This is a genomic window from Nocardiopsis eucommiae (assembly GCF_965344335.1).
Taxonomy (GTDB): domain Bacteria; phylum Actinomycetota; class Actinomycetes; order Streptosporangiales; family Streptosporangiaceae; genus Nocardiopsis; species Nocardiopsis eucommiae.
Window position 1 is genome coordinate 1 of the sequence record NZ_CBDRIY010000028.1, and the last position, 57,671, is coordinate 57,671.

At 72.0% G+C, this 57,671-nt stretch carries 45 protein-coding genes and 1 pseudogene; 22 read left to right on the top strand and 24 right to left on the bottom strand.

All coding sequences use genetic code 11. The annotated features are described in order from the left end of the window. Together ACRWK8_RS18045 and menB are read right to left on the bottom strand one after the other, a co-directional pair. Positions 1 to 182: pseudogene (locus ACRWK8_RS18045) on the bottom strand (o-succinylbenzoate synthase); the annotation flags it as partial. Continuing rightward, the gene (menB, locus tag ACRWK8_RS18050; RefSeq protein WP_378736803.1) at positions 179 to 1,018 is read right to left on the bottom strand and encodes a 1,4-dihydroxy-2-naphthoyl-CoA synthase; all 840 of its coding nucleotides are present in this window, start codon (positions 1,016 to 1,018) and stop codon (positions 179 to 181) included. The gene menB and the pseudogene ACRWK8_RS18045, both read right to left, overlap by 4 nt. 174 nt (positions 1,019 to 1,192) lie before the next feature. Here menB and ACRWK8_RS18055 point away from each other — a divergent pair, with 174 nt between their 5' ends. From ACRWK8_RS18055 to ACRWK8_RS18065, 3 genes are all read left to right on the top strand, one after another. After that, on the top strand, positions 1,193 to 2,464 hold the full coding sequence (locus ACRWK8_RS18055; protein ID WP_431871696.1) for an AMP-binding protein: 1,272 nt from the start codon (positions 1,193 to 1,195) through the stop codon (positions 2,462 to 2,464). Positions 2,465 to 2,994: 530 nt separating this feature from the next. Further along, positions 2,995 to 4,404: an RNA polymerase sigma factor gene (locus ACRWK8_RS18060; protein ID WP_378736810.1), complete on the top strand. Its 1,410-nt coding sequence runs from the start codon at positions 2,995 to 2,997 to the stop codon at positions 4,402 to 4,404. Between the two features lie 146 nt (positions 4,405 to 4,550). Then, positions 4,551 to 4,904 (top strand): hypothetical protein, encoded by a 354-nt coding sequence (locus ACRWK8_RS18065; protein ID WP_378736812.1) that lies wholly within the window; start codon positions 4,551 to 4,553, stop codon positions 4,902 to 4,904. A gap of 120 nt (positions 4,905 to 5,024) precedes the next feature. Here ACRWK8_RS18065 and ACRWK8_RS18070 read toward each other — a convergent pair whose 3' ends face one another. The 4 genes from ACRWK8_RS18070 to ACRWK8_RS18085 all read right to left on the bottom strand — a co-directional run bounded on the left by ACRWK8_RS18070 (position 5,025) and on the right by ACRWK8_RS18085 (position 7,143). Next, positions 5,025 to 5,438: a hypothetical protein gene (locus ACRWK8_RS18070; protein ID WP_378736814.1), complete on the bottom strand. Its 414-nt coding sequence runs from the start codon at positions 5,436 to 5,438 to the stop codon at positions 5,025 to 5,027. 56 nt (positions 5,439 to 5,494) lie between these two features. Then, positions 5,495 to 5,983: a hypothetical protein gene (locus ACRWK8_RS18075; protein ID WP_378736816.1), complete on the bottom strand. Its 489-nt coding sequence runs from the start codon at positions 5,981 to 5,983 to the stop codon at positions 5,495 to 5,497. Positions 5,984 to 6,143: 160 nt separating this feature from the next. Continuing rightward, complete coding sequence (locus tag ACRWK8_RS18080) at positions 6,144 to 6,524, bottom strand: GntR family transcriptional regulator (protein WP_378736817.1); 381 nt, start codon at positions 6,522 to 6,524, stop codon at positions 6,144 to 6,146. A 232-nt stretch (positions 6,525 to 6,756) separates the two neighbouring features. Then, positions 6,757 to 7,143, bottom strand: a complete 387-nt coding sequence (locus tag ACRWK8_RS18085; RefSeq protein WP_431871700.1) for a hypothetical protein — start codon at positions 7,141 to 7,143, stop codon at positions 6,757 to 6,759. Between the two features lie 158 nt (positions 7,144 to 7,301). Here ACRWK8_RS18085 and ACRWK8_RS18090 point away from each other — a divergent pair, with 158 nt between their 5' ends. After that, positions 7,302 to 7,934, top strand: coding sequence for a TetR/AcrR family transcriptional regulator (locus ACRWK8_RS18090; protein ID WP_431871702.1), 633 nt, complete (start codon positions 7,302 to 7,304; stop codon positions 7,932 to 7,934). Between the two features lie 4 nt (positions 7,935 to 7,938). Here the strand turns inward: ACRWK8_RS18090 and ACRWK8_RS18095 are convergent, their stop codons facing one another. The 6 genes from ACRWK8_RS18095 to ACRWK8_RS18120 form a co-directional block, all read right to left on the bottom strand. Beyond that, on the bottom strand, positions 7,939 to 9,750 hold the full coding sequence (locus ACRWK8_RS18095) for an ABC transporter ATP-binding protein (protein WP_431871704.1): 1,812 nt from the start codon (positions 9,748 to 9,750) through the stop codon (positions 7,939 to 7,941). A 13-nt stretch (positions 9,751 to 9,763) separates the two neighbouring features. Further along, the gene (locus tag ACRWK8_RS18100) at positions 9,764 to 10,777 is read right to left on the bottom strand and encodes an ABC transporter permease (RefSeq protein WP_378736825.1); all 1,014 of its coding nucleotides are present in this window, start codon (positions 10,775 to 10,777) and stop codon (positions 9,764 to 9,766) included. Positions 10,778 to 10,999: 222 nt separating this feature from the next. Then, positions 11,000 to 12,808, bottom strand: a complete 1,809-nt coding sequence (locus ACRWK8_RS18105; RefSeq protein ID WP_378736827.1) for an ABC transporter substrate-binding protein — start codon at positions 12,806 to 12,808, stop codon at positions 11,000 to 11,002. A gap of 96 nt (positions 12,809 to 12,904) precedes the next feature. Further along, complete coding sequence (locus ACRWK8_RS18110) at positions 12,905 to 13,930, bottom strand: ABC transporter permease (protein ID WP_431871707.1); 1,026 nt, start codon at positions 13,928 to 13,930, stop codon at positions 12,905 to 12,907. An 80-nt stretch (positions 13,931 to 14,010) separates the two neighbouring features. Next, positions 14,011 to 15,216 (bottom strand): amidohydrolase, encoded by a 1,206-nt coding sequence (locus ACRWK8_RS18115; protein WP_431871709.1) that lies wholly within the window; start codon positions 15,214 to 15,216, stop codon positions 14,011 to 14,013. A 35-nt stretch (positions 15,217 to 15,251) separates the two neighbouring features. Then, the gene (locus ACRWK8_RS18120; protein ID WP_378736833.1) at positions 15,252 to 16,580 is read right to left on the bottom strand and encodes a DUF3100 domain-containing protein; all 1,329 of its coding nucleotides are present in this window, start codon (positions 16,578 to 16,580) and stop codon (positions 15,252 to 15,254) included. Between the two features lie 220 nt (positions 16,581 to 16,800). On the opposite strand from ACRWK8_RS18120, the gene ACRWK8_RS18125 reads away from it, so the two are divergent. Next, positions 16,801 to 18,291: a chlorohydrolase family protein gene (locus tag ACRWK8_RS18125; RefSeq protein WP_431871711.1), complete on the top strand. Its 1,491-nt coding sequence runs from the start codon at positions 16,801 to 16,803 to the stop codon at positions 18,289 to 18,291. A 29-nt stretch (positions 18,292 to 18,320) separates the two neighbouring features. Then, positions 18,321 to 18,989 carry a GntR family transcriptional regulator gene (locus tag ACRWK8_RS18130; protein WP_431871713.1) on the top strand — a complete coding sequence of 223 codons (669 nt, stop codon included), beginning with the start codon at positions 18,321 to 18,323 and terminating at the stop codon, positions 18,987 to 18,989. Positions 18,990 to 19,176: 187 nt separating this feature from the next. Here the strand turns inward: ACRWK8_RS18130 and pgi are convergent, their stop codons facing one another. Both pgi and ACRWK8_RS18140 read right to left on the bottom strand, forming a co-directional pair. Then, complete coding sequence (gene pgi, locus ACRWK8_RS18135) at positions 19,177 to 20,874, bottom strand: glucose-6-phosphate isomerase (RefSeq protein WP_431871715.1); 1,698 nt, start codon at positions 20,872 to 20,874, stop codon at positions 19,177 to 19,179. Between the two features lie 198 nt (positions 20,875 to 21,072). Then, positions 21,073 to 21,972, bottom strand: coding sequence for an ion transporter (locus tag ACRWK8_RS18140; RefSeq protein WP_431871717.1), 900 nt, complete (start codon positions 21,970 to 21,972; stop codon positions 21,073 to 21,075). A gap of 163 nt (positions 21,973 to 22,135) precedes the next feature. Here ACRWK8_RS18140 and ACRWK8_RS18145 point away from each other — a divergent pair, with 163 nt between their 5' ends. After that, a complete protein-coding gene (locus ACRWK8_RS18145) occupies positions 22,136 to 22,450 on the top strand; it encodes a hypothetical protein (protein WP_378736841.1) in 315 nt (104 codons plus the stop codon). Here ACRWK8_RS18145 and ACRWK8_RS18150 read toward each other — a convergent pair. Continuing rightward, positions 22,428 to 23,117 (bottom strand): FadR/GntR family transcriptional regulator, encoded by a 690-nt coding sequence (locus tag ACRWK8_RS18150; RefSeq protein ID WP_431871719.1) that lies wholly within the window; start codon positions 23,115 to 23,117, stop codon positions 22,428 to 22,430. The genes ACRWK8_RS18145 and ACRWK8_RS18150 overlap by 23 nt on opposite strands. Positions 23,118 to 23,377: 260 nt before the next feature. On the opposite strand from ACRWK8_RS18150, the gene ACRWK8_RS18155 reads away from it, so the two are divergent. The 4 genes from ACRWK8_RS18155 (at position 23,378) to ACRWK8_RS18170 (ending at position 27,592) form a co-directional block, all read left to right on the top strand. Further along, positions 23,378 to 24,118, top strand: a complete 741-nt coding sequence (locus ACRWK8_RS18155) for a (Fe-S)-binding protein (protein ID WP_378736845.1) — start codon at positions 23,378 to 23,380, stop codon at positions 24,116 to 24,118. Further along, a complete protein-coding gene (locus ACRWK8_RS18160; RefSeq protein WP_431871722.1) occupies positions 24,115 to 25,536 on the top strand; it encodes a lactate utilization protein B in 1,422 nt (473 codons plus the stop codon). Before ACRWK8_RS18155 ends, ACRWK8_RS18160 begins: the two co-directional genes overlap by 4 nt. Then, positions 25,533 to 26,216 carry a LutC/YkgG family protein gene (locus tag ACRWK8_RS18165; RefSeq protein WP_378736849.1) on the top strand — a complete coding sequence of 228 codons (684 nt, stop codon included), beginning with the start codon at positions 25,533 to 25,535 and terminating at the stop codon, positions 26,214 to 26,216. The genes ACRWK8_RS18160 and ACRWK8_RS18165 overlap by 4 nt, the downstream gene beginning before the upstream one ends. Positions 26,217 to 26,383: 167 nt before the next feature. Continuing rightward, on the top strand, positions 26,384 to 27,592 hold the full coding sequence (locus ACRWK8_RS18170; protein WP_431871725.1) for an alpha/beta hydrolase family protein: 1,209 nt from the start codon (positions 26,384 to 26,386) through the stop codon (positions 27,590 to 27,592). A gap of 27 nt (positions 27,593 to 27,619) precedes the next feature. On the opposite strand, the gene ACRWK8_RS18175 is transcribed toward ACRWK8_RS18170, so the two are convergent. Further along, complete coding sequence (locus ACRWK8_RS18175; protein WP_431871727.1) at positions 27,620 to 29,029, bottom strand: cytochrome P450 family protein; 1,410 nt, start codon at positions 29,027 to 29,029, stop codon at positions 27,620 to 27,622. Positions 29,030 to 29,434: 405 nt separating this feature from the next. Here ACRWK8_RS18175 and ACRWK8_RS18180 point away from each other — a divergent pair, with 405 nt between their 5' ends. The 4 genes from ACRWK8_RS18180 (at position 29,435) to ACRWK8_RS18195 (ending at position 34,436) form a co-directional block, all read left to right on the top strand. Continuing rightward, complete coding sequence (locus ACRWK8_RS18180; protein WP_431871729.1) at positions 29,435 to 30,712, top strand: DUF2786 domain-containing protein; 1,278 nt, start codon at positions 29,435 to 29,437, stop codon at positions 30,710 to 30,712. Positions 30,713 to 30,764: 52 nt separating this feature from the next. Then, positions 30,765 to 31,553 (top strand): RNA ligase family protein, encoded by a 789-nt coding sequence (locus tag ACRWK8_RS18185; RefSeq protein ID WP_431871731.1) that lies wholly within the window; start codon positions 30,765 to 30,767, stop codon positions 31,551 to 31,553. Then, positions 31,537 to 32,661, top strand: coding sequence for an AAA family ATPase (locus ACRWK8_RS18190; protein ID WP_378736859.1), 1,125 nt, complete (start codon positions 31,537 to 31,539; stop codon positions 32,659 to 32,661). Before ACRWK8_RS18185 ends, ACRWK8_RS18190 begins: the two co-directional genes overlap by 17 nt. 422 nt (positions 32,662 to 33,083) lie before the next feature. Continuing rightward, on the top strand, positions 33,084 to 34,436 hold the full coding sequence (locus tag ACRWK8_RS18195) for an MFS transporter (RefSeq protein WP_431871733.1): 1,353 nt from the start codon (positions 33,084 to 33,086) through the stop codon (positions 34,434 to 34,436). A gap of 429 nt (positions 34,437 to 34,865) precedes the next feature. Here ACRWK8_RS18195 and ACRWK8_RS18200 read toward each other — a convergent pair whose 3' ends face one another. Further along, positions 34,866 to 36,554, bottom strand: coding sequence for an nSTAND1 domain-containing NTPase (locus ACRWK8_RS18200; RefSeq protein ID WP_431871735.1), 1,689 nt, complete (start codon positions 36,552 to 36,554; stop codon positions 34,866 to 34,868). A gap of 145 nt (positions 36,555 to 36,699) precedes the next feature. After that, positions 36,700 to 36,873, bottom strand: a complete 174-nt coding sequence (gene fxsA / locus ACRWK8_RS18205; RefSeq protein ID WP_378736865.1) for an FxSxx-COOH cyclophane-containing RiPP peptide — start codon at positions 36,871 to 36,873, stop codon at positions 36,700 to 36,702. 346 nt (positions 36,874 to 37,219) lie between these two features. On the opposite strand from fxsA, the gene fxsT reads away from it, so the two are divergent. Together fxsT and ACRWK8_RS18215 are read left to right on the top strand one after the other, a co-directional pair. After that, the gene (fxsT, locus tag ACRWK8_RS18210) at positions 37,220 to 39,724 is read left to right on the top strand and encodes an FxSxx-COOH system tetratricopeptide repeat protein (protein WP_378736867.1); all 2,505 of its coding nucleotides are present in this window, start codon (positions 37,220 to 37,222) and stop codon (positions 39,722 to 39,724) included. A 42-nt stretch (positions 39,725 to 39,766) separates the two neighbouring features. Next, on the top strand, positions 39,767 to 42,466 hold the full coding sequence (locus tag ACRWK8_RS18215) for a tetratricopeptide repeat protein (RefSeq protein WP_431871737.1): 2,700 nt from the start codon (positions 39,767 to 39,769) through the stop codon (positions 42,464 to 42,466). 5 nt (positions 42,467 to 42,471) lie between these two features. Here the strand turns inward: ACRWK8_RS18215 and ACRWK8_RS18220 are convergent, their stop codons facing one another. After that, a complete protein-coding gene (locus ACRWK8_RS18220; RefSeq protein WP_431871739.1) occupies positions 42,472 to 43,779 on the bottom strand; it encodes an HEXXH motif domain-containing protein in 1,308 nt (435 codons plus the stop codon). After that, the gene (locus tag ACRWK8_RS18225) at positions 43,780 to 44,949 is read right to left on the bottom strand and encodes an FxsB family cyclophane-forming radical SAM/SPASM peptide maturase (protein WP_431871741.1); all 1,170 of its coding nucleotides are present in this window, start codon (positions 44,947 to 44,949) and stop codon (positions 43,780 to 43,782) included. 558 nt (positions 44,950 to 45,507) lie between these two features. Between ACRWK8_RS18225 and ACRWK8_RS18230 the strand changes: the two genes are divergently transcribed. Beyond that, the gene (locus ACRWK8_RS18230) at positions 45,508 to 46,830 is read left to right on the top strand and encodes a hypothetical protein (RefSeq protein WP_431871743.1); all 1,323 of its coding nucleotides are present in this window, start codon (positions 45,508 to 45,510) and stop codon (positions 46,828 to 46,830) included. 8 nt (positions 46,831 to 46,838) lie between these two features. Here ACRWK8_RS18230 and ACRWK8_RS18235 read toward each other — a convergent pair whose 3' ends face one another. Further along, a complete protein-coding gene (locus tag ACRWK8_RS18235; protein ID WP_431871745.1) occupies positions 46,839 to 47,324 on the bottom strand; it encodes a GNAT family N-acetyltransferase in 486 nt (161 codons plus the stop codon). Between the two features lie 180 nt (positions 47,325 to 47,504). Between ACRWK8_RS18235 and ACRWK8_RS18240 the strand changes: the two genes are divergently transcribed. From ACRWK8_RS18240 to ACRWK8_RS18250, 3 genes are all read left to right on the top strand, one after another. Then, complete coding sequence (locus tag ACRWK8_RS18240) at positions 47,505 to 49,082, top strand: hypothetical protein (protein ID WP_431871747.1); 1,578 nt, start codon at positions 47,505 to 47,507, stop codon at positions 49,080 to 49,082. Between the two features lie 199 nt (positions 49,083 to 49,281). Beyond that, a complete protein-coding gene (locus tag ACRWK8_RS18245; protein WP_431871749.1) occupies positions 49,282 to 50,019 on the top strand; it encodes an SDR family NAD(P)-dependent oxidoreductase in 738 nt (245 codons plus the stop codon). Positions 50,020 to 50,246: 227 nt separating this feature from the next. Next, a complete protein-coding gene (locus ACRWK8_RS18250) occupies positions 50,247 to 51,641 on the top strand; it encodes a hypothetical protein (protein ID WP_431871751.1) in 1,395 nt (464 codons plus the stop codon). A gap of 7 nt (positions 51,642 to 51,648) precedes the next feature. On the opposite strand, the gene ACRWK8_RS18255 is transcribed toward ACRWK8_RS18250, so the two are convergent. Next, a complete protein-coding gene (locus ACRWK8_RS18255; protein WP_378736883.1) occupies positions 51,649 to 53,136 on the bottom strand; it encodes a sodium/glutamate symporter in 1,488 nt (495 codons plus the stop codon). 400 nt (positions 53,137 to 53,536) lie between these two features. Then, positions 53,537 to 55,390, bottom strand: coding sequence for a hypothetical protein (locus ACRWK8_RS18260; protein WP_431871753.1), 1,854 nt, complete (start codon positions 55,388 to 55,390; stop codon positions 53,537 to 53,539). A gap of 206 nt (positions 55,391 to 55,596) precedes the next feature. On the opposite strand from ACRWK8_RS18260, the gene ACRWK8_RS18265 reads away from it, so the two are divergent. Then, positions 55,597 to 56,985 carry a hypothetical protein gene (locus ACRWK8_RS18265; protein ID WP_431871755.1) on the top strand — a complete coding sequence of 463 codons (1,389 nt, stop codon included), beginning with the start codon at positions 55,597 to 55,599 and terminating at the stop codon, positions 56,983 to 56,985. Between the two features lie 269 nt (positions 56,986 to 57,254). On the opposite strand, the gene ACRWK8_RS18270 is transcribed toward ACRWK8_RS18265, so the two are convergent. After that, entirely contained in the window at positions 57,255 to 57,668 is a 414-nt protein-coding gene (locus tag ACRWK8_RS18270; protein WP_378736889.1) for a YchJ family protein, read from the bottom strand. Between the last annotated feature and the right edge of the window lie 3 nt (positions 57,669 to 57,671).

The following is a 57,671-nucleotide window of genomic DNA, read 5'->3' on the forward strand; positions in this document are numbered from 1 at the left end:
CAGCGGGAGGACTCGCGCGGCCCGTACTCGGCGAAGGGCGAGAACTCGCCCCATCCGGCGGGGCCGCGCACCAGCATCCCCTCACGGACCGTGATGCCCCGGAATCGGTTGCGCAGGCCGATGGCGAAGGCCCGGCCCCCGGCGGCGGTCACCGCCGGGGCAGGCTCCGAGGCGCCGGTCACGGGCGGCGCGGGAACTTGTCGAACTCCGGACGACGCTTCTCCTTGAAGGCGTCCCGGCCCTCCTGGGCCTCCTCGCTCATGTAGTAGAGCATCGTGGCGTCACCGGCGAACTGCTGCATCCCGGCGGCGCCGTCGCTCACGGCGTTGATGGCGCCCTTGAGCATGCGCAGCGCGAGCGGGGACTTCTCCAGCATCTCGCGGGCCCAGGAGACGGTCTCCTTCTCCAGGTCCGCCAGCGGCACGACGGTGTTGACCATGCCCATGTCCAGCGCCTCCTGGGCGCTGTACTGGCGGCACAGGTACCAGATCTCGCGCGCCTTCTTCAGGCCCACGGTCTCCGCCAGCAGCCAGGCGCCGTAACCGCCGTCGAAGGAACCGACCTTGGGGCCGGTCTGGCCGAACTTGGCGTTGTCGGCGGCGATGGTGAGGTCGCAGCAGACCTGGAGGACGTTGCCGCCGCCGATGGACCACCCGGCGACCATGCAGATCACGGGCTTGGGCAGACGGCGGATCTGCACCTGGAGGTCGAGCACGTTGAGGCGGCCGATCCCCTGCTGGGCCACGGCGTCGTCACCGATGTAGCCGTCGTCGCCACGGATCTTCTGGTCTCCGCCGGAGCAGAACGCCTGGTCACCGGCGCCGGTGAAGATGATCACGCCGACGCTGGAGTCGTCCCGGGCGATGCTGAACGCCGTCTGGAGCTCGAAGAGCGTCTGGGGGCGGAACGCGTTGTGCCGCTCGGGGCGGTTGATCGTGATCTTGGCGATGCCCTCCGCGGTCTCGTAGATGATGTCGGAATACTCGCCCGACCGCTGCCAGTCGATCACGCTGCTCACGGCTTCTGCTTCTCCTCACGGGGATGGGGACGGTGTGGGCGCGGCCGGGGTGGCCGTCGCGCCCAGACGTCAACCCTACGCATTGTGCCAGGCGAGCCGGGACGGACGGGCACGCACCCGGCGCCCGGCCCCACGGGACGTCTCCTCCCCCGGTCGGGCGTACGCTGGGGCACCGTGGCACAAGCAAGCGAAGTCCGGTCCCAGGTCCCCGGCCGCGAGGGCGAACGCGCCCTCCAGGCGGTGCGCGGTCTGTCCCCCGCCCTCATGCACGAGCTGCTCGCCCACGCGTTGGACGGCACCGGACCCGCGCTGCTGCCCATCCCCGACGGCACCCCCGAGCCGCGCGCCGAGGCCCTGCTGGCCGCCATGCGGCCCTCGTCGCTGCGCACTCGCGACGGCGTGGCCGATCTGCCCGACGGTCTCCCCGTGGGCCCCGACGGGGCGCTGCTGGTGACCACCTCGGGTTCGACGGGTGAGCCCAAGGGCGTGGAGCTGTCCGCGTCCGCCCTGCGCGCCTCGGCGCGCGCCTCCGTGGCCCGGATCGGCGCGGTGCCGGGCGACCGCTGGCTGTGCGTGCTGCCCGCGGGACACATCTCCGGCATCCAGGTCATGATCCGCGCCCTGGTCACCGGGGGCGAGGTGGTGCACGCCCCGTTCGACACCGACACGGTGGCGGAGCTGGCGCGCACGTCGCGTCCGCACGTGTCGCTGGTCCCCACCCAGCTGCGTCGCCTGCTCGCGGCCGGGGCCGACCTGTCGGCGTTCGGCACGATCCTGCTCGGCGGCGCGGCGGCCGAGCCGTCCCTGCTGGACGCGGCCCGCGTGGCGGGCGGCCGGGTCGTGACCACCTACGGCATGAGCGAGACCTGCGGCGGATGCGTGTACGACGGTGTTCCGCTGGACGGGGTCGAGGTCGGGATCGTCGGCGCGGAGCCGGGCGAGCCCGGCCGGGTCGTGCTGGGCGGACCGACCCTGCTCACCGGGTACCGGATGCCCCCGGGGTCGGAACAGCGGGGGTGGGTCCGAGGAGAGGACGAGGCGGGGATGGTCCTCGACGACGCCGGGAAACCGTGGCTGCGCACCAACGACCTGGGACGTCTGGACTCCGAGGGACGCCTGCACGTGTTGGGCCGGATGGACGAGGTGGTCAACACCGGCGGTCACAAGGTGGTGCCCGGCCAGGTGAACGCCATCCTGGCCGCTCGCCCCGAGGTCGCGGAGTCGGTGGTCGTGGGCCGTCCCGACCCCGAGTGGGGCGAGCGGGTCAGCGCCGTCGTCGTGCCCGCCGATCCCAGCGACCCGCCCACGCTGGAGCAGCTGCGGGAGTGGGTCCGCGAACGGCTGCCCGCCTACGCCGCCCCCCGTGAACTGGACCTGCGGTCCGCCCTGCCGATGCTCGCCTCCGGCAAGCCCGACCTCGTCGCCCTGCGCCGCACCGCCCCCTGATCCGCCGGGCCGTCCCCGCCCACCCGAGCCGCCGTCCGGGGCCGCCCCGGCTCACGGATTCCTCCGGCTCCGCTGGTCGGAGCCGGAACGCGCTCCACCGGGGGTCGAGGACGCGTGTACCGGTGTGGTCCCCACACGTGGGACCCTGGCCCGGGAGACCTTGTCCGGTTGGCGGGGAACTTCCGAAAGCTCCCTGGCGTCTACCTGAGTATCCGGTCTCTTCGGCCCCTCTTCCAAGGAGGTCCGCGGTTGGCGGCAGCCATCGACCCCACCGTCCGCTCCCCTGCGCCCTCCCCCGCGCCCGGAACGCCTGTCGCGCGGCGGTTCTCGCACTCGGACCGAGCGGGCGCCATTACCCGCATGGGTCGGTACTCCGCCACTCATGGGACAGTGATCCATACCACCCTCTTCGATATCCAATCGAGACAGGGAACATTTGACTCGCCGACACGTTGGACATATTGGCGCGACCAGTCGGCGGGAACCCTCCGCCGCGTGCCACACGTCCTGGAAGGGAGGGAGGTGCCCACATGACGAGCACTGCCCTAGACGCTTCGGGCCCCGAGGCCGAAGTCCCCGACGGCAACGCTCCGACCGAGGGCCGTGCCGCCCACGAGGCTCTGACCGACCTGATCACCCAGGGGCGCGCCCAGGGACACCTGTCCCTCTCAGAACTACGTACCGCTTTCTCCGCGGCCGGAGTCACCTCCAGTGACGGCCGCTCCATCCTGCGTGAACTCACCGAGAACGGGGTCCGACTCGCCAACGGGGGCGACGACTCCGCGATGGTGGCCGACCCTGACGCCGAGGACGACGTGCTGGAAAACACTCTCATCGCGACGGTACCCGACACCGACGAGGCACCCAAGGCCGCGACCGGCAAGGCCGCCTCGCGCAAGGGCCCCTCCACCCGGAGGAAGGCCCGCACCACGCGGCGCGCCAAGAAGACCGAGACCAACCAGAACACCACCGACCCGGAGACCGGCGAGGCCGACCTCGACGACCAGTCACCCGCCATGGGCGACTCGGTCCACACCTACCTCAAGGCGATCGGGCGGCGTCAGCTGCTCACCGCCGAGCAGGAGGTGGACCTGGCCAAGCGCGTTGAGGCCGGACTCTACGCCGAGTACCGGCTCGGACTGCACGGCGAGGTCGACGGGGCGGTCCCCATGGCCGACGCCGAGCGCGACGAACTGGAGTGGGTGGCCGAGGACGGCCGCAAGGCCAAGTCCCACATGCTGGAGGCCAACCTCCGCCTGGTCGTCTCCGTGGCCAAGAAGTACAGCGACCGGGGCATGTCCCTGCTGGACGTGGTGCAGGAGGGCAACCTCGGCCTCATCCGCGCCGTGGAGAAGTTCGACTACACCAAGGGCTTCAAGTTCTCCACCTACGCCATGTGGTGGATCCGCCAGGCCATCCAGCGCGGGTTCGCGGACTCCGCGCGCACCATCCGCCTGCCCGTGCACGTCCTGGAGCTGCTCAGCAAGGTGAGCCGCCTGGAGCGCGACATGCACCAGGCGCTGGGCCGCGAGCCCACCCCCGAGGAGCTGGGCCTGGAGCTGGACAAGACCCCGGCCCAGATCGAGGAGCTGCTGCGCGTCACCCGCCAGCCGATCAGCCTCGACTCCACCATCGGTGAGGACGGCGAGACCCGCATCGGTGACCTGATCGAGGACGTGGACGCCTCGGAGGCCTCCGAGGTGGTCGACCGCCAGCTCATGGCCGACCAGCTGCGCAACGCCCTGTCGGACCTGGAGCCGCGCGAGGCGACCATCATGTCGCTGCGGTTCGGGCTGATGGACGGCCGACCGCGCACCCTCGACGAGATCGGCAAACACCTGGGGCTCACCCGGGAGCGCATCCGGCAGCTGGAGAAGCAGTCGCTGTCCAAGCTGCGCCACCCGAGCCGGGCCCAGCAGCTGCTGGACTTCGCCAGCTGAGCCTACCCCTCGTGTGACGTACGGGGCCGTTCCCCCCTCGGGAGAGCGGCCCCTTCGGCTGTCCGGGCTCAGGGACAACCCCGAACTTCCCCTGGTATCCGGAGACGGGAGCGCACGGCGCCGCGGCCCGGTGGGACGATGGGCGCATGACCGACAACCCTCAGCGGCACAAGGACGAGATCGCCGCCGCGCTGCGCGCCAGCCGTGAGCTGGGCCCCGAGTACGACGACGCGGTGGCCGCCTCCCTGGTCGAGCGGGTCGACGACACCATCGAGGAACGCGTCCGGCACCACGTGGCCCGCCAGGCCGGAAGGGACGAGGCTCGCGTCGGCGTGGCCTCCAACACCGTGCGCATGGTCCTGGCCCTGGTGTGCCTGGGCGTCAGCATCCCGGTGACGGGTATCGTCGCCGCCCTGGTCGGGAGCGCCATGTCCGTCTTCATGGTGTGGGCGGGTCTGATCGGCTTCTACCTGATCGCGGTCCTGGGCCTGCGTCGCTGAGCGCGCCGCCCAGCCGGGAGGGCTCACCCGCCCGGGCCGGGTCCTCCCGGCACAGGGACGGGGGCGGACCGCTCCGCCCGCCCCCGTCTCCCCGTTCTCGAGTCCCCGTGGCGCGGAGGCCTAGTAGCCGCAGGCCGCCAGGATCATGTCGTGCGTCTCGGCGGTCCAGTCGAGGGCGTCGGCCAGTCCGTTGGCGTCGCCGAAGTCCAGCTCCTCCAGGACCGCGTTGACGGCGTCGGCGCGCTCGGTGGCGTCCTCCCGGAGGCCTCCGCGCGCCGCGTTCTCCAGGCGTTCGACGTCCAGCACGTGGGCGTCCAGCACCGCGTAGTGGTCGTCCTGGAACGGGACTCCGTCGTCGAGGACGTCGGTCCCGATGCTCTCGGCCGCCAGGTCGACGGCGTTGATGTTGCTCTGGATGTCGGCACAGGCGGCGTCGATCTCCGCCTTGTTGCCCGAACAGGCGGTCAGCGCCAGGGGGACGGCCAGGGCGAGGGTCAGGGACAGGGCACGGGTGAGGATCGGGGGATGGGACACGGATACTGCTTCCTTCTCGGGTTCCTGCTGGGGGGACATGGTCGCGCGGGACGGGATCAGATCATCAGTGCGAAGACGACCACCAGGACGACCAGCAGGCCGACGACGGCCCCCAGGCATCCCAGCACCGCTCCCAGGCCGCCGCCGCGCGGGGCGAAGCCGGGGCCGTCGCTGTAGTAGTGGCGGTTGCGTCCGTAGTGCCAGCGGTTCCGGGGGCGGTCGCTGTGCGCGGAACCCACCACGTGGGTGTGCCGGCTCGGTCGCGAGGCACGTGACGACCTCCGGGAACGTGCGGCGCCCGAACGCGAGGCGAACCCGCCGCCGGGACGCGCGGCGCCACCGGAGCCGAAGCCGCCGGAGCGCCCGGCCCCGCCACCGCTGCCGCGCGAGTTGAAACCACCGCCACGGCGGGCGGCGCCGCCGCGGGAACTGCCGCCGCCGGAGCGGCCTCCTCCGGAACGTCCGCCGCCGGAGCGACCTCCTCCGGAGCGGCCTCCGCCCGAACGTCCGCCTGATGACCGTCCGCCGCCGGATCTCCTGCTCATCGGGCGCCTCCTTGGGGGTTGTCGTTCACCGCCACCGGGGGAGGGCGGCGCACCACGACAGTACCGCTGAACGCCCCAGTTCAGGGGGTTCGGGACGGGTTCGGTCCGATTGCGGTCACCACAGCGAACAGAGGGAACCCCACGGGTCCCGTGTGCGTCGTCAGTGGCTGACGCCCGGTGCCCCCTCCAGGGCGGCGCGCAGGATCTCGACGGCTTCCTCGCGCTCCAGGCCCACCCGGGTGATGACCTCGGCGTAGGCACGCGCCGCGGCCAGGGCCTCGGCTCGTTGGTCGTCCCCCGCGGCGGCGACGAAGGTCCCGGAGCGGCCCCGGGTCTCGACGACCCCGGCCTGTTCGAGTTCCCGGTAGGCGCGGGCGACGGTGTTCACCGCGACCGAGAGCTCTCCGGCCAGGGCGCGGACGGTGGGCAGCCGGTACCCGACCGGGAGTTCACCGTTGGCCGCGGCGATCGCGACGAGGGCTCTGATCTGTTCGTAGGGCGGAACCTTCGACGTTGGATCAATGCGGATGAAATCCGCCATGTCCTTCTGCGCTCCCCACGTGAATCGCCGACCACTCAACCGGCACGGACCGGGTGTTCGTCCAACCTATGCCCACTCGCGACCCTCCACCAACCTCGCTGGGGTCACGCTCCGCGCACAGTTCGTCCCACTGGTCACCCTGGGTCAGATCCTCCCCAGTCGTCGGAGGTCGGGGCACCGACGACGCGGCCCCACGGGGTGAGCCGTGAGGCCGCCGACGCCGGTTCCCGGGTCAGACGACCGACCGGGGGGCCTGCTGGATACCGTGCAGTCGGTGCGCCTCCCGGACGGTGAGCAGGTGCTCCGCGACCTGCGTGGCCTGCTTGATCTCGGGCCGGGCCAGACGCTTGCGACGCCTGATGCGGTCCGTGTAGCCGCCGACCCCGACCAGCACGCGCTCCCGCGCGTAGGCGGCGCGCATCGCCTCAGTGAGGGCGGTGTCGAGCCGCACGCCCTGCTCGTGGACCTCCTCGACCGGGGCGCCCCGCTCACGCGCCTCGTCCAGGGCCCGCTCCGCCTCGGCCACCGACCTCAGGAGCTCGGGGAGCCGCTCGGCCCGCTCCTGGTCGTGGGCGAGTTCCTCGCGCGCCTTCGTCCTGTCCTGCTTGCCAAGTCCCATGTCCGCTCTCCGTGGGGAGTACCGTCAGCCGTGTCGAGGCAACTCTATGGGTGACGAAGATCATCGGGCGAGCCGGACCGTGCGTCGGTGGTGGCGTCTCGGCGGCGGACCTGCCAGCTTGACTCCGTCGACCCCCACGTCCCCCGAAAGGCACCAGAGTGAGCAGGAACTACGCGGGTCTGAGCCGTGAGCGCATCATCGTCGAGGCGCTCCACATCATCGCCGGTCGGGGCCTGGGCGGGCTGTCCATGCGGCGGCTGGGCGACGCGCTGGACGTGGAGGCGATGGCGATCTACCACCACTTCCCCAAGGGCAAGGAGCAGCTGTTCAACGCGATCGCCGCGTACGTCACCACGGCGCGGGTGGTCAGCGGGCTGACGGAGGGCCAGGGCCCGCCCGGGGACGGCGACGGCGAGGAGGCGACCGGTGCCCACCCCGTGGCGGTGGCCGGGGCGGACGACCTCCCCTGGGACCGGCGCCTGACGCTCTGGGCCGAGGCCTACCGGGAGCGGTTGCTGGCCTACTCCGGTGCGCTGTCCCTGCTCATGCACCGCGCCCCGCACACCGTGGGCGAGGAGGACACGCGGGCGCTGCTCCACGCGGCCTTCACCGAGGCGGGCCTCTCCGAGGACGACGTGCCCCGGGCGTGCGACACGCTGAACGCCTACTGCCTGGGTTCGGTCGCCCACCAGGTCCGGCACGAGGGCCGTGAGGACGCGGTCGACGCGGCAGAAGCCCTGGCCGGGTTCCGGTTCGGGCTGCGGGCCCTGCTCACGGGCCTCTCGGGCTGAGCGGTCAGGCGCCCCGCAGCCGCACCCGTTCGCTGCGCAGTTCGCGGGCCTCGTCGGGGTCCAGGACCGGGGCGGCGGTGAGCAGCTGCCTCGTGTAGTCGCTCTGGGGGCTCTCGTAGATGGTGTCGCTGTCCCCCAGTTCCACGATCTCGCCCCTGCGCATGACCGCGACGCGGTCGCTGACCTGGCGTACCACCGCGAGGTCGTGCGCGACGAAGACGTACGTGAGCCCGAAGTCGTCCTGGAGCTCGGAGAGCAGGCGCAGCACCTGGTCCTGCGTGGACACGTCCAGCGCCGAGACGGGCTCGTCGCACACGATCAGCCTCGGTTTGAGGATCAGCGCGCGGGCGATGGCGATGCGCTGGCGCTGGCCGCCGGAGAACGCGTGCGGGAACCGGTTGTAGTGGTCGGGTTCGAGCCCGACCCGCTCCAGCAGTTCCTGGACCCGTGACCGGATCCTCCGACCGTCGTTCTCGCCCTGCACGCGGAGCGCGGTGCCGATGCTCTGTCCGATGGTCAGTCGCGGGTTCAACGAGGAGTAGGGGTTCTGGAACACCATCTGCACGTCGCGACGGAGCGGACGCAGTCGCCGCTCCGGCAGATGGGTGATGTCCTGGCCCTCGAACTCCACCGTGCCCTCGGTCGGCTCCAGCAGCCGCATGACCATCCTGGAGAGCGTGCTCTTGCCCGATCCGGACTCCCCCACGATGCCGAGCGTCTCGCCCTTGTACAGGTCGAAGCTGACACCCTTGACCGCCCAGAAGTCCGTGGAACGCCCCCACAGCCCACCGCGCACCCTGAAGCTCTGCGCGACGTCGCGGACGCGCAGCAGCGGCGCTCCCCGGTCCTCCGTGGCGGGGGGCCGGGAGGCGGAGGGGGGCGCGGACTCGGCCGCCTCGGTGTCGGAGCTCTCCGGGGCGCGACGCGGATCCCGTTCCGTCTCGGCGCGTTCGGCGCGGTCCCGCGCGCGCCGCTCGGCCCGGGAGACCTCCACGCGCGGCACCGCGGCCAGCAGCGCCTGCGTGTAGGGGTGCTCCGGCTCCGCGAGGACCGCGCGCACCGGGCCGCGTTCCACCGCTTCGCCCTTGCGCATGACCACGACCTCGTCCACCGAACCCGCCACCACGGCGAGGTCGTGGGAGACCAGGATCAGTGCCATGTCGAGTTCGCGGCGCAGCTCGTCCATCAGGTCGAGGATCTGGGCCTGCACGGTGACGTCCAGCGCGGTGGTCGGCTCGTCGGCGAGCAGCACCTTGGGGTCGCACATGAGTCCCATGGCGATCAGGACGCGCTGGCGCATGCCGCCGGAGAACTCGTGGGGATAGGAGTTGATCCGCTTGGCGGGTTCGGGGATACCGACCTTCTCCAGGGACTCGACCGCCCTGGAACGGGCCTGGGTCCGGGACACCTGCGGCCGGTGCACGCGCAACGCCTCGACGAGCTGGTTACCGATCGTGTACTGCGGGTGCAGCGACTGCATCGGGTCCTGGAAGACCATCGCGATGTCGTTGCCGCGCATCGAACGCAGCTTCCTGTCGCTCGCGGCGACCACGTCGGTGCCCACGACCTCGATCCCGCCGGTGATCCGGGCGCGACTGCCCCGGTGCAGGCCCATCAGCGCCAAGGAGGTCACGCTCTTGCCGGAACCCGACTCACCCACGATCCCGAGCGCGCCACCGGCGGGCACCTCGAAGGACAGGCCGTCCACCGCCCGGACGTCGCCGTCCAGGGTCGGGAAGGTGACGTGCAGGTCGTCCACGCGTACGACCGGGGCGGCGGAGGAACCGGCCGGGGACCCTGACGGGGTTGCGGTCATCGGAAGGCCTCTCTCAGTTGTGGATGCGCACGCGCGGGTCGATGAGCGGGTAGACCAGATCGACCAGCAGGTTGCAGATGACGATGAAGAAGGCCCCGAACAGCGTCACTCCGAGGATGACCGGCAGGTCGCTCTGGGTGATGGCCTGGACCGCGTACCGGCCGATCCCGTTGAGGGAGAAGACCTGCTCGGTGAGGACGGCGCCGCCCAGGACCAGCCCCAGGTCGAGGCCGAAGATGGTGACGATGGGGGTGAGGGTCGGCCGCAGCGCGTGCTTGAGCACGACCCTGCGCTCGCTCAGGCCCTTGGCCCGAGCGGTGCGGATGTAGTCCTCGTTGAGCGTCTCCAGCATGCCCGCGCGCGTCTGGCGGGCGTACATGGCCGCGTGCAGGAACGCCAGGGTCAGCCACGGCAGGAGCATGCCCTGGGCCCAGGCGAGGGGGTCCTCCGTGAGGGGGACGTAGCGCGGGGTGGCGAACAGGCCCCAGGAGTGGACCAGGAAGGCCAGGGCCAGCAGACCGGTGAAGAAGATCGGCAGGGAGACGCCGGCCAGCGCGACGCCCATGGCCAGGCGGTCGAAGAGGCTGCCCTTCCAGACGGCCGAGATCACGCCGACGGCGACGCCGCCCACCAACCAGATGACGCCCGCGCCGAGGGCCAGGGAGGCGGTCACCGGGAGGCGGGAGAGGATCTCGGGGAACACCTCCTGGTAGGTCTGGAACGAGTAGCCGAAGCAGGGGGCCGCGCACTCGATGGTGTCCCGGCCGAACTGGTACTGGGCGCCGAGGAAGATACCCCGGACGAACTCCCCGAACTGCACCACGATCGGCTTGTCGAGGCCCAGGCGTTCGATGGTGGCCTGGATCGCCTCGGGGGTGGGGGCCCGGCCGACGTACATCGTGGCCAGCTGCTCGGTGGTCCGTCCCGCCCATCGGGGCACCACGTAGAAGATGGCGAAGGTGACCATGGTGACCACGGCCAGGAGCAGCAGACCGGCGCCCAGACGGCGCAGGATGTAGGTCAGCAAGGCGCGTGCCTTCTCTCGTCAGGGGACAGGGCCGCGGGGCCCGTGTTCGGGGCGGAGACGATTCCACCCCGAAGCCAAACCGTAACCCATCGCAATCGGACGATCACGCGACGAAGTCGGCGTGTACAGGGCCATCCGCGCTCGGAGCACGCGGGTGTCCTGCGCACGGGGAGACGGCGGCCCCTCCCCCGGAGGAACCGCCGCCGTGCCGCCCCGGGTCCGCTAGTTGTTGCTGGTGCCCAGGGGCATGTAGTCGTACATCGAGTAACCCGCGTGGTAGTACACGTTGGTCAGGTTCGCGGGACGGTAGAGCACCGTCCGCTCGAACACGGCGGGCAGGATCGGGGCCTGCTCCATCGCCCGCTCGTCGATCCTCGTGTAGATCTCCGCGCGCTCGTCCGGGTCGGCGACCGCGACGACCTCGTCGAACCAGTCGTTGATCTGCGCGTCGTCGATCTCGGAGATGTTCGCGTTACCCGCCTGCTGGATGGCGTCCCCGTCCAGGATCTTGCTCATGAACCCGTAGCCGCTGGCCCAGTCCGGTGCCCAGCCGTACACGGTCAGTCCGAGGTCGTTGTCGGCCACGAAGGACGGCGAACCCGCCTGGGTGTTCGTGTAGGTGTCGGACGGGTACTGCTTGATCTCGGTGTCGATGCCCACCCGGGCCAGGGCCTGCTGGAGCGCCTCGGCGGTGCTGACGTCCGAGGGCCGGTCGGCGCGGGCGCCGATGGCCGTCGAGAAGCCGTCCGGCTGGCCGCACTCCTCCAGCTTCTGCCGGGCCTTGTCCAGGTCGCCCTTGTTCTCGTCGGACGGGTAGGGGTCGAAGCTCGGGTCGGACCCGGGCAGGGCACCGGGCATGATCTGCGTGGCGACGTCACCGCCGGTGTCGCCGCCCCAGGCGCGCTGGAGGGCGTCCCGGTCGGCCGCGTACATGATCGCCTGACGGCAGGCCAGGTTGTCCAGCGGTTCCATGACGGTGTTGATGTTGACGTAGCGCAGGGTGTTGGTCTGCGGGTTGTCGACGTTGTGGCGCTGGCCCTCGTCGGTGATGACGGTGCCCTTCATCGCCGGTCCGACGCCGGCCCCGGCGAGGTCGACGTCGAGTTCGCCGTTGACCAGCCGCTGGTCGATCTCGTTCTGGTCGACACCCAGTTCCACCTCGACGCGGTCGGGCAACGCCTTGCGGGTGGGGTCGGTGGAGGCGTCCCACTGGTCGTTGCGCTCCAGGTTCAGGGAGACGCCCGGCCGGTAGTCCCCGTCGAACTTGTAGGGCCCCGAGGACAGCACGTGGCTCTGGTACTGCTCGCCGCGGTCGGCGTCGGCGGGCACCGGCGCGGTCTGAGGCTGGAGGAGCAGGTAGGGGAACTCGGAGAAGCTCTCCTTGAGGCGGAAGACCAGGGTGTGCTCGTCCGGGGTCTCGATCCCGTCGAACCCGGCCAGCGGGTCGGCCTCGTCCGCGTAGGGGCCCTGGTAGTCGTCACTGTCGGCCAGCAGCCCCTGGAAGTACTTGGGGCCGTTGGGCAGCGCCTGGTCGCCGAAGTTGCTGCGCGCGACGGCGTACTTGACGTCCTCGGCGGTGATCTCCGAACCGTCCTCGTACTTCAGGCCCGGTTTGATGCGCACGGTCCACTCGGTGGAGTCCTCGTTGCCCTCGGGCATCGCCTCGGCCAGGTCGGGCTGGAGTTCGATGCCCTCCTCTCCGGGGGCCTCGGTGTAGGTGAGCAGGGTGCGCGCGTAGTAGCGGGAGAAGTTCCAGCTGAACGCGTAGTAGGTGTTGCCCGGGTCGGGTGAGTCGAAGTCGGAGGAGATGGCGTAGCGCAGGGTGCCGCCGGACTGGTCGGAGGGGTTGACGATGGTGGTCTCGCCCTCGTTGAACTCGGCGTCGGACTGACCGCCGCCCCCGCCCCCGCCGCCCCCGCAGGCGGCCAGGAGCACCGCCACGGCGGTCCCCATGGCCACGGGCGCGGCGGCTCGTCGGAACGCGCCGCGCCGCCGGGGCGGTACCTGGCGCGTGAAGTGATGGGTGGTCACCTGGGCCTCCTGGTCGGTTCGCTGGTGGGGCCGTGCGGCGCACGGCCCCGGCCGAGGGGTCTCGGCTGGACTGTGGGGCCGGGTGGCCCGTGGACGTCAGTCGGAGGAGCGCGGGTCGAAGGCGTCGCGCAGTCCGTCGCCGAAGAGGTTGAAGGCGAGGACGGTCACGAAGATGGCCAGACCCGGGATGATCACGAAGTGCGGCGAGGTGGTGTAGAAGCGCAGGGCGTTCTCCAACATGCCGCCCCAGGTGGCCATGGGCGGGTTGATGCCCACGCCCAGGAAGCTCAGGGCCGCCTCGAAGAGGATGTTCGTGGGGATGAGCAGGGTGGAGTAGACGAGGATCGGCGTGACCAGGTTGGGCAGGATCTCCCGGAAGACGATGTGCGTGCTGCCCGCTCCGAGGCTGCGCGCGGCCTCGACGAACTCGCGTTCCTTGAGGGTGAGGGTCTGTCCGCGCACGATGCGGCCGATGTAGGGCCAGTTGAAGAAGCCGATGATGAACACCAGGACGCCGATGCGCAGGTTGTTGCCGGACAGGCCGAAGGCTCCGTCGGGGATGACCCCGACCAGGGCGATGGCGAAGAGCAGCAGCGGGAAGGCGAGGAAGATGTCCATGGTGCGGCTGATGACCACGTCCACCCAGCCGCCGAAGTACCCGGCCAGGATGCCCAGGACGGTGCCGATGACCACGCACACCACGGTGGCGACGGTGGCGACCAGCAGGGAGGTGCGGGCCCCGTAGACGATACGGCTGAACAGGTCGCGGCCGTTGACCGGCTCCACGCCCAGGAGGTGCTGGGGACTGATCCCGCCCCAGGGGTCGAGGCCCTGGTCGGGGTCGTCCGGGTCGCGCAGGACCCCTCCGGTGAGCGGGTCGACCAGGCCCTGGTCGAACTGGTTGGGCGGCTGGCCGAACCAGGCGGTGAGCAGGGGCGCGAAGATCGCGACCAGGATGAGCAGGACGACCACGACCCCGCCGGTCATGCCGACTCGGTCCTTGCGAAAGCGCTGCCAGGCGATCTGGCGCAGAGAGCGGCTGGCGGTGTTCCTGGCCCCCGCGACGACCGCCTCTGGCTCGGCGTGCTGGGACGACTCGGGCACGTCCATCGGCGCGGTCATGTACCCCTGCCTCCCGCTGTCTCTGCGTGTGACCACACACCGGCGTCTGTGTGTGGCCACGTGACTACGCAGAGTTTGCCCTAGTGGAGTGGGGCGTTTCCACCCTCCGCGCCGACGAGGGCACCGTCACGGGCGACGACCCTCCCGGACCTGATCACGAGGTCCCTTCCCGGCACCCTGGCGACGGCCTCGGCCGCCGACCGGGCGTCGACGACCACGAGGTCGGCGGGACCGCCCGCCGTCAGACCGTGGTCCTCGATCCCGAGCACGCGGGCGGCGTTGGTCGTCACCGCGTCCAGCGCGAGCATCAGCTCGTCGTCGCTTCGGCTGGAGTTGCGGTAGGCGATGAGCATGGCCCGGCGCAGCATGTCGCCGTCGCCGAAGGGACCCCACAGGTCGTTGATGCCGTCCGTTCCGCCCGCCAGGAGCACGCCGTGCTCCGCGCAGGCCCGGAGCGGGGGCACCGGCGCGTCGTACACCGCCGCGCTCACCAGGGCCACGCCCGCCTCGGCGAACCGTTCGAGGAGGGCGGCCTGGGTCGGCGGGTGCGCGATCCCGAAGGCGTGGGAGACCGCCACGCGACCGCCCAGGTCGTACTCCCGGGTCATGCGGGCGATGAGGCCCATCTCCCAGGCCCCGAGCGACCCGCCGTCGTGCAGGTGGATGTCGATGCCGGTGCCCGTGGAGGCGGCGAGGTCGAAGACGGCCTCCAGATGGGCGTTGGGGGCGTCGTCGAACCCGGCGGGGTCGAGTCCGCCGATCACCGAGGCCCCGGCCTCCACGGCGTCGCGCAGGAGCGGCAGTGTGCCCGGGTTGGTGATGAGCCCGCCCTGGGGGAAGGCCACCTGCTGGATGTCGATCACGCCCTCGTAGCGGCGGGCGACCTCCGCGACGGCCGTGATCCCCCGGAGGCCGACTCCGGGGTCGACGTCCGTGTGCGTGCGCAGGTGCGTGGTGCCCGCCACGACCATCGCCTCCACCAGCGAGGCGACGTACTCCCGCGAGGGCAGGCCGTGGGTGTCCCGGTGGCGCCGCTCGTGCGCGACGCGTTCGGCCACGGTCTCCACCTGCGGGGCGGAGACCCACGGACCGCCGTGGAGGGTCTTGTCGATGTGGGCGTGCGCGTTGACCAGTCCGGGCAGGACGGTCCGGCCCGCCGCGTCGATGACCTCCTCGCCCGGGGCGCCGACGCCGGGTGACTCCTCGATCGCTGTGATCCGCCCGCCCTCGGTGACGATGGTGACCGGCTCGGACCGGCCGGGCAGGACGGCGTTGGTGACGCGCATGCGGGGTTCCCTTCGGTGTCCGCTCGGTTCGGGGATCAGAGGTGGATGAACAGCTCGGCCAGCGTGGCGGACGCGACGATGGTGGTCGTGAAGGTCAGCGCCGCGGCGACGACGATCTTCCAGCTCAGCTGGGAGAACGCCTCGCGGTCCCGGCCCATCGTCATACCGACCAGGGCCAGCTGCGGCAACCCGATCAGCAGCACGTTCAGGTTCTGCACGAGGTCCGCGATCACTCCGGCGACCGGGGAGATCGGCGTCGTCACGATCGTGGCGATCGCCAGCACCCAGACCGTGGCCGGGATGGCCCTCACCTTGCGGGACAGGAGGATGGCGACCCCCGTCATCGCCAGCAGCACCACGATGCCGGCGACGTCACGCGGGTGGAACGCTCCGGTGCCCAGCCAGTTGAGCAGCAGCCCCGCCACACCGGCGAAGACGTAGCCCGCGACGCCCGGTCGCCAGCCCCGGGGGATGTCCGGATCGCGCGGACGCTCGACCGGGGTCGGCCCGCCGTCCGGGGACTCCTTCGACCGCACGGAGGCGTCACCCTCGGGGATCCGCCCGCGAGCGACCAGCTTCGCCTCCTCGATCTCCGGGGCGGGGCGGCGGAAGACGCGGCACCAGAAACCGTAGAGGCGGCGGGCGGCGGGCAGACCGATGAACACACCCGCGTAGAAGCCGACGATGTTGGTGACCAGGTTGGACAGGGCCGCCAGGGCGGCGATCTCGGCGGCCTGGTCGGGGTAGAGCAGCGCCAGGGCGCCCACTCCGCCGAGCATCATCGACGTGGAGCCGACGCCGAGAGCCAGGGCCAGCGAGAGCGGGTTGTACAGGCCCGTCCCGCCCAGGAGCCCGGTGATCAGGGAGATGAAGACGGCGCCGAACATGGAACCGATGATCCAGACGCCGAACACGCCCCGGTACTCGGGCGAGGAGGTCCCGAACCGGTCGATGGCGTAGGCGAGGTAGGACTCCCGGTCGATCGCCCAGGTGGCGCCGATCGCCGCGCGTCCCATGCCGAGCAGGACCGCGATGGGCAGCGCGAGGATGATCGTCCCGAAGAGCTGGCCCACCTCCTGCATGAGCAGCGCCGGTCCGACCTGTTCGACCATGCCGATCGACGGGCCGATGCCGGTGCCGAGCAGCGCGAGGAAGAGGACCATGCCGACCGGGATCAGGGCCTCACCGGCGGACCGGGTGCCACCGCGCAGGGGCCACCATCGCTGGAGGCCGATGACCGCGCCCATCAGCACCACCCAGACCAGGGGGAACAGCACGATCGCGGCGGGCCCGACCCGGAACTTGTGCTCTCCGACCAGGACGGCCAGAACACTGATCAGCACGCTCACGCCAAGGGCGGTCACCCAGTCACCGCGACCGACCGAACCACGGTTCGCCACGTCCTCGCGCGACTCCGCTTGCTGCCTTCTTGCCCTCATCTGGGATACCAATCAGTGAGCCGCTGAATTTTCGAGGAGCTTATGGTTGGGGCAAAACCGCTGTCAAGAGCGGTATGGACCCAATTTCTGCACCCCCTACATCTACGCCGATCCAGTTCTCAAAAGTGCGTGGTATACAAGTTTCATGGATCAGGTAATCAGAGCACGGTACGTGCTGGCGCATTCCGAGGGCTCCCACGTCTGGCTGCGGGACGGCTACGTCGCCCATTCCGACGGCGTCGTCACCGAGGTGGGGACCGGCACTTCGGATTCCGCCGCTCCCGTCCTGGACCTGGGCGACACGATCCTCACTCCCGGGCTGATCGACCTGGACGCCCTGGTGGACATCGACCACCTCATCCTCGACGCGCACCACGACCCGGCCCACACCCGCTCCCTGGTCGGATCCGTCGAGCACTGGCGGGACCGTCCCCGCGACGTCCTGACCCCCGAGCAGCGCGACACCCTCCGCCGGTTCGGGCTCGCGCAGCTCGCGCTGCACGGCGTCACCACCTACATGCCGATCGCCTCCGAGATCCACCTGGAGTGGAACGAGTCCGCCGACGAACTGCGCCGCCTGGCGGACCTCACCCGCGCCTGGGGCCTGCGCGGCTACCTGGGCCCCTCGTACCGGTCCGCGGTGGGCGCCGTCGCCGACGGGGAGCGCACCTTCGTCGAGAACCCCGAACGCGGCGAGTCCGGCCTGGACGAGGCGCTGCGCTTCGCGGACGAGCTCACCGGGCGCGACGACGACCTGGTCCGACCGGTCCTCCTCCCCTGCCGCATCGAGACGCTCACCCCCGAACTGCTGGAGCGCACGGCGCGGGAGGCCACCGAACGCGGCCTGCTCGTACGCCTGCACTCCCTCCAACAACCGTGGGAGCGCGAGGTGATCATCGAGCGCCACGGTCTCACCCCGCTGGACCTCATCGAGCGCACCGGTCTCCTCAACGACCGACTGCTCATCCCCCACGCCCTGTGGACCGACCGGAACTCGGCGCTGACCGGCCCCAACGGCGTCGACCTCACCCGCCTGGCCAGCGCGGGCGTCAGCGTGATCCACTGCCCCCTGACCACCTTCCGGTACGGGGACATGCTGGAGACCTTCAACGACTTCGTGGACGCCGGAGTCACGATGGCGCTCGGCACCGACTCCTTCCCGCCCGACCTCGTGCGCGGCATGGACGTGGGCCTCCACGCCTCCCGCCTGCTGCACGGCCACGGCGCCGTCAGCCTGAGCGGATACATGGAGGCGGCGACCCTGGGCGGCGCGGCCGCGCTCAAGCGTCCCGACCTGGGGCGCCTGGAGGTCGGGGCGAGCGCCGACATGACCGCGTTCTCCCTGGACGACTTCCGCGACGGTGTCGTGGAGGACCCTCTGCGCACCCTCGTGCTCAACGGCACCGCCCGCAACGCCACCCACACCTTCGTGGCCGGTCGGCCCGTGGTGCGGGACGGACGCATCGCGGGGGTGGACCTGGACGAGCTCAGGAACCAGGCGCAGGAGGTGTTCGAGCGACTCCGGCGCGGCTACAGTGAGCGGGACGGCCTCCACCGCCCGGTCGAGGCCCTCTTCCCCCCGTCGTTCCCGGTTCGCGGGTCCGAGTCCCGGGACGCCGGTTCCGGCAGGGGGTGATCCAGGCGCACACGGCGGGAACGGGTCTCATGACACGGACATCAGGCGGGTCGGCCCCTCTGACCGAGGCGGCCGAGGTCGCCATCCGTGAGGGGATCATCTCCGGCCGGTACGCACCGGGGGCACGGCTGCGCGAACGCGAGCTCTCGGAGGAGCTGGGCGTCTCCCGGCTCCCGGTGCGCGAGGCGCTGCGCAATCTCAGGCACGACGGGTTCATCATGACCAGCGCCCACCGGGGCGCGACCGTGCGGACGATGTCCCCCTCAGGGGTGGACGAGCTCTTCGACCTGCGGATCAGGCTCGAACCCTTCGCCGCCGAGCGGGCCGCCCGCCAGCACTCCGAGGGGCACGTGCACGCCGGGCTGGCCGCGGCCATGGAGGCGACCGCCGAGGCCACGGAGACGGGCTCGCTGGACCACATCATGACCGCCAACGCGGACTTCCACGCGCAGGTGGTGGAGGCCGCCGGTCACGAGCTGCTGTCCGAGCTCATGGCACCGATCCTGTCGCGCTCCCGCTGGCTGTTCGCCCTGACCGCCTTCCGCGACCCCCACCTGGAGTTCCAGGCGCACCACGAGATCTACGCGGCGGTCAGCACCGGCAACGCCCGGCTCGCCAGGCTGACCATGGCCGCGCACATCGAGGCCGGGCGCGGTCCCTCGCTGCTGGCCGTCGGCAGCGACACCGCCGAGGAGTAGCCGAACCCGGGAACTCCGCCGCGAGGGTTCCCGGGAAGGCCCCTTCCCCAAGAAGGACACCCCGAAGCCGGACCGTTCCACGGACGGAACGGACCACGTGCGGTCACGCGCACGCGCCACGCGCCACGCGCCACGCGCCACGCGCCGAGCGGACCGGAGTGCGTCCGAGAGGGAACGACCCCTCCGGCTACGCGGAGTCGCGCCCGCGCAGGCCCCGGTAGCGCCGCACCAGGGCTTCGGTGGAGGCGTCCAGACCGCGCACCCCGGCGCCCTCGGTCAGGGCCGGCTGCACCCTCTTCGCCAGGACCTTGCCCAGCTGTACGCCCCACTGGTCGAACGAGTTGATGTTCCACACCGCGCCCTGGACGAACACCTTGTGCTCGTAGAGGGCGACCAGCTGCCCCAGCACCGACGGGTCGAGCCGGTCGGCCAGGATCGTCGTGGTGGGCCGGTTGCCGGGGAACGTGCGGTGCGGGACCAGATCGGCGGGCACCCCCTCCGCGGCGACCTCGGCCGACGTGCGGCCGAACGCCAGCGCCTGGCCCTGCGCGAACAGGTTGGCCATCAGCAGGTCGTGCTGGGGCACCAGCCCCTCGGGCAGGTCCGGGGCGGGGCGCGCGAAGCCGATCAGGTCGGCGGGGACGAACCGGGTGCCCTGGTGCAGCAGCTGGAAGTAGGCGTGCTGCCCGTTGGTCCCGGGTGTCCCCCACACCACCGGGCCGGTCTGCCACTCGACCGGGCGGCCGTCGCGCTGGACCGACTTGCCGTTGGACTCCATGTCCAGCTGCTGGAGGTAGGCGGTGAACATCGACATGTGGTGGCTGTAGGGCAGCACCGCGTGGCTCTGGGCGCCGAAGAAGCCGCCGTACCAGACGCCGAGCATTCCCAGCAGGAACGGCAGGTTGCGCTCGGGCGGCGCCTCGCGGAAGTGCGTGTCCATCGCGTGGAACCCGGCGAGCATCTCGCGGAACCGCTCCGGCCCCAGCGCCACCATGAGGGACAGGCCGATCGCGGAGTCGTAGGAGTAGCGCCCGCCCACCCAGTCCCAGAACTCGAACATGTTCGCGGTGTCGATCCCGAAGCGCGCGACCTCGTCCGCGTTGGTCGAGACCGCCACGAAGTGCCGGGCGATCGCGTCGGAGTCCGCCCCCAGCCCGGCCAGGAGCCAGTCCCGGGCCGCCGTGGCGTTGGTGACCGTCTCCAGGGTGGTGAAGGTCTTCGAGGCGACCACGAACAGGGTGCGCTCGGGGTCGGCGTCGACCAGTGCCTCGTGCAGGTCCGTGCCGTCCACGTTGGAGACGAAGCGGAATCCCAGCCCCCGGTCCGTGTACGGACGCAGCGCCTCGTAGGCCATGGCCGGGCCCAGGTCGGAGCCGCCGATGCCGATGTTGACCACCCGGGTCACCGGCTTGCCGGTGTGGCCCAGCCACTTCCGGGCGCGCACGCGGTCGGCGAAGTCCGCCATCCGTTCCAGGACCGCGTGCACCTCGGGCACCACGTCGCGCCCGTCCTCGCGGAACACCGCGTCGCTCGGGGCGCGCAACGCGGGGTGCAGGACGGCTCGGTCCTCGGTGACGTTGATGTGCTCGCCGCGGAACATGGCGTCGCGCAGGGAGGCGACGCCGGTGCCCCTCGCGAGGTCCGTGAGCAGGTCCAGGGTCTCCGGTGTGAGGAGGTTCTTGGACAGGTCCGCGTGGAGGTTCCCGACGTCGAGGGTGAACCGGTCGACCCGCCCGGCGTCCTCGGCGAAGAGGGACCGCAGGTGGGTGTCGCCGAACCGCTCGCGGTGCTCGGCGAGCGCGGTCCACTCCGCCCGACGGTTCAGGGGGACGGGTGCGTCGCCCCCGACGTCCTCGGTCCGAGGAAGGGGTGTACTCGCAGACATCCGGTCGCTCCTCGTCGTCCATGGTCGGCTTGCGGCGGCCTTCCGGGACACCGCGTGCGGCTGTCCCCCTACCCTCCCACGAAAGCCGCCAACCACGGGCCCTTCCACGCACGTCAGAGGGCCAGCGAACGCGGTGCGCGCCCGCCCCGGCCCGCCCACACCAGCGGGGGCGGACCGGGCCCCGTCAGTGGAGCGTCGCTAGATGCGCTCGTGCTCGCCCCGGAGCAGTTCGCGTTCGTCGCGCAGCGAGGCCACCTCGGCGCGCAGCGCCCGCAGTTCGTCGAGGATCTGCCGCTGTCCCTCGTCCGGCGCGCGGGCGGCGCCGCCGTCCGGTGAGTCCCCGGGATCCTCGTCGGGCCCGCCGCTCCCCTTGGATCCCGGGGCGCCTCCCGGACCGGGCCTGCCGTACTGCTCCTCGTGCCCGGCCTTGTCCAGCGCCTCGACGGCGACCGCGATGAACAGGTTCAGGGCGATCAGCGTGGACACCATGACGAAGACGACGAAGAAGACCCAGGCGTAGGGCTGGTGCTTCATCACCTCCGACGCGATGGTGCTCCAGCCGTCGGCGGTGAAGATCTGGAAGAGGGTGAACAGCGAGGTCCCCAGGTCTCCGAAGTACTGCGGGGCGTCGGTGGAGAAGAGCCGGGTGGCCATCACCGCCGAGACGTACAGCAGCAGGACCACCAGGACCATGATCGAGGCCATGCCGGGCATCGCGCGGAACAGTCCGGTCACCACGTGGCGCAGCGACGGGATCACCGACAACAGTCGCAGGACACGCAGGACGCGGAGCACCCTCAGCACCGCGAACGGGCCGGAGGCGGGGAGCAGGGCGATCCCGATGATCACCATGTCGAACCAGCTCCAGGGGTCCCGGAAGAAGTCCCGGCGATGGGCGAACATCCTCAGACCCATCTCGACGACGAACAGGGTCAGGATCACCCGGTCGATGCTCTTGAGGAGGTCACCGTGGTTGTCCATCATCCGCTTGGAGGTCTCGAAACCGAGGATCACCGCGTTGACGAGGATGAGGGTGATGACGCTGGCCTGGAACCAGGGGGCCTCGACGAGGGCACGGGCGCGTTCACGCGTGGTCACTGGGAGGAAGACTCCGTCTCTGTCATCGGGCGACGGCGCAAAAGCCTACCGTCGGCGGGGGCGGCCCGTTTCGTCCTCGTCTCCCTCGGTACGTCCCGCACTGGCGTCCGCAGCCGTGACCAGGCATCATCGAAGACAGGGAACCGAGGCGAGGGGGCCGCCGGTGACGGAATCCGCCGAATTCGACAGGGACGCCGCGGACATCGACGACGTGGACGCCGAGATGGACGTGGGTGCCCCGGACCAGGACTCCGCCGTGGCGGAGTACCTGGAGGACCACCCCGAGGACTACCGCATAGAGGAGATCGAGGACCACGAGGCACTCGGTATAGACGCCGGAGTCGGCCAGGAGGTTCCGGACGGGGAGTCGGAGACCGACCCGGAGGACCCGCCCCGGGTACCCGGGCCCGAGAGCCTGTCACGGGTGCTCCGGGCGGAACGGTACGCCGACCGGGTCAACCGTCGGCTCGAAGGCTGAGCCAGCGCTCCACCCGCAGCACGTGCGCGGCGGCGGCCGCCCGGGCCGCCTCGGGGTCGCGGGCGGTCAGTGCCTCATGGATCCGCCGGTGGTCCTGGAAGAGGGTGTCGGTGAGCCCCTCACGACCGAGTCCGGCCCAGACCCGTTCGTTGAAGGTGCGCGAGGACAGCCCGGCGTGGACTGCGGAGAGCGTGGCGTTGCCCGCGCAGGCCACGACGGCGCGGTGGAAGTCGAGGTCTTCGGCGGGCGCGCGGTCGGCGTCGGCCTCCATGCGGTCCAGGAGGTCACCGATCCGGGCCAGGTCCTCGGGGGTGGCCCGGGCGGCGGCGACGGCGGTGGCGGCCGGTTCGATCATGCGGCGGACCTGGAGGACCTCCAGCAGGGTCTCGTCGCGTGAGACCTCGGCCAGGACGGAGAAGGCCTCCAGCAGGTCGGCGGGGCGCAGCGCGGTGACGTAGACGCCCGCGCCGTGGCGGACGGACAGCACGCCCAACGTGGTGAGGGAGCTGATCGCCTCGCGCACCGAGCCCCGGGAGACGCCCAGTCGGGCGGAGAGCTCGCGTTCGGTGGGCAGCCGTTCCCCCGGGCCCACCTCGCCGTCGGCGATCATCGCCTTGATCCGCTCGACCGCCCGTTGGGCCACCGGGGTCCGTACGCCCTCGACCACGTCACTCCCCCGTCTCCACCACGAACACGGAGATTCTACTCTCGGTGCCCGTGTTCGTGTCCCAGCGCTCTCGGACATTGGTCGGACCACCGCAAGGGTGCCGTGGGACCAGCGCTGCGCATCGGCGCACATTCCGCCGATCGTCACAAGGTTCTTGATCCGTCTCGCGCCGCTGTGCAAAAGTGGTCGGACCACTCGCCTCGGTTGCCGTCCGTCGGACCGGACGCTCCCCCGCCGGGGCGGGGGTGCGAAGGAGGCCCATGCGCGTCGCGCTGTTCGTCACCTGTGTCAACGACACGCTCTTCCCCGACACCGGACGCGCGGTGGTACGGCTCCTGGAGCGGCTGGGCCACGAGGTGGTCTTCCCCGAGGACCAGACCTGCTGCGGCCAGATGCACTACAACACCGGGTACCGGCGCCCCGCGGCCCGACTCGCCGTGCGCTTCGCCCGGACCTTCGGCGGGGCCGACGCGGTGGTGGTCCCCTCGGCCTCGTGCGCGGCGATGGTGCGTGACAACTATCCGAAGCTCGGCGCCCAGGGCAGCAGGCTCTCCCGCAGGATGGCCCACCTGGGACCCCGCGTGTACGACCTCACCGAGTTCCTCGTGGACGTGCTCGGGGTGACCGACGTGGGCGCCTACTTCCCGCACAGGGTGGTCTACCACCCCACCTGCCACGGACTGCGCTTCCTCGGCTTGGGAGACCGCCCCTACCAGCTGCTGCGCGCCGTGCGCGGCCTGGAACTGCTCGCACTGCCGGGAGCCGCCGAGTGCTGCGGGTTCGGGGGCACGTTCTCCGTCAAGAACGGCGACGTCTCCGCCGCCATGGGGTTCGACAAGGCCCGCCACGTGGCCGAGACGGGCGCCGAGGTCCTGTGCGCGGTGGACAACTCCTGTCTCATGCACATCGGCGGCACCCTGTCCCGTCAGCGTTCCGGAGTCCGGATCGCCCACATCGCGGAGATCCTGGCCAGTACCGAGAAGGAGTACGCGCACGCATGAGCGCCACGTTCCTGGGCCTTCCGCCCTTTCCCGAGGCCGCCCGTTCGGCGGTCGGAGACTCCCGCACCAGGCACAACCTGCACAAGGCCACCCACACCATCCGGGGCAAGCGCGACGCGGTCGTCGGTGAGCTGGGTGAGGACTGGCAGCGCCTGCGCGCCGAGGGCGAGCGGATCAAGACGCACACCCTGCGCCACCTGGACCACCACCTCGAACGCCTGGAGGAGGCGGTCCACCGGGCGGGCGGCACGGTCCACTGGGCCGCCGACGCGGCCGAGGCCAACGAGATCGTCACCCGGCTGGTGCGTCGGACGGGTGAGACCGAGGTGGTCAAGGTGAAGTCCATGGCCACCCAGGAGATCGAGCTCAACGGCGCGCTGGAGGCCGCCGGGATCACGGCCTACGAGACCGACCTGGCCGAACTGATCGTGCAGCTCGGTGACGACCTCCCCTCCCACATCCTTGTGCCCGCGATCCACCTGGCCCGTTCCCAGATCCGGGAGATCTTCCTCGACCGGATGGCGGAGTGGGGGGTGCCCGCACCGCCCGGGCTCACCGACGATCCCCGCGCGCTGGCCGAGGCCGCCCGCGTGCACCTGCGGGAGCTGTTCCTGCGCGCCAGGGTGGCGGTCTCGGGGGCCAACTTCGCCGTGGCCGACTCCGGGACGCTCGTGGTGCTGGAGTCCGAGGGCAACGGGCGGATGTGCCTGACCCTGCCGGAGACGCTGATCTCCGTGGTGGGGATCGAGAAGGTCGTGCCCACGTGGTCCGACCTCGAGGTGTTCCTGCAACTGCTGCCCCGGTCCTCCACCGGGGAACGGATGAACCCCTACACCTCCACCTGGACCGGGGTGACCCCGGGCGACGGTCCGCGCGACTTCCACCTGGTCCTGTTGGACAACGGACGCACCGACGTGCTCGCCGACACCGTGGGACGGCAGGCGCTGCGCTGCATCCGCTGCTCGGCCTGTCTGAACATCTGTCCCGTCTACGAGCGCACCGGCGGTCACGCCTACGGATCGGTCTACCCGGGGCCGATCGGCGCGATCCTCACTCCCCAACTGCGGGGGATGTCCTCGGAGGTGGACCGGGCTCTGCCGTACGCGTCGTCGCTGTGCGGGGCGTGCTACGACGTCTGCCCGGTGGCCATCGACATCCCGGAGGTCCTGGTGCACCTGCGTGAACAGGTCGCGGAGGGTCCGGGGCACCTCGGTGAGAAGGCCGTCATGGCCGGTGCCGAGGCGGTTCTCGGTTCGGCCCGGGCGTTGGACGCGGTGCAGCGCGCGGCGGGGCTGGTGGGCGGGGACCTGCCCCGGCACCTGCCGGGGACGGCGGGGACGTGGACCGACACCCGGGACGTGCCGGACGTGCCCGGCGAGTCCTTCCGACAGTGGTGGAAGCAGAGGGGGCGGCGATGAGCGGCACCGGAGGCGTGCGCGGTGGGGGCGCCGAGGGCCGGGGCTCCCGTGAACGCGTCCTGGCACGGGTGCGGGCGGCGCTGTCGGACGTGCCCGGCGAGGAGCCGGTGGCGCGTCCGCCCGGAGGCGGGTACGCCGACCACCACTTCGCCGGGGACGCCCTGGAGGTGCTGGTGGACCGGTTGCGGGACTACCGGGCCCTGGTGGAGAGGGTGCCGGAGGCCGCTCTGCCCGAGCGGATCGCCGCCGTCCTGGAGCGACGCGGCGCGACCCGGGTCGCGACCCCCTCGGGCGCACCGCCGGAGTGGTTCTCGGAGGTGACGGCGCCACGGCTCACCGACACCCCCGGGGAGCCGCTGTCCGTGGCCGACCTCGACGCCTGCGACGGTGTGGTGACCGGGTGCGCGGTGGCGGTGGCCGAGACCGGAACCCTCGTGCTCGACGCCGGGCCCGACCAGGGCCGTCGGGCCCTCACCCTGGTCCCCGACTACCACCTGTGCGTGGTCCGGGCCGACCAGGTGGTGGGCGGGGTACCCGAGGCCGTCCGGCTCCTGGACCCGGCGCGGCCGCTCACGTGGATCAGCGGCCCCTCGGCCACCAGCGACATCGAACTCAACCGTGTGGAGGGCGTGCACGGTCCCCGCACCCTGGAGGTGCTGCTGGTGGAGACCGTCGGCTGAAACTCCGGGGGCGCGGGCCCGGTGGGAGGCCGTGAGGTCGTGCCCGCCCCACCCCGTGACCGCGTGCCCGCCCCCGGCGGAGTCGATGGCCTGCACCCTCGTGCCGGTCGGGCCCCGCTTCCTAGGGTTCAGGGGATGGCAGACCGACCACGACGGAAGGCTCCCCTATGCCGCACCCCTCCACGTCCTCCCGCACCCCCGCTCCCCCGGCGCGGACCGCTCGCCGCCGGTCCGCGCCCCTGGCCCTGGCCTGCGCCCTGGCCATGGGCGGCACCCTCGCCTCCGGTCCGGCTTCCGCCGCGACCGACGGGGACCGCCCACCCACCGCCGCCCTGCCCGCACCCACCGGCCCCGCGCCCGTGGGCACCACCGACCTGCACCTGGTGGACACCGACCGCGAGGACCCGTGGTTCGGCGGTGACCGGGAGATCATGGTGACGCTCTGGTACCCGGCCCGCACCGACACCGGGCGTCCCGCCCCCTACCTGACCGAGGCCGAGTCCGCGGCGATCCTCGCCCAGAGCGGGTTCGACCACCTTCCGGCGGACACCCTGACCCGGGTGCGCACCCACTCCGTGGCGGACGCACCGCCGGCCCGCACCGACGACGGCCTGCCCCTCGTGGTGCTCTCCCCCGGAGCCGGGGTCTCCCGGACCTGGATGTCCTCGCTCGGTGAGGACCTGGCCAGCCACGGTTTCGCGGTGGCCGGGATCGACCACCGGCACGAGGCGGCCCCGGTGGAGTTCCCCGACGGGCTCGTGGAGCGGTGCGGGGCCTGCGCCACCGAGCGGTGGGAGGACGGCGCGGTCAACCGGGTCGACGACGTCACCCTCCTCCTGGACGCACTGGAGGACGGCGGGGCCTGGCGCTGGTCCGCGCTGGTCGCGACCGACCGGACCGGAATGGTGGGCCACTCCTGGGGCGGGGCGGCCACCGCCCAGACGCTGGTGACCGAGGAGCGCGTGGACGCCGGGCTCAACCTGGACGGCCCCTACTACCCCGCGCAGCTGGAGGAGGAGATCGACAAGCCGCTGGCGCTGCTCGCCAACGGCCAGGGGCAGTCCTGGGAGGGCTGGGAGGAGCGCTGGGCGGGCCTGACCGGCTGGCGCCAGTGGATCCGCGTCACCGACTCCGGGCACTCCACCGCCCTGGACCGGGGTGTGCTCATGGAACGACTCGGGCTGCGGGACACGCTGACCCCCGAGCAGTGGCGGGCGCAGTTCGGCGACCTCCCGGTGGAACACGGGGTGAACCTGGTGCGGACCTACGCCGCCGCCTACTTCGACCACCACCTGCGCGGTGGTGAGCAGCCCCTCCTGGACGATCCGGGAAGCGTCCACCCGGAGCTCGTCGTGGTGGACCCCGAAGCGGGCTGAGCCCACGGCGGGATCGGCTCCCGGGGCTCAGCTCCGGGGGGTCCACGTCTCCAGGAGCCGTTCGAGGGGGTCGGGCTCGTGCGGTTTCTCCGCGAAGGGCGCCTGGTAGCGGGCGCCCCGGGCGGCGGGACGGCGTTTGCGGCGCCGGGAGGCGCCTCTGACATCCGGTTCGGCTGCCGCGACCGGCTCGCTCTCCCCGGTGGGGGTGAACCGCACGGGCAGCTCCTCGAGCCCGTGCGCGCCGGGGGACGCCCGTCGTCGCGGACCGGCGGGCCCGACCACCGCGACCATGTCCCTCATCCGGTCCAACGCCGTGTCGACGGCGGTGCGGACCAGCTCCTGGGTGAGGGACGTGGCCGGGCAGCGATGGGCTCCGGCGCCCCAGGACAGATGGGCGCGGTTCCCGGCCAGCTGGTCCATGGCGGTTCCGGAGTCTCCGGCGACGGACGGGTCAGTGTGCGCGGCCCCGAACGCGAAGAGCAGCGGATCGCCCCGCCGGATCCGGGTCCCCGAGAACCGGAGGTCCGTTCTCGCGTAGCGTCCCGCCAGCACGCGGACCGGAGGGTCGGTCCACATGACGTAGTCGAGGAGGTCCTCCGGTGTGAGCGTCCCGCCGAGGTAGGCGGTCCACACCCGACGGTCCTCGACGAGCAGGCGCAGGGCGTTGCCGATGAGGTGGGTGGTGGGTTCGAGGCCCGTCGCCCAGAGCAGGCGCAGCGCCTCGACCGCCTCGTCGTCGGTCAGCCCGTGCGGGTGCTCCAGGAGCGCGGAGGTGACGTCCCGCCCGGGTGCGGCGCGTTTGCGGGCGACCAGCCCCAGGAAGTAGGCGCGCACGGCCGGTGCGGCCGTCGCGGCCCGCCGGGCGTCGTCGCCGCGCAGGCGGTCGGTGAGGTCCGCGAGCAGGTGGCCGTAGGAGTCCGGGAGCCCGAGGAGTTCGTTGAGGACGAGCGCGGGCAGGGGTGCGGCGTACTGCCCGACGAGGTCGGCCGCGCCCTCCGCTCCGACCCGGCCGATCAGCCGCACGGCGACGCGCTCGACCACCGGGACCAGGTGTGGGGTGCCCACGGAGGCCAGCGCCTCCACGATCGGCAGGCGCAGGCGCTGGTGGTCGTCACCGTCGCGAGCGAGGGCCGCGCCTCGAACGGGCGCGGCGTCGTCGCCCCAGGGGCGCGGGTCGGCGGAGAAGTGGGTCTGGTCGCGCAGGACCCGCAGGTTCTCCTTGTAGCCGAGCAGGAGCCAGCCGGGGACTCCGGGGGTGACCTCCACGGGGATCAGGCCACCGTGCCGGGACCGCAGCCGGTCCCAGGAGGGTTCCGCTCCGAGTGCCGGGCTCCGGTCGAGGGAGTGGGCGGCCCCTCCGGTGTACGGGCATCGCGATGGGCCCGCCGTTCCGCCCCCCGCCGCCTCGTCGCCCGTGGGCCCGGTTCCCTGACGCATGGAGACTCCTCGGTGGCTGCGGTGGGGACGACGCTAGGCCGCCGGTGTTTCCGGGATGATTCCGGGAGGAAAGGGGCGTCTTTCGGCGTCGGGCACCGATCCCCTTCACCAGACAGGAGCGGAGGAATCGGACCGGCCCCGACGCAGGGCGCGGCGAGCGGAGCCGGGCGCGACGAGTCGGGTAGGTCCGGGGCGGTGGCGACGGGCATGGCTCCGAACCCGGGCAGCCGGAATCCGCCCCACCATGGGGCCACCCCTCCGGTCACCCTGCGGGAAACGGCAGGGCGCGGGGGTGTGATCCCCCACTCCGCCACCGAAGTCGCAGGCCGGTAGGATGTCCAGTCGGCCCGAAGGGGGCCGCAACGGCCGCAGGGCCCGACAGTCTCTCGAACGGGGAGTACCACCGTGGGCAGGAAGGGCCGCAGAGGCGGCGACGCGCGGGCCGGGGCCGAGTGGTCCGGGCCAGGTCCCACGGACACCCCCGTGGAGGTGGTCACCGGCGCCGTCGACGCGCTCGTGCGAGGACAGGAGGGCGGCGGGGTGGACCTCGCGTCGGCCCGACTTGCCGACGCCGAGGACCCGGCCTGGGCGGGGGCGGCGGGGCGCGCGCTCCTCGACACCCTGCTCTTCGCGATCGCCGACGCCTGGGCGCGCGGCTGGCAGCCCACGGAGACGGTCCGGCACGTGTCCCGCGAGTCCGGGCCACTTGCCGCCACCGTGTGCGCGGAGGCCGTCACCGCCGACCTCGAACGCCACTCCGCCGCCACGGTGGACCCCCGCTGGACCGAGCAGGTACGCGCCCTGGGCGCGACCGCCCCGGCCTCGGGCGACCAGCACCTGGCCCGACTGGGCTCCGAGCACGGCCTGCTGAGGTTCGAGGCGGTGGAGGTGGTGCTCCGGCTCCTGGCCCTGTTGCGCGTGCTGCCTCCGATGCGTCGGCTGGGCCCGCCGCCGGGAACCTTCCGACCGGGCGTGAACTCCTCCGCCCCGGTGGACCGGGGGCGGCTCCAACGCGTCCGCGCGCTGCTGGCCAAGGCGGAGTCCACCGAGTTCCCGCAGGAGGCGGAGGCGCTGACCGCGCGGGCCCAGGAGATGATGGCGCGACACAGCATCGACCTCGCCCTGGTGGAGCGGGACCCCGAGGAGCCCGAGGCCGCCTCGGCCCGCAGGCTCCCGGTGGACTCGCCCTATGACGAGCACCGGGCCGTGCTGCTGAACGAGGTCGCGGAGGCCAACCACTGCCGTGCCGTGTGGCACCGCGATCTGGGGCTCAGCACGGTGATGGGTTTCCCCGGCGACGTCGAGGCCGTGGATCTGCTGTACACGTCGCTGCTGGTGCAGGCCGAGTCCGCGATGCGGGTGAGCGGCGCGAAGCGGGACCGGTCCGGGCGCGGGGCGCGCAGGGACTTCAGGGCCTCCTTCATGTCCGCGTTCGCGGTACGGGTGGGTGAGCGGCTGACCGAGTCGGCGCGCGCCGCCGAGGAGGCGGTCACCGCCGAGACCGGCACCGACCTCGTCCCGGTGTTCGCGGCCCGGGAGAAGGCCGTGGAGGCCGCCGTCGACGAGGCCTTCGGCGCGCTCACCTCGTCCCGGGTCCGGGGCCCCTCCAGTGCCGAGGGCTGGTACGAGGGCCGGGCCGCCGCCGACGCCGCCTCCCTGGGGACCCGCGCCAGGCTGGCCTGAGGGCTCGGAAAACCGCTGGCCCCCGGCCCTGAAGGGTGTGTACAACCGTCACATGCTTCGCAAGTACCCCCGCACCCGGCACATCCGCGGGTCGCGGCTCCAACACGGTGACCACGACCTGTCGGCCGCGCCGTTCGCCGCCCTGGCCGGACGGCACCTGGTCGTGGAGGAGAAGCTGGACGGGGCCAACGCGGGGATCAGCTTCGGGCCCGACGGGCGGCCGCGGCTCCAGAGCCGGGGCCACTACCTGACCGGCGGTCCCCGGGAACGACAGTTCGGCCCGTTCAAGGCCTGGGCGGCGGCGGTGGCGCCCGCTCTGTGGCCCCGGTTGGGCGACCGGTACGTGCTCTACGGCGAGTGGCTGTACGCGCGGCACACCGTGTTCTACGACGCGCTGCCGCACTACTTCTGCGCGTTCGACGTGCTGGACACCCGCGCCGGGACGTTCCTGTCCACACCACGCTGGCGTGCGCTCCTGGCCGGTACGCCCGTGGTGTCGGTGCCGGTGCTGCACGAGGGCCCCCTGTCCTCCCTCGGAGAGCTGACCTCCCTGGTGGGGACCTCCACCTGCCGGACCCCCGCGTGGCGCGAGGCCCTGGCCGACGCCGCCAGGGCCGGGGGCGCCGACCCCGGACGGGTGCTCGCGGAGACGGACGGCTCCGACCTGATGGAGGGGCTGTACGTCAAGGTCGAGGAGGGCGACCACACCGTCGACCGGTACAAGTGGGTGCGGTCGGAGTTCACCTCCGCGATCCTGGACGCGGGCACGCACTGGCTGGACCGGCCGCTGATCGCCAACGCGCTGGCCGACCCGGAGGTGCTGTATGCGGCCGTTCGATGAACTCTGTCCCGCCCCGCCGCACTGGGGGCTGGACTGGAGCCGGGTGCGGGAGGCCTTCGCGTGGGTGCGGGACCTCTCCGGGGTCGAGCAGGACCCGGTGCACCACGCCGAGGGGGACGTGGAGGTGCACACCCGTATGGCGTGCGAGGCCCTCGCCGAACTGCCCGGGTGGCGCGCGCGGCCCGCCGAGGAGCGGGTCCGGCTCTTCGCGGCGGTGCTCCTGCACGACGTGGCCAAACCCCTGTGCACCCGGCGCGACGAGGAGGGCCGGGTGACCGCCCACGGGCACTCCCGGGCCGGTGACCTGCTGACCCGCAGGTTCCTCTGGGAGTCGGGAGCTCCGGTCGAGTGGCGTGAGCACGTGGCGGCGCTGGTCCGCCACCACCAGGTTCCGTTCTGGGCTCTGGAGCGCCCGGACCTGCGCCGGATCGCCTTCCGCGCCAGTCTGCTGGCCCGCAACGACGACCTGGTGCTGCTGGCGACCGCCGACATCCTCGGACGTCACTGCGGGGACGCCTCGGAGGTCCTGGACAACGTGGGACTGTACGCGGAGTACTGTGCCGAGCAGCGCTGCCTGGACGTGCCGCGCGCGTTTCCGTCCGACCACGCGCGGTTCTGGTTCTTCCGCAGGCCCGACCGCGACCCGGACCACGCCGCCCACGACGACACGCGAATGACCGTGACGGTGATGTCCGGCCTGCCCGGCTCGGGCAAGGACCACTGGATCCGGGAGAACCGTCCGGACGTGCCGGTGGTGAGCCTGGACGCGCTCCGCAGGGAACTGGGGGTCCGGCCCGCCGCCGACCAGCGTCGGGTGGTCGCTGCCGCAGCTGAGCGCGCCCGCGAGCACCTGCGCGCCGGGCGGTCGTTCGTGTGGAACGCCACCAACGTCTCGCGTGACCTGCGCGGAAGGTCGGTGTCCCTGGCCGCCGACTACCGGGCCCGGGTGGAGATCGTGGCGCTGGAGGCTCCGCCCCGGGTGCTGCGTGAACGGATGGGCCGCAGGTCCGCGCCGGTACCGGCGGCGGCGGTGGAACGGCTGATCCGGCGCTGGGAGTGCCCCGACCCCACCGAGGCCCACCGTGTGGCCCGACTGGTGACCGGCTAGCCCGCGGTCGGGGTGTCTCGGGACGCGGTACGGTCCTCCCGGATCCGGTTACCGAGCAGTGTGCGACCTCAACCAGAGTTGAGGTCAAACGGAGAAAACGGCATAAAACGACCAATCACCCTTTCCCCTGTTGACACTTGCGACCCAAACACTCATCTTGAACACCAACAGGCCTAGGTGACGCGCTTTTCCGGATAGCATGACCCGGGACCTTCAGAACCGCGTGGACCACGCCGATCGGGTCAGCACAAGCCCTACACCACAGGGCCTGCCGCATTCGGATTTGTCACCCCGGTACACCTTGCGGGGTTTTTCGGCACCCACGTTTTCCATCTGCATTGAGAACGATGTCAACAACGGAACCCCGCGTTGGGGAGACCTTTCCGACTCGAGACACCGGACGTTGGCGACGCCATTTCGCGTTGCTGTGGAGCAGTGTGGCGCTGGCCAGCCTCGGGACCATGACCTTCGGCCTGGCCATCCCCCTCCTGGCCCTGTTCCACACCGGGTCTCCCGTCCTGGCCGGTTGGATCGCCGCCGCCGGCATGGTGCCCCGTACCGTCCTGCACATACCCGTCGGCCTCGTGGTGGACCGCCACGACCCGCGCACCGTCATGGTCGTCGGTCTGGCCACCCGTGTGGCCTGCGTCGTGCTCTTCGTCGGTCCCGTCCTGGTGTTCGACGCGCCGGTCGTCCTGCTCGCCGTGGCCTCGGCCCTGCACGGCGTGTGCGGCACCCTGCACGCGACGGCGGGGGCGGCCGCGGTGCCCCTGCTCGTACCCCGGGACGAACTGGCCGGCGCGGCCGCCAAGAACGAGGCCCGCACCGACGCCACCCAGATGATCGGCCGCCCGCTCGGCGGTGCCCTGTACGGACTGGCACACGGGCTGCCCGCGCTCTTCGACACCGTCGTCTCCGCCCTGGGGCTGTGGGCGGCCTGGTTGCTGCCCCGGATCCCGAGGAGGGCGCGGCGCTCCGGTTCCCGGCACGGTGTCCTCAGGGAACTCTCCGGGGGCTTCCTGCTCCTGCGCTCGGACCGCTTCCTGCTGCGGTCCCTGGTCGTGTGCACCGTCACGAACGCGCTCTTCCAGTCGGTCTGGCTGATCATCATGATGACCGCCACCGACGAGGGGCTGTCGGCCTTCCTGCTGGGCGTGGTGTTGGCCGCCACCGGTGCCGGAGGGCTGCTCGGCGCCCTGCTCGCCCCGATCCTGGTCCGCAGGTTGACCCCCACCCGGATGGTGGTGCTCTGCCTGTGGTCGTGGCTGGCCCTGACCCTGCTGCTGGTGACGGCCGAGCGGGCCGGACCGACCTGGCTCCTGGCGACGCTGCCCGTGGTCTGGGGCGGCATCGGCTTCGTCGGCGCGCACATGAACGTCACCGTGGCGACGTACCACACCACCCACGTGCCCCCCGAGTACCTGGGACGGCTCACCGGTACCGTGCGCTTCCTCAGCGGGGGCGCCCTGCCCGTGGGCATGCTGTGCGGGGGCTACGCGCTGGAGTCACTGGGGGTGCACGGCACCGTCCTGCTGGTGTGCGCGGCCGTCGGAACGCTCACCCTCGCGTTCACTCTGGCTCTCGTTCTGCGCTCGGGTCAGCCTCGAACGGCACCGCGAAGGAGCCGGCCGCGCCCCCGGACCGTACGACGGGGGCCGCCACCGCCTCCAGGACCCACTCCGCCGGAACCACCTCGGCCAGAGCCCGAAGACCCGAGGCCAAATCCCGGTGCACCTGCTCAGCGCTCCGGTCGGTACGCGCCTGGACGTGGTTGAGGGCCTCGTCCACCGCGTCGCGGAGGTCGTCGACCCGGTCCTGTCCGTCCGGCGAGAGGACGTCGCGCATGCGCTCCACCGCGATCACCGCCTCGAAGACGTCCGTCCGGGCCTGACGCACGAGCTCGGAGAGGTCGTCGCCGCCCTGCCGGGACGGTCCGTGCAACCGGATCTGCGCGATGCTGCGCATGCCGATGTCGAGCCGCAACACGCTGCCCCGCACCTCCTCCAACCGGGTGCGCACCTCCCGCTCCCGGGCCAGACCCCTCTCGTGGTCGCGCAGCTCCCGCTCCCGCTCCAGGGCGTGCTCGGCGCGCCATCGCTCCACCTGGGCGGCGCGGTGCCCCGACAGGGCCGTCGCCCCCAGAGTGCTGACGGCCGTGATGACGCCGGTGATCAGTGCGACCAGCACGGTGGAGTCGAACAGGCTCAACGCGTTCCCCCCTTGGCGGCTCCCCGCTGCTCGGCTCGGATCTCACCACGCGTGCGCCGCGCCTCGGTGATCCCGCCGCCGCCCACCATGGCGCCCTCCAGGACGTCCAGGGCGGAACTCCCCTGCCCCGCGAGCCAGAGCACCTGCCCGATCCCGGCCCGCAGGCTGGGGTCGGCGTGCACGCGCCCCTCGGCCGCCGCCAGCCCCGTCAGCCCCGCCGACCGCTCCCCGACCATCAGGCGGTTGCGCGCCTCGGCCACCAGCAGGCGCGAGACCGCCGCTCCGTCACCGACCGCCTCCCGCTGCCGTGCCGCGTCCGCGTAGTGTCCGGCCGCCGCGCGGTGGTCGCCCCGCTCGAAAGCGAGGTCTCCCAGGAGAGCCGTGAGCAGCGCGCGCTCCCTCGGACCCGGTGCCGGACGGGAGCTCAGGCCCCGACGCGCCTGTTCGGCGGCCAGCGCCGTCTCCCCCCGGGTGTGGGCGACGCGGGCGGCGTCCAGGAGGTTCGGCTCGCCCTGGCCGCGGGGAGCCGGAGGAAACGGGGACAGTGCCGCGAGGGGACGGGCCAGCCTCGGATGCCGTAACAGGTAGGCGGACCCGTCGCGGTTCGCGGTCACCAGATGGCGGTCCTCCAGGGCGTGGACCATTCCGGGTGTGAGCTCGCCGTCCGGATCCTCGCAGGCGGGACGGCCCACGCCCCGGGGCCCCGCCTCGGCCACGGCGCGCAGCCACGCGTGCGGGACCTCCGGGGACACCAGGTGTTCGTGGGCCACCTCCGCCAGGACCCTCGACAGGTGCACCGTGAGGACGCGGTCGACCTCGGCGTCGGAGTCCGGTACCAGGGCGGTTCCGGTCCCGTTGGCCTCCTCCCAGAGCGCCTGCCCCAGGATCTGGAGGAGGGCGGGCTCGACGGTGTCGTCGCCGGCGCGGAGACCGCTCCCCGTCTCGCCCACGGCGCGGATCTGGTCGACGAGCCGCCCGGAGTCCCGGACCGCGGTACGCGAGCCGGCCAGGGTCAGGGAGCGCGTCACCACCTCGGTCGCGGTGCCGGGGGTGAACGGGGCCAACCCCACCTCCGCGTGCTCCACCTCCCGTTTCTCCACCAGGCGCCGGAGCTCGTCGAGGTGCTGCGTGCGCACGGTCAGCAGCAGGTGCAGGTCGGGGCGGTGTTCCACAGCGGTGAACAGCTCGTCCAGGAAGTCCCGGCGCACCGGTTCGGGCGCGGCGGAACGCCGCAACAGGAGTTCGGTCTGGTCCAGAACGGCGAAGACCGGCCGGGGCAGGCCCTGCCGGTCGGTGCTCTCGTGGGTGCGCAGGTAGTCGGTGATCGAGGTGCCCGGCCCGTGTGTGGGAAAGTCCGAGGGGCTCCACAGCGCCAACAGGGCCCTGCTGTAGGGGTTCTGACCGGGGAGTATGGCGGCGGGGAAGCTCGGGTCGAAACGGAGTTCGCCCAGGGGGAGGACGGTGCTCCCGCGATCGGTGAGCGCGGGCAGCGCGCCGGCTCCGACCAGGGAGGTCTTTCCCACCCCGTTGTCCCCGTGAAGGACGGTGAGCCGGTGGCGGCTCCAGGAACGCACCACTTCCTCGGTCTCGGAACGGCGGCCGAGAAAGTGTCGCCGGTCCCGGGCGCGGAAGGGCCGCGCCCCGACGAACGGTCCGTGCGCGTGGACGATGGCGGCTCGTGTCATGAAGCAGCTCCCGGCCAGCGAGAATGGAGACAGCGTCTGCGTGATGAGCGCTGTCCATGGTGTCACGTCAGGGCCCGGTTTCGGGCCCTGGTGACATTCCTGTGTCCTTTTCGCCGCACCGACGACGTGTCGCCACCGAACGGTCCTACTCGGGGTCGTTGACGAACCCGGCCACCACCTCGGCGCCCGCCTCTCCGGGGTCGAGCACCGTACGCAGCGCCTCGGCTATCGCCGAACCGCCGATGCCCTCCAGGTCGCGCAACGACAGCTCACCCACGTCCACCAGCGCTGTTCCACCGGTGAACCCGTGTTCTCCCATGTGCTCGCCTCCGCGTGATAGCGGCCGCCGTTCCGCGGCCGACCGCGAACGGCCGGTGGGGTCCGCCCATTCGCACCGGCGTTCTTCGATTCGCCGTACAGAAGTTCCTACCACACACCTGTCCTTCCCTAACCTCTTCGCCTACTCTGATGAGGTTGACGAATCCCTCAGGCAACAAGTACCGACACGACACAACACCGGGACTTCTTATTGTGATGGGGAAAAGAATTCCTGGTGGGGCCTATGTGAAACCGGAGGACAACGCGTGACCGCTTCCAAAGGGACCCCCCTGGGCCAGAACCGGAACCGTTTCCCGGAAGGGCACGGCGGAAACAGATTCCCGGAAGTGTGGGGGCGTGTCCCGCCGCGCCACAAGAACTTCACCGGCCGCGACGAACAGATCAGCGCGCTCCGTGCCGGACTGCTCAATCAGGTCACCGCCGTGGTCCCCCAGCCCTCGGACCCGGTGGTCCCCCACACGCTCCAGGGGTACGGCGGGGTCGGCAAGACCCTCATGGCCGTGGAGTACGCCCACCGGTACCGGGGCGAGTACGACCTGGTCTGGTGGATCATGGCCGACCAGCCGGGCCTGGTGGACTCCGCGCTGGCCCACCTGGCGCCACACCTGGGCCTGCCCGGGCCGGGGGTGACCGGGGTCGAGGACGCCGCCGACGCGGTGCTGGAGGCCCTGCGCAAGGGCGAGCCGTACGCGCGCTGGCTGCTCATCTTCGACAACGCCGACGAGCCGGAGGAACTCACCGAGGTCATCCCGCAGGGGCCCGGGCACGTCCTGATCACCACCCGCAACCACCGGTGGGAGGGCGTGGCGGAGACGGTGCCGGTCAACGTGTTCAGCGAGCACGAGAGCGTGGAGTTCCTCAAGAAGCGCATCCCGCGCGGCATCACCACCGAGGAGGCCGTCGAGCTGTCCGAGGCCCTGGGGCACCTCCCGCTGGCACTGGAGCAGGCCGGAGCCCTCCAGTCCGAGACCGGCATGTCCACGCAGGAGTACCTGCGCCTGCTGTCCGAGCGCACCGGCCCGCTGCTGCGCGAGGGCAAGCCGCCGGAGTACCCCAAGCCGATGACCGCCGCGTGGCAGCTGTCCGTGGAGAAGCTCAAGGAGAACCTGCCCGAGGCGATGGAGCTGCTGCGCTGCTGCGCCTTCTTCGGCCCCGAGCCCATCCCCCGCGATCTCTTCTTCCCGGTGGACGAGGGGCCGATCCGTCCCGAGATGGCGGAGCTGATGGCCGACCCGATCCGCCTGAGCAAGGCCATCGGCCAGCTGGGCCGGTACGCCCTGGTCCGGCTCGACCAGGCCAACCGCACCATCCAGGTGCACCGGCTGATCCAGGCGCTGCTCCGCGAGGAGCTGGACGAGGACACCCAGGACTCGATCCGGGTCGAGGTGTGGTCCCTGCTGAGCGCGGCGGCGCCGAAGAGCTTCACGGACGCCTCGGCCCAGGCGCGCTACCTCGAACTGCTCTCCCACATGCGCCCGGCCGGGGTCGCGGAGTCGGACCGGCCCGAGGTGCGGCGCTTCGCGCTGAACATGCTGAACTTCCTCTACGTGTCCGGAAACTACGAGACCGCCAGCCGCTACGCGCGCAACTTCATCGAGAAGTGGACGGCCGACTCCGGCGAGGAGGACTCCTTCGTGCTGGAGGCCCAGGCCAAGTACGCCAACCGCCTGCGTGACCTGGGCAGGTACATCGCCTCGCACGACCTCAACCTGGCGATCCTCCCGAAGATGCGCCGCACCCTGGGCCACGCGCACCCGGAGACCCTCTCCGTGCTCTCCGGCCTGGGCGCGGACTACCGGGCGCGCGGCGACTTCTGGCAGGCCCGCGAGCACGACGAGGAGGTGCTCCGCCAGTACCAGGAGGCCTTCGGCCCCAACAACACCGCCACCCTGCGCGCCCTGTACAACCTGGCCCTGGACCACACGCTCACCAGCGACTTCGGGGGTGCGCAGAGCAAGCACGAGCGCGCCTACATGCTGTTCAAGCGCAGCGGACCGGCCGGGGGCTCGCCCACGCTGCTGGCCTTCTGGTCCGGGCTGGCCCAGGTGGTGCGGCTGTCCGGCGACTACACGGAGGCCTGCGACCTGGGTGAGGACGCGCTGGCCTACGGCCGGGAGCAGTTGGGTGTGGAGGACCCCCGCACGCTGCGCGCCCAGGTGGACCTGGCGATCGCCCGGCGGCTCTCGGGTGAGCTGGACGAGGCGCTCGAACTCGGGCAGGACGCGCACTCCCGCTACCTGCGGCTGCGCGGCATCAACCACCCGGACACCCTGGCGGCGGCGATGTGCCTGGCCAACCTGTGGCGGATGACCGGCGAGCTGGCCGGGGCCCTGGAGCTGGCCGAGGACACCGACATGCGCTACGCCCAGGCCTACGGCGCCGACCACCCGTACAAGCACGGCTGCACGAGCAACGTGGCGCTGCTGTACCGGCTGATGGGCGACCCGGCGCGTGCGCGTTCGATGAACGAGTCGGCGCTCAACGCCCTGGAGGCCAGGCTCGGCCGCAACCACCACTACACCCTGGCGGCAGCCACCAACCTGGCCAGCGACCTGGCCGCGCTGGGCGAGGCCAAGAACGCGACGCGGCTGGGCCGGGGCACCCTGCGCCGCTACCGGTCCCTGCTGGGCGAGGAGCACCCGAGCACGCTGGCCTGCGCCTCCAACCTGGTGCTGGACCTGCGCGCCGAGCACGAGACGGAGGACGCCGAGGAGCTGGCCGAGCACACGTTCACCGGCTACCTGCGTGCCCTGGGCCGTGAGCACTCCTACACCGGCGCCGCGGGTGAGGGCCGCCGACTGGTCGCGGACTTCGACCCCCCGCTGCTCTGAGATCGCACCCCGCCCGCCCCCGAACGGAAGGGACCTTTCCCGTTGGCCGTCGAGAACTCGGCCCGTGACGTCAGCGGCGGAAACCTGATCCAGGTCCGGCAACTGGACACCCTGACCGTGACCGCTCCCGTCACACGGGAGGCCGTCGCCGCACCCGACCCACGGAACACCCTGCCCGCGGACACCTCGTCCTTCACCGGTCGGGAACGGGAGCTCGACACCCTCCTGACCAGTCCCGACGGTGAGCCCAAGGGTGCTCTGACAGTTCGGTCGATCAGTGGGATGGCCGGGATCGGCAAGACCACCCTCGCCGTCCACGCGGCCCACCGGATCGCCGGGCGCTTTCCGGACGGGTGCCTGTTCCTGCGTCTGCACGGCCACAACGCGGACCGGCCGCCGACAGACCCGGGGGCCGCCCTCGCGTCTCTCCTCCTGGCCACCGGACTCGATTCCGGGAGGCTGCCCTCAGGGACCGAAGAGCGGGCGGCCCTCTGGCGGGACCGGACGTCCAACCGTCGCCTGCTGCTGCTCCTGGACGATGCCGCGAGCAGCGCGCAGATACGTCCACTCCTCCCCGGAGGCAGCCGCGCCCTGGTCCTCGTGACGAGCCGTCGAAGACTCACCGGCCTAGTCAACGCGCGCCCCTGCCCCCTGGAGGCTCTCGACCCCGCAGAGAGCGCCGACCTTTTCGTGCGGCTCAGCGGGCGCCCCGCCCCGGGCGTCCCGGACGGCGGCCTGCGGCGGCTGGTGGAACTGTGCGCCCGTCTCCCCCTGGCCCTGGGCATTCTGGCCGGACAGCTCAAACACCATCCCAGCTGGACGCTGGAGGACCTCGTCACTGATCTCACCCAGACCAGGGACCGCCTGGACCTGCTTCGGTCGGAGGACCTCTCTGTGACCGCTTCGCTCGACCTGTCCCTGCGCACGCTCCCGCAACGGACGCGTGACTTCCTGGTGTCCTTGGCTCGCCACCCGGGGACGGAGTTCGACGCCCCGGCGGCCTGTGCCCTGACCGGCGTCGGTCTCCCGACGGCCCGGAGGCTTCTCGGTGACCTGTACGAACACCACCTGCTGGCCGAGCCCACACGCGGCCGCTACCGGTTCCACGACCTCGTCCGTGAGTACCTGCGCGGACAGCGGTCGGGCGCCGCTCGGGAGGAGAGCGACGACGGCGGAGTCGGACACCTCCTCGACCACTACCTTCACACGGCCCGCGCGGCCGACCGCCTCCTTCTCGGCGACCGGTCTCCCGTGGGCGTTCCGGAAGTGATCGCGGAACCACGGGTCATGGAGCCCGAATTCACGGACGCGGCCGAGGCACGCGCCTGGCTGGAGACCGAGTGGGAGAACCTGGCCGTCGCCGCCCGCCACGCCGAGCGAGAGGGGTTCCACGGTCACGCGATGGCGCTTCCCGCGGCACTGCTGGAGTACCTGCGCACCAGTGGTGACAACACCCTGTCGTTGGAGCTCCAGACAGTGGCCGTACGCGTGGCCACCGCGCACGGCGAACCGGCGAACCTCGCCTGCGCGCTGACCGACCTCGGACACGTCCAGACGCTGGTCGGCCAGATCAGCCGGGCGCGCGAGAACCTGGAGCCGGCCCTGGAGCTGATCGGCGTCGAGGGGCATCCTCAAGCCAGGGCCAACAGCCTCCTCCGGCTGGGAATCGTCCTGCGGCTGGTCGGGGACTACGGAGGAGCCCGACCACTCCTCGTCGAGGCACTGGAGCTGCGTGAGCGTTCCAGGGAACCCCGGGGGATCGCCCAGGTACTCAACCAGCTCGGGGTACTCCGCACCCGGGAGAGTGACTACCGAGACGCTGTCGAACTCCAGACGCGTGCCCTCGAGCTCTTCCGTTCCGCCGGCGACCCGCTCGGGACCGCACTGTCCCTCAATCACAGGGGTTTCGCTCGTTGGGTCAACACCGACTACGCGGCCAGCCTCGCCGACTTCTCCGAGGCCCTTGAGATCCACGAGGCCAACGGCAACCGCGCCGGAGCGGCGAAGTCCCTCCTCGGGGCCTCCGTGGTGGCGTCACGGACCAGGGATATGCCCTATGCGGTCGACCATCTGAGCCGCGCCCTGGCTGAGTACCGGGCGTTGGGCGATCGCTTCGGCCAAGCGAACACGCTCAACCATCGCGGCCACGTCCGGGGCGACATCGGCGCCTTCTCAGCCGGGAAGGCTGACCTGAGGTTGGCGCGGCGGCTGTTCCGGCAGTTGGGCTCCCAGCCGGGAGAGGCCAGCGTCCTGTCCAATCTCGGAGCGCTCCATGGGAAATCCGGAGAGCACGGATCAGCCGTCGATATCGTTCGGCACGGCTTCACGGTGCCTTCGGCTCAGCGCAGCCCGTTCTGGGAGGCGTTCGCACGGTGCACGCTCGGCGGTGCGCTCACCGCACTGGGACGGCTGGAGGAGGCCGAGAGGAACCTGGATCGGGCACTGGAGCTGTTCCAGCAGATCGGCACCGCCCACGGGCTGGCTCAGGCGCTGCACCTTATCGGGGTCCTATGCCTGGCTCAGGGGAATCCGGCTGACGCACGCTCCCGCTTCGAGGAGGCCCTCGGGATCACCCGCACGGAGGTTCTCCCTCTGGAGGAAGGGCTGGCCCTCGAGGGGATCGGGTTGTGCCTGCTTGAGGAATCCCGCCCCGACGAGGCCCACGACCAGCTCCTCCAGGCACACCGAATTCTCAGCGGGCTCCGGGCCCACCAGGCGCACAGGATCGCCTCGGTGCTGTGATCCGGTCAGCCGTGGCGGGCGTGCCAGCGTTCCCAGTGGGTGCGGGCGGCGGCGTCGGCCGCCTCCTCGGCCGGGGCGGGGACCGGTTCGGCCAGCCACGCCCGCAGGGTGCGGTCGGTGGCGGCCAGGAACCGTTTGCCCTCGGTGGTGAGCCTGCCCGAGTCGGCCAGCGCACCGGCGGCGTCCGCCGTGGAGCGCCGCCAGTGCGCGAAGTCCGCGTGGGCCCGGGCGGACTCCCGTCCCGTGACGGCGTGCCGGTGCCTGCGCCAGAACCCGGCCACCCCCAGGTGGGCGTAGACCCCCTGGAACAGCCCCGAGGCGGGGCGCGGGTCGGGTCGCCAGGGCGCGTAGTAGCGGCTGCCGTCCTCGGGCAGGGTGAGGTCCACCAGGTCGAGCAGCGCGGAGAGTTTGGCGTGCTGCACCTCGTGGGCGAAGGTGAGGGCCAGCAGGGTCGCTCCCGGCGGGGTGGACAGCCCCAGGTTGCCGTAGGCGTGTCGGGCGGTGGCGCTGGTGTGGGCACGCCCGCCCGGCGAGGTGATGGGGGTCAGGGTGAGCACGGTGCCGGCGGTCTCGGCGGCCACCGTCCAGTGGTCGTCCACCAGCAGCCGCCAGGCCCCCTCCAGGGTGCTCCGCCAGTGGGCGAGTTCGGCGGCTCCGATCCGGTGGGCGACGAGGTCGGCCCCGGGCATGCGGTCGGGGTCCAGGTCGTCCAAGAGCAGCGTGAGGCGTCGGCCCCGGTGTTCGGCCGCCAGTCGGCGCAGGGCGTGCCAACCGGGCGCGTCCTCGTGGGGATCCTCGGGAACGGCCACCTCCGGACCGTGTCCGGTACTCAGGGTGGCCCGGCCTCCGGTGGTCTCGAACAGGGCCCGTTCGCCTCTGGTGTGGAGGACGGCCCGGCCCAGTGACGGCAGCGGGGCGGTGGGGCCGTCCAGGGGCACTTCCAGGCGCGCGTCCATCCGGCCGCGCAGGGCGGCGACGGCCGCGACCGCCGCCAGTCCGGTCACCCGGGGCCGTTCGGGTCGGTGTCCGGCCAGGGCCAACGCGGTCCGCCGGGCCCACACCCCCACGGTGGGGTGGCGCAGGACCGTCGCGACCTGCTCGGGTGCCTGTTCCTGGGCTCGGGCCAGCAGTTCGTAGGCGTTCCGGGCGCGGTCGGCGTCGGGGTGCCGCGCGGCCCGCGCCGCGTCCACGACGCGGCGCAACAGCAGGAGGTGCTTGCCGAACTGGGCGGCGCGCAGGTGGGCGGTGGCCCCGTCCCCGCCGCCGCCACGGGCGAGGGCCTCGAACACCGGTTCCGGAACCGGATCTGACATTCAGACCCCTTTCCTGATGCGGGCCACGTCCGCGGCCACGGTCTGGTGGATGTGGGTGATCAGGTGGAACAGGTCCGCGCAGTACACGGACGGGTTGAGGAAGCCGCTGCCCCCGCGGTAGCGGTGCGGGTAGAGGCCGCCGCCGCAGACCCGGGACAGGGGGCAGTCGGCGCACGTGGGGCTGAGCGCGCGGGCCCCGATCTGGCGGGCGGCCACGGCGGGCAGGTAGAGGGCGTCGTCGAAGGTGTGGGTGAAGGTGTGCAGGGGTGTGCTCGCGGCCCCCTCGAAGGCGGACTTGAGGCTGTCGACCTGTTCGACGCTGCCGTCGGTCTCCACCACCACGAGCGCGGCGGGCGAGAGTCCCACGCTCTCCGTGCGCGAGGGGCTGCCCAGGACGAGTCGGATGATCTCGTTGAACATGCGGATGTTGGTCTCGCGCTCGGTCGAGTGGTACCAGCGGTCGAACACGGACACGAGCCAGGCGCCGTAGCGCGGTTCGGTGGGCGACCACCCGGGCGGAGGTTCGTCCCAGTTGCCGTGCGGTAGGAGGAAGTCGACGCCGGGCGGGTCGTACTCCAGCAGGTGCTCGAAGGTCGTGACCGGGTCCGACTCCAGGTCGATGGTGGTGAGCAGGCCCGCCAGCAGGCGGCCGTCGCGGTCGTTGAGCCGTTGGATGCCCGCGCGCACCTCGGCGTGGGTGCCCCGCCCGTTGGCGCGGGTGCGGTGGCGGTCGTGGTCGGCCTCGGCTCCGTCGATGCTCACCCCCACGCGGATGCCGAGCTCCTCGAACAGATCGAGGAAGTGGGAGTCGATCAGCACACCGTTGGTCTGCATGCGCAGCGCCACGTGGACGTCGGGTTCACAGGCCTTGCGCAGGGACTGGACGGTGTGCCTCAGGTGGTCGAGGCCGACCAGGAGCGGTTCACCGCCGTGGAGGACGACGTCCACCCGCTCGCGTCCGTGGGCACGGGCGTGCTCCGCGATGCGTTCGGCGACGCGGTCCACGGTGGGCCGGGCCATGCGGCGGGGCTGCGACCGCCAGCTCTGGTCGGCCATCTCGTACATGTAGCAGTAGTCGCAGGCCAGATTGCAGCGGCTGTGGATCTTGAGGATGAACTCACGAAAGGGCGTGGGCCGCCACCCCTGACCGAGGAGCGCGTCGACGTCCATGCCATCGGGCCATTCGGGGCGTCTTTCCGGGTCGGTACTCCGTGCCACGCGGGCGACCTCCTGGGATGACGGAAAGTGCGTAACCCAGTTGGATTATCGCATTTGTCGTTCTGTGTACTCCCCGTGGGTATCCACGCGCCTCGTGCCTGGACAGTCCACTCCCACCCCGCGGTGCGGGTGCCCTGGCCCGGACCTCCCTCGCCCGACACCGGCCCCCTCCCGCCGCCTCCGGCGATTCTTCCCGACCCACGGACCCCAAACACCGCACGCCTTGAGAAAATGACCGATTCCGGCCAGCGAAACGGCGATTAGTTATTACCGACAGAGAGCACGACCAATCCCACCGATACACCCACCCGTTATGATTCCGTCGCTTTTGCCCACCCTTTTTCCCCCCGCTTCACCGCTCCCCCAGCAACACCAGGGAAAAACGCGTCCATTACCGCGTCCGAACACGATCGGGAAGGGTCTGGTTTTCGACGTTTTCCCATGCGAGGGCACCTGCCGGGGTTACCCTGATGCGGTTCGGCCATCCGCATAACGTTCGGTGACCATGACATGACCGAGAGACTCCTGCCCGCCATCTCCGCCTGCCTTGACTGGGCCAGCGAAGCCGATCCCCCACCCGCACTGGAGGAGCGGGACCTGGCCCTCCTCCTCAGCGTCCACCGCGACACCGGGGCGCACGAACCCGGCGACTGGACCGTGGACGACGTCCACGACGTCGCCGCCCACCTGCGGGACCGGGACACCCTGCCGGACAGCCTCCGGGACACCCTGCCGGACAGCCTCCGGGACAGATGGCTGGCCTGGTGCGACCACCTCGTCTCCTCCGGAGGGCTGCGGTCGGCGGAGAGTCCGCGCCGTCTGCGCGCCGCGATCGAGCGCATCGGTCTGACTCCGGGTTCCGCACGACCTCCCGGCCACGATCCCGTGGACGACGCCGCCTCTCCGCTGCTGGCTCGGCTGGGGTTCCTGGAGGGCACCGAACCCGCACCGGTGCTGCCCTACGTCCCGGAGTCCCGGGCCGAGCTCGACGCCCGGGCCCTGGCCTGTCCGCCCCTGCACCGAGCGGCCCGGCTGTCCGCGTGGGTGGCTCCGAGGCGTCTGCTGCGCCCCGGAACGGACCACGACGAACTCGGCGCGGAGGAGACCGCCCAGGCCGCGCGCGACCTGGACCGCACTCCGGCCGAGGTGCGGTTCCTGTTCTCGGTGGCGCGCTCGGCGGCCCTGGTGCGCACCACCTACCTGCACGTCCTGCCCGGCCCCGCGGCGACCGCCTGGGCCGAGGACCGGCCCGGCGCGGCCGCCGACGCGTGGGCGGACGCGCTGACCACCATGGTCGCGCTCCCCGGTGCCGCCCCGTTCCTGCTCCTGGCCGAACTGTTCCTGTCCGGGCGTGCGCACACCCCCGCCGAGCTGGTCGGGGCCTGCGGCCCCGGCGCCCTGCCCGGCTCCGAGGAGCCCGAACAGCACGTCCTGCGGGCGCTCGAAGCGCTGGCCGACCTCGGCGCCGTGGAGGGTGTCGGAACGGGGCGCTACCGGACCACCGGCCTGGGCGACCACTGCGCCGCCCGGCACCTGCGCGACTCCGGTGTCCGGGTCCCGGTCGTGCCGCCGCTGGACGGACTGGACGCGAAGGGACTCCTGGACCTGCTGGATCGGGTCCGACCGGTCGACGTGGAGGTGCTGCTGGACCGCTGGCTCGCGGACCGGCCGCCGAAGGAGGCCGCGCGTGACCTGGTGGAGGCCGGTCTGCCCACGGTCGACGACGACCCTGAGGCCTTCATCCTCGCCGTGGCCGCCGACCCCTCCGCCGAGAGCGTGCTGGCCCGCGTCGGGGCGTGCCCCCTGCGGAACACCGCCGTCCGGGCTCGGTAGGAACCGCGTCAGCCCTCGACGACCAGCTCGTAGGCGAGGAGGTCGACCCCGGGGACGGGGGTCCAGTCGCGTTCGGGCAGGCGGACGAAGCCCTGGGACTCGTACAGGCGCTGAGCCCCGGTCATCACCGTCCGGGTGCAGAGCACCAGACGGGCCACCCCCTCCGCGCGCGCCCGGTCCACGAGCGCGCGCACGAGGGCGGCCCCGACCCCGGACCGCCGGGCGGAGGGATCCACCGCGAGGGCGCGGACCTCGGCCTCGTCGGGGCCCCGGGCGATCTCACAGCGCGGCCCCCAGGGAACGAACACGACCGTGCCCACCACACGGCCCTCCGTCTCGGCCACCAGGACCTCGTCCCCGTCCTCCCACCCGAGCCCCCGCAGGGTGTGGGCGTACACGGGACTCGCGTCCAGGAGCCCCTGGTGTTCGTAGGCCAGGACACGGAGGGCGCCGACGGTCTCCCGTTCGGAGGGCGGCGCGGTACGGATCAGCATGAGCGCATTCAACCAACCCGGCGCGCACGTTCTCCACGGGTCCCCCGAACGTTCGTCCGCGGTTGTCCACAGGCCCTCAGCAGAGGAACCCGCGTTCTCCGATGATGGATGTGTGGCGGCGTCACCTCCCGGTGGTGCGGGGCGCGGCCACTCAGCCCCCGGGAGAGAAGCGAGGACGCCATGACCGTTTTGCCCACCGTCGACGACGCCGTCCGTTCCTGCCTCGACTGGGCCGACGGGGCCCGTCGTGTCGACCCCCGATTCCTCACCCGCCTCCTCACCGTCCACGGCCACGTCCGATCCGACCCGGGCGACTGGGACCGCGACGACGTGACCCGGGTCATGCTCACCCTGTCCGCGGGAGGCCCTCTGCCGGAGGACTTCCGCGCCACCTGGCTGACCTGGTGCGACCACCTCGTGGACCAGAACCTGCTGGGACCGGAGGAGAGCCCCCGCGCCCTGCGCGCGGCGGTGGAGGCCGTCCAGCCCCTCCCCCACGACCAGGCCCCCTGGTCGGTCACCGAGGACGGCGCACCGTGGTGGGGGCGGCTCTGGGAACCGGAGGACCTCCCCCGGGTGCACCTCCCCCCGGCCGGGCTCGCCGCTTCCGCCGCTCGGGCCTGCCCCGACCTGGAGCGGGCCCTGCGCCTGGCCGCGTGGGCGGACGGGGGCCTGCCCCTCAGCGCCGCTGGCGAGGATGAGGCGCTCACCGAGCACACCGTGGCCGAGGCCTCGGCGCACCTGGGGATGGCCCGGGAGGAGGTGGCCAGGCTGTTCGGGGTCGCGCTGCGCGCCGGGTTCCTGCGGGCCACCTACACCGAGGTCCGTCCCGTCGGCGACGCCCGGGACTGGGAGGACGACACCCGCGTCGCCCTCGCCTGGGTCCGGGCGCTGCCCGCGATGCTGGCGGAGCACGGCACGCTCGGTTCCCGGGTACTCGGAGAACTGTTCACCTCCGGAGGGGTGTGGACCGTCCCCGACCTGGTGGCGGCACTCGCACCGTGGCCGACCCCGGTTCCCTCCGTCCCGGCCCCGCGGGAACCGGGCCCGTGCCGGTCGGCGGCACCGCAGACCGCCGAGGAACGGGTCGCGGCCGTGGTGCGCTCGCTGGTCCGGGTCGGGGCGGTCGAGGCTCGGGCCGACGACGGACTTCGGATCAGCCCGCTGGGTGACCAGGCCATGGCGCATCGGTGGCGCCGCTGGGGGATCGCCCTGCCCGGATATCCGCCGACCTCGCACATGGACGCACGAGAGCTGCTGCTCCAGCTCTGGGAGGGCCGACCGGTGGACATCGAGGTCCTGGGGCGCGACTGGCTGGCCGAACGCGGGCCACGCGACGGTGCCCGAGAGCTCCTGGAGGTCTGCGCCGAACTCGGCTCCTGGCGCCAGCGGCTGGACGTCTTCCGGCTCCTCGCCGGGAGGGAGGAGGAGCTCCATGGGGTGTTCGAGGACTACCGCGACCACCCCGTGCTGGGCGGGTGGGTCGCGCACGCCAGCGACGAGCCCGGCCGGGTGCGGTTGGAACAGCTGGTGGTGGTCCTGCTCGACACCTACGCGCTGCGGGTGGAGCTGGGCGCTCCGCTGCCCTTCGACGCCCCGGTCTGGCGTGACCCGGAGACGGTCACGCGGCTCATGTGGCGCTCGGGCCATCCGGCGACCGACGGCGTGCTGACCGCGATCGCTCTGGGGGCCCTGGGCCCGGAGGCCGCGAGGGCCGCCCGCCGCGCCCGGTTCGGTACGGTCGGTGTGGGCCCCTGACCAGTGCCCGCGCCTCGGATCCCCCTCACGTCCCGCCCCGCCACCCCGCCGCGCGAGGCCGGTGACGCCCCACCGCCCGCCGCGCGAGGTGACGGTCCGGTGCCGCTGGCGGCGCCCTGGGGAAGGTGGGGCGGGTGGGGGCCGCCGTGTCCCGGAACGGTAGCCTCGGGACGCCGTGCCACCGTCGAAGGGTCACCACATGAGTCGCAACGTGCTGGTCACCGGCGCCGCCAGGGGGATCGGAAGGGCGGTGGCGACCGCCTTCGCGGAGGGCGGTGACCGTGTCGCCGTGCACTACGGTTCGCGTCGCGAGGAGGCCGAGGCCACCGTGGCGGGGTTGCCCGGGGAGGGGCACGTGCTGGTCGGGGCCGACCTGCGTGACCCCGGGGCCGCGGCGGCGGTGGTCGAGGAGGCGGTCGAGCTCCTGGGCGGCGTGGACGTGCTGGTCAACAACGCCGCCGTCAACCTGCCGCATCCGGTCGCCGACACCTCCTACGAGGAGTGGCGGCGGGTCTGGCGCGCGACCGTGGACGTCAACGTGTTCGGGGCCGCCGACCTCTCCTACCTGGTCGCGCGGCACATGATCGACCGGGGCCGCGGCGGGCACATCGTCAACGTCGGTTCGCGGGGCGCCTTCAAGGGCGAACCGGACCACGCGGCGTACGGGGCCAGCAAGGCCGCGCTGCACGCGCTCGGTCAGTCGCTGGCGGTGGCCCTGGCACCGCACGGCATCACGGTGGCCTCGGTGGCGCCCGGGTTTGTGGAGACGGAGCGGGTGTCCGCACGGCTCACGGACGGGGTCCGGGCGCAGAGCCCGTTCGGTCGGGTGGCCGCGCCGGAGGAGATCGCGTCGGCCGTGCGCTACCTCGCCTCGCCTGAGGCGGTCTGGTCCTCGGGGGCGGTCCTGGACGTCAACGGCGCCTCGCACCTGCGTTGAACCACGAATCCACACTACGGTTTCCGGAATTCCAGCGCCTGTACTCTCGGACAGGTCGTTAACGGAACCAGAAGCTGGGTTTTTCTGCCGAAATTTCCGTTATGCCCTGCGCCCGGCCACCCCGATCGGCCGCGTTCTCCCCACGATGTCCTCGAAAGCGCTCCACCGCCCCCGGTCCCGCTGTAAAAGTGAGAGAAACTCAGAGCGAGGAGAAGTCGGGGGCACAGATGTCAACCCACCATCCGGAGGCGCCGTCCCAGCGCAGGTTCGCGGCCCGTCCGGTGTCCCTCCTCCCCATCGAGGCACTCGCCGACAGGGCCCTGTCCAGCGACCTGCTGCGCTCCGCCGTCGACCTCGCCCGCTGGTGCGGCCCGGTCACCCCCGTGGACGTGGACGGCGTACCGGACCCGCAGGACGTGCGTACGGCGATCGAGAGGTGCGGCCTGTGGCCGCGTGCCCTCGACCGCACCCCGGAACGACGTGCGGCCTGGGCCGACGGGATCACTTCGGCGACCCAGGCCGAGGACTTCCTGGCCGCCTGGCGCACGGCCCAGCACCTGGGCATGATCGAGTGCGAGACCGGCCAGGCCCGCCCCACCCCGGACCTGGAGCGCTGGCTCGACTCCCCGGGCCGGGTGCTGCGGTGGTGGACGCTCGCCTTCCACTCGTGCGTCGAACAGTCCCTGCGCGGTATCGCGGGGCTCGAACCCCAGACCACGCTGGCACGCCTGTACGAGTCACCCAACGGTGCGCGTGTACCCCTGCGCCTGGTCACCCAGGAGATCCTGCCCGCCCGGGAGGCGCACTACCTTCCGGCACGCTGCCCCGCCTGGAACAGCGTCCGGCTGACCCGGGCACTGTGGCGGCTCAGCGACACCGGAGCGATCTCCCTGGGCTGGTACGGTCCCCGTTCCGACGGCGCCGGAGCGCGCACACCCCGCGCCGCGCCGTCCTGGGTCCAGCTCACCGACCTCGGTCGCTTCGGGATCCGGCAGATCCTCCTGGCCGAGGAGCAGTCCGCTCCCCTGACCGAGGAGTTCGTCCGACTCGACGCGGACGAGTTCCTGGACGCCCTGGCCGACTTCTCACCCGACGGCCAGCTCGTCGCCCTCACGGCCTGGCTGGACGCCCGTTCCCCCGAACAGGCCCTCCGGGAGATCGTCACCGTCTCCTCCGGGCCCGGGCTGGCCCTGCGCCGGTGGAACGCCACCATGGCGCTGGGCACCATCAGCTCTCGGGTGGAACCCCAGTTGTACGCCCTGCTCCGCAGCGGGGACCCGACCCTGGCCGGTCTGGCGTCAGTGGTCCTGCTGGCCTCGCGTATGCTCTCCGAGCCCGAGCGGGCGAGGCTGACCGCCCAGTTCGGCCACTGGACCGCCATCGACATGTTCGCGGCGGCCACCTGCCTGGGTGAGACCGGCCTGAAGTCGTTCCTGGTCTCCGAGGCGGCCGAGGGCATCGACCGCTTCCTGCTCGACGACGTCGCCCGGCTGTGGCGGCCCGAGCACCCCGACACACGCTCGGTCCTGCGGCTGCTGGGGCAGCACCACCCGGACCCGTCGATCGCGGCCAGGGCACGGGCCGCCTCCGCCCACGCCCCGCCCCGCGCCGAGGGCTCCTGAGCCAGTCCTAGGCGACCGGGACCTGCTCCTGGCCGTTCTGTTCCGCCCGCTGCTCCTCCCTGCGGCGCCTGCGCCGCAGCACGACCAGGCCGAAGAAGAGCGAGGCGACCATCGTCGCGGCCATGATGGCCAGGAATCCCCACGGCCCGACCAGCGGACTCACGATCAGCGGGATCGCGGCGGCGGTGACCAGACCACCGCCGAAGAACGGCTCGAACACCAGCTGCTTGTACCCGAACGCCGGGTAGGCGGGGGTCCTCACCTCGGGGTCGACCACGCGCATGAGCACCATGCCGGTGGCGGTGACGCCCAGGGACTGGCCGAACTCACCGATGCCGCGCTCGAACCAGTAGTTCGGCATGATCCTCGGCGCGAGGAACAGGAAGGCGAACAGGCACCAGAGGATGCCCGCGACGGACAGGATCGCGAACGTGGCGATGTTGTCCGCGATGGCCTGGAGGGACAGGGTCGCCATGGCGGCGATGACCAGCACGTCGAGCGACAGGCCCTGGATCCGCTCCACGGACTGCTCGTCCACGATGTCGTTGCGGTCGAACCGGTCGATGAACAGCTGCACGATGATGCCGCCGATCATCGCCAGCGGGAACAGCGGGACGTAGGCCATGATCTCGATGCTGTCGGCCCACACGACCTGCTCGACCCACTGGAGGCCCGACAGGATGAGCTGGCCGATGATCACCGCGAGGGCCACCAGGCCGAAGTGCAGCGTCAGCGGGTCCATGGAGGAGGGGTGGACCGTCATCATCGAACCGGGGGTGCGCTTCTCGGGCTCGACCAGGCCGGCCTGCTCACGGTCCGTGCCCTTGCTGTCGGAGCTGATCACGCTGGTCTTGCCGCGACGGGCACCCCAGTTGATCAGGATGATGCCGATGACGACGCCGGAGAGCAGACCGACGGTGGCCATGCCCAGCGCCAGGTCCTGGCCCTCGGCCCAGCCGACCTGTTGGAAGGTGTCGCCGAGCCCCGCGGCGGTGCCGTGTCCGCCGAGGAAGCCGATCTCGATCAGCGCGCCGGAGATCACCGGGACGCCGAAGAACGGCGCCAGGACCAGCAGGGCGAGCAGCAGACCGATGACGTACTGACCGCTGGCCACGGTGATGCCGAAGGAGAGGTTCGGTCCGGCCAGGTCGATCGCCTCACGCATCTTCGGCATGCGTTTGCCCAGGAAGAGGCTGGCGAAGACCACCGAGATCAGGAGGCCGGGCAGTGAGGACCACACGGACATGATGTCGACGCCGAAGAGCCCGCCCTCGGCCGCGCGCTCCGCGAACCCGACGGCGATGCCCTGGTCGGCCAGCAGCCCCATGGCCCTGCCGAAGAGGTCGGGGCCGAGCAGGAGCGCGATCCCCCCACCGATGATCGAACTGGGCAGGTACAGCTTCTGGGTCAGCTTCCACCTGACGCGGACGAGCTTGGAGACCAGAAGCAGCACCCCCAGAAGGAGCAGTGCCAGACCAACGGTGTTAGGGGACATGTCTACCTCTCAGTACGGTCCCGTGGCGTGCGGGGGCACGACAGACGTGCCTCAGCGCGCACGGAACCCGAAGAGGGCACACGGACGCACGGGGGCTGTGGCTGGGTGGTGGATCGCGACCGACAGTGACCGAGTGACGCGAACGCAGGGGGAATCCTACACACGGTCACGCGGGCTCCAGGACCACCCTCGACCAGCCGGACCAGTGCTGTTACCCAGCAGTAATCTTCGCCCCGGAACGCTTCATTCCCTACAGGAATCGGGGGGAAATCGGGAAACACCGTGGTTGGCGCGTTCACGCACCGTCAACCTCCTCGCACCCCGCGCCGGGGTCGCCGTGCACTACCCGATACGCACGTGCTCCACACACAGTGACCACCCGCTGTCGCGGTGAGGATGATCATGCTCCGTCCGTACGCGCGTCCCCTCCGTACCACCCCGGTCCGAAGAGCTCCCCGGCCGCCTCGCACAGCTCCCGGTGACGCTCCTCCTCCGGTCCGACCAGACCACCAGGCTCCTCGCTACGGTCCCCGGGCACCCGGCTGCCCCGTTCCTCCGACCCCACGGTGACGCCACCCCCTCCTTCCAACGGGGCCAGTCCCAGAGCCCGACGGACGGCCTCCACCGTCCCCGGGCTCCCGTGCGGCCAGGTCTCCCACCGGCCCCGGCAGCGCCGCGACAGCGCCCGGCCGACCTCGGTGGTCGCGCCGCCGAAGACCGCCCCGAGCACCTCCGCCTCCCGCAGCGCACGCAGCACCCGGCCCGCCGTGTCGGGTTCCCCCTCCACGGAAGGCTGGTGCCAGGTGACCGCCGAGACCAGCCACCGCGCGCCCGTCGGCGGTTCGCGTCCCTCGGCGCGATCCGCGAGCAGCCGTCGACCCTCCACTCCGGTGCTGGTCCCCCAGGGGAGGTCGTTGAGCACGCACGCCAGGGCCCACCGCGTCCGGGCCCGTCCTGACCGCACCCGGACGAGGGACGCGCTCTCCGGGGTCGGCCACCACAGCGCGGCGTCCTCCGTTCCCGCCCAGGCCTCCGCCAGCGCGGCGAGTCTGGTCTCCGTGTCGAGGCCACGCCAGACCCCCACTTGGTCGGACGGCGCGACCCGGCCCTGGTGAACGGTGAGGAGCCCCAGGACGGCTCCGGCCTCCAGCCAGACCCTGGCGAGGTCCTCGTCGCCTCCGGCGACCCGGGTGAGGCGCTGTCTCCCCTGCTTCATGAGGAACCCGTCCCGGCGCAACCTGGGCGGGCGTTCGGTGACCGCGTCCAGGAGCCGCGCGTCGGCTCCGGCCAGGGCGGTGAGGGCGCGTCGCGCGCCCTCGGCCACGTCGGCGCCGCCGCCGGGCGTCATCCGGTCCACGGGAACGCCCACCACCGGCCGCGGCGCGGGTTCGAACGGCCAGGGATGGGCGCCGCGGACCGCCAGCGCCACCTCCTTCGGCATCACGAGCCCGTCGCCGGGACGATCCGGGGGCAGCAACAGGCCGTGCTCGAACATCCAGTCCAGGTCCGGGTCTCCGGTCCCCTCCGCCGGGACGTGGAGCGGTTCTCCCTCCGCCCTCGTGAGGAACGCCCGCGCCTCCGTCCCGAGGAAGGCGTGGTCCAGCAGCAGGTGGGCGACGTCGTGCCGCGCGGCGTGCCAGAGCTCCAACACGCGTTCGGGTGCGCCCAGGACCGCCTCGATCCCGCCGGTCAGAGCGCCCCGGCCCTCAGTGGGGTCCAGGCCCAGGGTCAGCGCGATCCGACGGACACCGGCGAGGTCGAGCTCACCCAGTCCGGAGCGGACCGGGGGCGGCACACGGGGCAGACCGAACTGTGCGAAGGCGTCGTCGGGGAGGTGGTAACCGCCCCGGCCGTCCGGCCACAGCAGTGCCAGCGCCACGAGATCGGAGACGGTCTCCTCCGCGCGGACCCGCGCCAGGCCGGGGCGGTCGGCGTCCACCCTCGCCAGCAGCGTCTCGTGACCCACCGGACCCGGCACCCTCTCCCCGGTCGGTCCGTCGCCTGCCGGAGGCGCGCCGAGGCGGTCGCGGTCCTCCACCGCGCCGACCGCCGCGTAGAGCACCTGGTGGTGGGCGAGGGTCAGCCGCTCGAAGGCACGCGGGCGGTAGGCCAGGATCGGCAGCAGGTGCAGGAGGGTCTGCGGGGTGGCCCGCGCGTAGCGCACCACCCCCTCGGCGAGGGTGGCGAGGAGGTCCGCGACCCCTTCGGCGGTCATCGAGCGGACATGCGACTCCAGCGCTGCGCGACGGTCCATTCCCTCAGCCTAGACAGCCCACGTCCACGGCACCGGATCCGAACGGCGTTCTGTGGACGACCAGCTCCCGGGTTCGTACCGATCTGTGGGAAACCGCCCCGCCGCCCCTCGCGGGAGCGGTACAAGAGGAACTCACGAAGACCTGCGGAACACTCCCCCGGACCAAGGTCCGCAGACGAACACCCGAAGAGAAACCGGGAGCGGACATGCCCTCTCATGACCCGTCGAACCCGGAGCACCCACCCCTCGCCGCAAGGCCCGTGTCACTGCTCCCCCACGACGCACTCGCCCGCATGGCGCTGGACTCCCCGCTGCTGTGCGACGCCCTCAGCCTGGCCCGGTGGAGCGCCCCGGGCACCCCGGTGACCCGGCACGGTGTGCCCGGCATCGACGACGCCCGGACCGCCATCACCCGGTTCGCGCTCTGGCCGCCCGACCTCCCCAGCCTGGTCACCGAACGCGCCACCTGGCTGGGCGGCCTCCACTCGGTGGCCGAGGTCGCCCACTTCGTCGTCCCCTGGTCCGCCGCGCTGCGCCTCGGTCTGGTGGAGATCGACGACGAACGCGCCCGTCCCGCCCCGGGGCTCGAACACCGGGTCCGCGACCCCGAACAGGTCCTGGGCTGGTGGTTCCAGGAGTTCGAGCACACCATCGAGCACGCCCGCGGCGACCTCGCGCCCACGGACCCGCCCGTCCCGGGCACCACCGGCCCCGACCTGCTCCCCGGAGTACTGCGCCACCTCTACGAAGCACCGGACGGCTCCCGCCCGGACCTGGACACGCTGGCACGCGAGGCGCTGCTCGCCCCGCCGCCGCCTCCGTCCAGAGCCACCGACCTGTTGTTGCACGTCCTGTGGCAGCTCTCCGACACCGGGGCGGTCACTCTGGACCACCGCCCCACCCGCGCCTCCGGGCCGGACCGCCACGGTCACTGCACGGTCGAACTCACCGCGCTGGGGCGGTACGGGGTCCGCCGGCTTCTGTTGGAGGTGGGCATCCACGCACCGTTGGTGGACACCCTCGCGGGTGCCGGGGCCGCTCGGTTCCTGGACGCGCTGTCCGTGCTGCCCGTCGAGGAGCGGCTCGCGGAGGCGGGACCGTGGCTGGACCGGCGCGGCCCCGCCGAGGCGCTACGGCAGATCAGCGAGGTCGTCTCAGGGCCGGGCGTGGCCCTCCGCCGCTGGGTGGGCACCCAGGTCCTCAACACCACCAGCTCCGAGCTGGAACCCGAACTGCGTTCCCTGCTCCACTCGCCGCGCCCCGCCGTGGCCAGTATGGCGGCGGTGGTCCTGCTCTCCTCGGGGATGCTCACCCAGCGCGGCATCGACCGGGTCCTGGGTGAGCACGGGTCGTGGGTGGTGATCGACGTGATCGCGGCGGCGCTGACACCGGACAACGCGGACCTCCCGGAGTTCCTGTCCGCGCGGGGCGCACCGGACGTCGAGCGGACCGTGCTGGCGGACCCCGACCCGGTCCGTCTGAGGGCCCACCCGGACACCCTCCCGGTCCTGGACGCGCTGGCCCGGCACCACCCCGACGCGGACACCGCCGCCCGGGCGTGCGACCTGGCCCGGCGGCTGCGCGACCAGATCTGACCGCCGAACCCCATCTCGAGTCCCGGCGCACCGGGGAGTCGACGAGCGGCGCGAACTCCTCGTCGGGGGTGTGCGGGGTCACCGACCTGGTCTCGTGGTCGAGGTCCGTCCGACCGGACGCAGGTCGAGCGGTTCTCCCTGAGCGCGGCCCCGTGACCCCGGGTGCCACCAGTACGGCCGCGGACCGGTCGGGAGGTGTTCGCGGTCCCTTCCCACCGTCTGGCACCGACGGCCCGTGTCCACCCGCTCACGGGACCGGAGCCCGGGCTCTACTGGGCGTCGACGTAGACCCAGGCTCCCTCGTGACGCAGGAACCGGCTCCGCTCGTGCACCCTCGCGGACCGACCGTCCTCCCGGTAGTGGGCGCGGAACTCGACCACGCCCTCGTTGTGGAAGGGGGTGCCCTCCTCAGTGGCAAGGATCTCCAACCGGACCCACTCGGTGTCCGTGTCCAGCCCGACGTCGGCCGGACGGGTGTCCGGGTGCCAGGACCGGAGCAGGTACGCCTCGTCACCGACGGCGAAGGCGCTGTACCGCGAGCGCATGAGGTCCTCGGCGGTGGCCGCCCTGGCGGAGCCGTCGTGCAGCCTTCCACAGCACTGGCCGTACGACCTCGTCCTGCCGCAGGGGCAGGCGTGGTCCGCGGGCGGGGGCGGTTGGTGACGTGGGGCGCGCTTCGACATCCC

Bases quoted from the DNA above. Each gene is read 5' to 3' on its own strand.
- ACRWK8_RS18245 (WP_431871749.1), top strand. From the start codon at position 49,282: ATGAGTCGCAACGTGCTGGTCACCGGCGCCGCCAGGGGGATCGGAAGG.
- ACRWK8_RS18240 (WP_431871747.1), top strand. From the start codon at position 47,505: ATGACCGTTTTGCCCACCGTCGACGACGCCGTCCGTTCCTGCCTCGAC.
- ACRWK8_RS18170 (WP_431871725.1), top strand. From the start codon at position 26,384: ATGCCGCACCCCTCCACGTCCTCCCGCACCCCCGCTCCCCCGGCGCGG.
- ACRWK8_RS18110 (WP_431871707.1), bottom strand. From the start codon at position 13,930: ATGACCGCGCCGATGGACGTGCCCGAGTCGTCCCAGCACGCCGAGCCA.
- ACRWK8_RS18065 (WP_378736812.1), top strand. From the start codon at position 4,551: ATGACCGACAACCCTCAGCGGCACAAGGACGAGATCGCCGCCGCGCTG.
- pgi (WP_431871715.1), bottom strand. From the start codon at position 20,874: ATGTCTGCGAGTACACCCCTTCCTCGGACCGAGGACGTCGGGGGCGAC.
- ACRWK8_RS18235 (WP_431871745.1), bottom strand. From the start codon at position 47,324: ATGCTGATCCGTACCGCGCCGCCCTCCGAACGGGAGACCGTCGGCGCC.
- ACRWK8_RS18080 (WP_378736817.1), bottom strand. From the start codon at position 6,524: ATGGCGGATTTCATCCGCATTGATCCAACGTCGAAGGTTCCGCCCTAC.
- ACRWK8_RS18185 (WP_431871731.1), top strand. From the start codon at position 30,765: ATGCTTCGCAAGTACCCCCGCACCCGGCACATCCGCGGGTCGCGGCTC.
- ACRWK8_RS18260 (WP_431871753.1), bottom strand. From the start codon at position 55,390: ATGGACCGTCGCGCAGCGCTGGAGTCGCATGTCCGCTCGATGACCGCC.
- ACRWK8_RS18095 (WP_431871704.1), bottom strand. From the start codon at position 9,750: ATGACCGCAACCCCGTCAGGGTCCCCGGCCGGTTCCTCCGCCGCCCCG.
- ACRWK8_RS18115 (WP_431871709.1), bottom strand. From the start codon at position 15,216: ATGCGCGTCACCAACGCCGTCCTGCCCGGCCGGTCCGAGCCGGTCACC.
- fxsA (WP_378736865.1), bottom strand. From the start codon at position 36,873: ATGGGAGAACACGGGTTCACCGGTGGAACAGCGCTGGTGGACGTGGGT.
- ACRWK8_RS18175 (WP_431871727.1), bottom strand. From the start codon at position 29,029: ATGCGTCAGGGAACCGGGCCCACGGGCGACGAGGCGGCGGGGGGCGGA.
- ACRWK8_RS18255 (WP_378736883.1), bottom strand. From the start codon at position 53,136: ATGTCCCCTAACACCGTTGGTCTGGCACTGCTCCTTCTGGGGGTGCTG.
- ACRWK8_RS18075 (WP_378736816.1), bottom strand. From the start codon at position 5,983: ATGAGCAGGAGATCCGGCGGCGGACGGTCATCAGGCGGACGTTCGGGC.
- ACRWK8_RS18230 (WP_431871743.1), top strand. From the start codon at position 45,508: ATGACCGAGAGACTCCTGCCCGCCATCTCCGCCTGCCTTGACTGGGCC.
- ACRWK8_RS18085 (WP_431871700.1), bottom strand. From the start codon at position 7,143: ATGGGACTTGGCAAGCAGGACAGGACGAAGGCGCGCGAGGAACTCGCC.
- ACRWK8_RS18265 (WP_431871755.1), top strand. From the start codon at position 55,597: ATGCCCTCTCATGACCCGTCGAACCCGGAGCACCCACCCCTCGCCGCA.
- ACRWK8_RS18200 (WP_431871735.1), bottom strand. From the start codon at position 36,554: ATGACACGAGCCGCCATCGTCCACGCGCACGGACCGTTCGTCGGGGCG.
- ACRWK8_RS18270 (WP_378736889.1), bottom strand. From the start codon at position 57,668: ATGTCGAAGCGCGCCCCACGTCACCAACCGCCCCCGCCCGCGGACCAC.
- ACRWK8_RS18125 (WP_431871711.1), top strand. From the start codon at position 16,801: ATGGATCAGGTAATCAGAGCACGGTACGTGCTGGCGCATTCCGAGGGC.
- ACRWK8_RS18155 (WP_378736845.1), top strand. From the start codon at position 23,378: ATGCGCGTCGCGCTGTTCGTCACCTGTGTCAACGACACGCTCTTCCCC.
- ACRWK8_RS18250 (WP_431871751.1), top strand. From the start codon at position 50,247: ATGTCAACCCACCATCCGGAGGCGCCGTCCCAGCGCAGGTTCGCGGCC.
- ACRWK8_RS18225 (WP_431871741.1), bottom strand. From the start codon at position 44,949: ATGGACGTCGACGCGCTCCTCGGTCAGGGGTGGCGGCCCACGCCCTTT.
- ACRWK8_RS18220 (WP_431871739.1), bottom strand. From the start codon at position 43,779: ATGTCAGATCCGGTTCCGGAACCGGTGTTCGAGGCCCTCGCCCGTGGC.
- ACRWK8_RS18165 (WP_378736849.1), top strand. From the start codon at position 25,533: ATGAGCGGCACCGGAGGCGTGCGCGGTGGGGGCGCCGAGGGCCGGGGC.
- ACRWK8_RS18160 (WP_431871722.1), top strand. From the start codon at position 24,115: ATGAGCGCCACGTTCCTGGGCCTTCCGCCCTTTCCCGAGGCCGCCCGT.
- ACRWK8_RS18060 (WP_378736810.1), top strand. From the start codon at position 2,995: ATGACGAGCACTGCCCTAGACGCTTCGGGCCCCGAGGCCGAAGTCCCC.
- ACRWK8_RS18130 (WP_431871713.1), top strand. From the start codon at position 18,321: ATGACACGGACATCAGGCGGGTCGGCCCCTCTGACCGAGGCGGCCGAG.
- ACRWK8_RS18190 (WP_378736859.1), top strand. From the start codon at position 31,537: ATGCGGCCGTTCGATGAACTCTGTCCCGCCCCGCCGCACTGGGGGCTG.